Origin of the sequence: Frigoriflavimonas asaccharolytica, from assembly GCF_013294015.1 — a bacterium.
Lineage (GTDB): Bacteria > Bacteroidota > Bacteroidia > Flavobacteriales > Weeksellaceae > Frigoriflavimonas > Frigoriflavimonas asaccharolytica.
The window spans coordinates 115,344-173,014 of sequence record NZ_JABSNO010000005.1 but is presented as its reverse complement, the minus strand read 5'-3'; the positions used below and the strand labels follow the sequence as shown (position 1 = coordinate 173,014).

Sequence of the window (57,671 nt, the reverse complement as noted above, 5' to 3'; positions counted from 1 at the left end):
AACGAATGCTACAATAAAATAGCCGATGAAAAAGCCGATAACCAGCATGTAATATTCAAAACCGCCAAATGCATATGCACCTTCCGTTGTTTTGCCCACCGTTCCTGGTACAGAAATAAAGGTGACACCGGAAAGGGAAGTTCCTATCATCCCGAATGCAACAAGCCACCATTTACTTTTACGATTTCCTATGAAGAAAGATTGATTGTCTGCATTTCTACTGGTGAAATAGGAGATAACCAAAAGTCCCACGAAATAAACAAAAACGAAAAGTAGCAGTAATGTTGGTGTGCTCATATTTTGAAAATTTTATGAGCAAATATAGTTTTTTTTATCTTTTAATAGAATCTCCTATAACCATCTATTCAATGTATTTCTATAGATAAATTGACTATCACTTTGAAATATTGGTTTACTATTGGTTTTCAAAATTTCCTTAATCAAGGGTTTATTTTCTGCAAAAAGTCTGATCTACTGCAAAATAGCTAAGCAAGATATTCAATTTAAAGAAAATCTAATCCAAAGTTTTTTCTACTCTTCGGTCTGGTATTAGCCAAAGTAAAGCAACTATAAAGTACAAAAGCAAGGATACAAAAGGCGAAAAAAAGGATATAATGATACCGACTAAATAAGCTGCGGTAGAAAAATATTCTTTAGTCTTTTGCCGTAAAGCATTGGCTATTAATGAATCTGGACCTTCACTGTTGATGGCAACGTTTTGCAGGATATTAAAAGATACTGCACAGCCAAATAATACAAAACCATAAACAGCGACGGGATTTTTTTCGAAATGATTTTCACCCATCCAAGCGGAAGTAAATGGAATTAAGGACAAAAAGAATAGTAAAGTAAGGTTTGCCCAAAGAATTTTGCCATTCACTTTTTCTATAATTTGGAAGATGTGGTGATGATTGTTCCAATAAATTCCTACATAAATAAAACTAATAACGTAGGCAATTATTTTGGGAATCAAGGGTTTTAAAGCTTCAAACGTACCTTCTTCTGGTACTTTAAATTCTAAAACCATAATGGTGATGATGATTGCAAGAACTCCATCACTGAATGCTTCTAATCTATTGGTTTTCATCTTTTATCTCATTTAATTTTGCGAAATAAATAAAAAAAAATCAGATTGGGTAATACAATCTGATTTTTTTTTAAGCTAAAAATTACTATTTATTCTTTTTAGATTTTTCACTCTTACGAAGATCAACCCAAGCTGCACCTTCTTTTTTCACTTTCACCAATTCATAATCTTCAAAATTTTTGGTGCGGTACATAATATTATCGTTTCCTACTTGAAAAGGTGTGATGTAATAAAAATTTCTATCATCCTCATCCTTTCTATCTCCTGGCTCTACAGTAGGTACAAAATTTGGGAATTTATAATCGCCCATATTTAATTTTAAAGCTTCGTAGAACTTTTTGTTTTTCTCAGAAGGAATCAACTCAATCATCTCATAGTCGTTTTTTTTCTGATCTATATATAGATAATATGTTTTCTGCTTGTTTTCTTTCTTATTTCTAGAGGTAAAAGTGTAGAGTTTCTTTGGCAAAAGTTCTGCAACACGCTCTGGGTTTACTTCTGTGAAATATTTTCTACCACTAGGATCTACATAACTTTCTAGGTTATATATCATCACAGGATTTTCAAAATCTCTTTTAGAAAAATATTGATTTAGAGAATGCTCTGTATCTTCTCTTATTTTTTTATCTTCTTCAGATAATTCTTTTGTAGGAGCTTGAGGATTAATTTCTCGAATGAAATTATATAAAACTTGAGGCCTAATTCCTTCTATATGCGGATATTTTTTAAGTTCCTCAGATTTTATCAACCAGAAATATTGTTGATAGAAGTCTTCTTTATCCTTATCTTTTAAATCTTTGAAGGCATAAGCCAATTTTTTGGAATTCATTACATCTTCAAATTTGTTCTTCTGTGCAGAACCAAAACTGAAAATAAATGCAAAAGCAAAAAGTAGTATTTTATTCATCATAATTTTTTTAAATTCTAGGTTGTTCAAATATAATTATTTTAAAGATTAAATAATAATTTAATTAAAATTAATTCTAAAGTAATTTACACAAATAATGTTCCAAAGAAAATAAGGCAAATAATTAATTATTAATAACTATCGTCGTGCACGTTTTTCACAGCTCTTCCGCTTGGGTCGTTTGCGTTTTTGAAAGCTTCATCCCATTCCAAGGCAATTGGTGTAGAACAAGCTACAGATGGAACAGAAGGCACTGTTGCTGCAGCAGTTTCGCTAGGGAAATGCTCTTCAAATATGGTTCTGTATCTGTATTCTTCTTTGTTTTGTGGCGTATTTAAAGGAAAACGGAATTTTGCATTGGCAAACATTTCATCTGTAACTTCATTTTCGGCAACTTCTTTTAGAGAGTCTATCCAAGAATAGCCGACACCATCTGAAAATTGTTCTTTTTGTCGCCAAGCAATAGATTCTGGTAAAAGATCTTCAAAAGCTTTTCTCAAAATCCATTTTTCCATCCTACCTTCAGCTTTGTTGATCAGTTTATCTTTTGGATTTACATTCATGGCAACATCCATAAATTCTTTATCCAAAAATGGAACCCTGCCTTCAATTCCCCAAGACATCAAAGATTTATTGGCTCTTAAGCAATCATATAAATGTAATTTGCCCAATTTTCTTACGGTTTCTTCGTGAAAAGCTTGGGCATTTGGTGCTTTGTGAAAATATAAATAGCCGCCAAAAAGTTCGTCTGCACCTTCGCCAGAAAGCACCATTTTTATTCCCATAGATTTGATGACTCTTGCCAATAAGTACATCGGTGTAGATGCTCGGATTGTTGTAACATCATAAGTTTCTAGATAGTAAATTACATCTTTCACCGCATCCAAACCTTCTTGAACCGTGAAATGTACCTGATGATGCACAGAACCAATATGATCTGCCGCTTTTTGTGCTGCTACCAAATCTGGTGAACCTTCCAAACCTACTGCAAAACTGTGCAAACGTGGATACCAAGCTTCTTGTGTATCGCCACTTTCTATTCTATTTCTGGCATATTTTGCCGTAACTGCAGCTATTATGGAAGAATCTAAACCACCTGAAAGCAATACACCGTAAGGAACATCGCTCATCAATTGACGATGTACAGCATCTTCCAAAGATTTTCTAATTGCAGAAATATCTGTGACATTATCTTTTACGTTTGCGAATTCTTCCCAATCTTTTTTGTACCATTGTTGCAATTCAAAACCATCTTCGCTATAGAGAAAATGTCCGGGCAAAAATGTTTCAATTGTTTTGCAAATTCCTTCTAGAGCTTTTAATTCTGATGCTACAAAATAATTTCCATTCTTGTCCCAACCTTGATATAATGGGCAAATGCCCATATGATCTCTACCGATTAAAAATATATCTTTCTCTATATCATACAAAGAAAATGCAAAAATTCCGTTTAATTTATCAAGAAAATCTTTGCCATCTCTTTGGTACAATGCTAGAATGACTTCACAGTCAGATTCTGTCAAAAATTCGTAATCTGGAAACTCGCCTCGCAATTCTTTGTGGTTATAAATTTCTCCATTTACGGCTAAAACTATTTTGCCATCTTTTGTAAATAATGGTTGTTTGCCAGAAGTAGGATCTACAATTGCCAATCTTTCATGGGAAAAAATTACTTTTTCATTTTGAAAAATACCACTCCAATCTGGTCCGCGATGCCTTACTTTTTTAGACATTTCTAAAACTTGAGACCTTAGGTTTTCTGTATTTTGTTTAGCGTCTAAAAGACAAACGATTCCGCACATATATTTTTAAGATTGAGAAATAATTATTGATTTTATTTGAAAGTACAAAAATACTTGTTTAATTTATAATAGAAAATAGAATTTCAAGATAATTTCGTGGTTCAACTATAAGACTGGTTATCGTTATTATCTTATTCACTAAAAACAAAAAATACAAATGTGATCATTTGTATTTTTGTATTAATTATAGTAAGAATATTCTTCGATATAAAATTGCTTTAAAAGAAATAAATCTATGTTAATCTATTATTTGAACCATAATAGACTTGTAATCTTCATTTTTCATTGCATGTTTATTTGCACCAACGATATCAAAAATGATTACCGTATCTCCAGATTGTAGAGTACTGGCCAATTCTTTTGCAGTATCATTCAAAACATTTCCTGCAACTAAAATAGTTGGATGTCCTTTAAATTTAATTTTAAAATTTTCAATGATGAAAGTTTTATTTTCCATTAATTGAGGACACTTAAATTTTAATTCTTCGGATGTGAGTTGCTTAATCGTCATTTCTAATTTGCAAGAATTAGTATTTTCTTGCAAGGTTTTGGAATTGGTATTTTGAGCAAATGACAATGTGGAAAATACCAGTAAAAATAACAATGTTCTCATAAGATTTTGTGTTTATTAAACATAAAACGTTTTAGTCTATGCTTTTCGTATTATCATTTCTCAAAATTTTTCGCACATTGCTCCAAAAGCTTAGAAGAGATGCGGAAGAACGATCTGAAAACTCAGAAAGGAGCAACATATTGTTTACAAATTGCACCACGTTTGTTTCTGTGGGTATATAGTATGCCATATTCCATTCTGTGAAATATCTTTTATCTACAGGTGCTTCCCAAAGTAAAATTACATCTTCGTGACGAGGATCTGCTTCTATTTTCCTATACAAATCTTGCACAAGTTTTTTGTCGCCTTCTAAAATTTGCACAAAACTACCATCGTGATAGATAAGACATCCAGTGATGTTTTTTGCCGTATTTTTAGTTTTAGATAGAACGAGTATTTCATCCAGCTCATTCAATTCCAAATCTGGTCTGGATCTTGAGCGGTAATTTAATTGATAAATCATTTGTATAAATTTTAAATCGTAAATTCTTTTTTAGGGAAATTTACATTGTTGAAGCAGCAATTTAGCAAATTAAATATCATTTACATGATTTAGATAATGTTTTGCGCGATGAAGCTTTTAATATATTGCATTGCATTAAAAAATAAATTCACAAAATAAATATGAGGAAGTTTACTATTACATTAGGTAATTGCTTACTTATCCTATTTTTAATGATTGACTTTTTAATTTTTTGAAACCAGATAAAAAATTAAACTTCTAAATTGTAAAATCGAACGATGTAAATTATTTCATAAATAATAAAAGCTGATGCCATTGCATAATGAAAAATTTTATTTTTTATGAAAACAGCAACGACACAAAATACTATATGTGAAACGTTTCTGATGAGATATTCGTTCCCTAGTTGCGAAAAATATTTTTCTCCTTTTAGGTATGTGTCTACAATATCTGCTGCGAAACAAAGAGCCAAAATTGTAAAAAACCATTTTTTTCTTGAGAAAAAATAATCTTTATAACCGTCATAATCATTCAGATCATCTGGATAAAGGATTGCACAGAGCATATAAAATAAAATAATGTACAAAATAATAAAAAGGTAATCTACAAAAAACCATTCTGTAATTAATTTTAAATTAAACTCCCACCACCAGAAATGGATGATTAAAGTAAATACATAAACTACCCACATAAAATGCAGCAAGTATATTTTTTTTCTTCCAGGATGCTGTATGAAGTATACAGAACTTTTGATTAAGTGAGTTAAACTTAAGCCAAGTATAATCCCAATGATGGATTTGATGTGTAAAAATGCATCCATTTTGTAAGGTTATGTTAAAATTTTTAGAAAATTTAATTTCTTAATTTTTTGATAATTTGTAATTCTGATTTTGGTAAAAAGTATTTTATAAAATAGATTAAATTTTCAAATCAACATTTTTACAAGTAAGCAAAAATAGAAATAAATCTTTATTATTTCAAAATTCTAAAATCAAAGCAAATCTCTGCGTGAGGTAGTAGGTGGAACTCCTTTTTTGCAAAAAAAAGAGTGGGAACCGGATACCGACTATTCTTTTTTTTATGTGCAAAGAATTTTTAAAAAAAAAGAAAAGGCACGCCCAAATTATTATTTAGAGCATGCCTTCATTATTTTAAATTGTTGTAGAAATCCTACGCCTTTCTTTCTATCAAAGCCATATAAAATCCGTCATAACCTTGGCTCGGCATTATTTTTTCTTCTTTTAAAAGAGAATAATCTGGGTTGTTTTTTAAGAAAGTTTGCACTTGTTTTGTATTTTCGCTTGGCAAAATAGAGCATGTTGCATACAGCATTTTACCACCAATTTTGATGATCTTGCAATAATCAGTCAGTATTTGTTGCTGCTCAATTTTGATGCGGTCTATAAATGCCTGATCGATTTTCCATTTGGAATCTGGATTTCTTTTTAAAACTCCAAGACCAGAACAAGGCGCATCAATAAGCAATCTATCTGCGGTACCATGCAATCTTTTGATGGTTTTGTTGTCGTCTATCAATCTCGCTTCTATGTTGTGAGCACCAGCTCTTTTGGCACGGCGTTTCAATTCTGTAAGCTTCCAACCATAAATATCTAGTGCAATTATCTGCCCTTTATTCTGCATCAAAGCTGCCAAATGCAAAGTTTTTCCACCTGCACCTGCACACGCATCTACCACACGCATTCCTTCTTTCACATCCAACAATTTCCCGATCAATTGCGAACTCGCATCTTGAACTTCAAAAAGTCCATCTTTAAATGCCGAAGTGATGAATACATTTTTCTTTTCTTCCAATTCTACAGCATCTGGATAATCGGCAACCAAGAAACTTTCTACATTTTCTGCGCGCAATTCTTCTATCAATGCTTTTGGCGTCGTCTTTAAAGAATTGGCTCGCAAAACGGTAGGAGCTTGTTCGTTTAAAGCATACATTTCATCTTCCCAACTTTTGCCCAATTCTCGCTCCATAGTTTCTACCAACCAATCTGGGATAGAATGTTCAAAAGCTTTAGATGGTACAGTTCCTTTTTTTAATTTTGTAAGAATATCAGCGATTTTCACACCTTCCAATTCTTCCATTTTTTTGTAATGCGTTTTGCTCCAAAGGCAATATGCAACAATCATTCTGTAGATATTGCTCGGTTTTGCGCTTTCGCCGATGTAGTATTCCAAGCGTTTTTTCCAACGTACAATATCATAAAAAATACTGGCCACCACTTTTCTATCTTCGCTTCCCCATTTTTTGTGCGCTTTCAAAAGTCTTTCTATCACTTTGTCTGCGTATTTTCTGTCTTCAAAAAAGGTTTCTTGCAAAGCGTCGTGTATACCTATAAGTAAATTTCTGTGTATGAGTTCCATTGTAAATAATTTTGAATGATGAATTCGTAATTTTGAATTCAGTTTTTGCAAAAATACGAAATTTTATCGCCTTTTTGCAGAGAATTTTTTTGGCACCAATTTGACGTCGTCGAATGTGTATTTAATTTTTTTAATTAACTGGTAATATAAGTTTTATATTTTAAACTCTAAATGCACAATAGATTGCATAAAGTATATTTGTAGCAATACAAAAATAAGCATGTGTATAATTATAAACAATCATTCTTCATCTGAGGATACTTTTTGCAGATTATTTCGTAGATATGCTTACATTTAAAAAATAAATAATTAACAATGAGAAAATTACTACTACTTTTCATCTTTAGTTTTACCATGCTTATGCAAGCGCAAGAAACAAGCGACAGCGGAAACGGCAAAAATATTGTCAAAGTAAATGTTACGGGTTTTATATTTAAAAATTTTCAGGGAACGTATGAAAGAGTTTTAAGTAAAAGAATTTCTGTAAACGTTGGTTATGGAGTAGTACCAGAAGGAAATTTACCATACACATCGTTTTTGCCTGATGATACTGATCGTGATTTTAAAAATATTAGATTAAGTGGCAACAATTTTACGATAGAGCCAAGATTTTACCTTGGAAAAAAAGGTTTTGGAGAAGGGTTTTATGTCGCACCTTATTATAGATATTCATCTTATCAAATTTCAAATTACAGCAGATCTATAGATGTAAGTGTGAATGGAATAGTGTACGATACAGTAATTGTAGATTTCACCGGAGATACTTCTGCTCATAGTGGAGGAGTTTTGCTAGGAGCACAATGGTTTCTAGGTAAATCCGACAATTTCGTTTTAGATGCTTGGTTTTTAGGTGCTCATTTTGGAAAAGCGAAAGGAAATTTAGACGGAATTACCAATAGAAAATTGAATGCCTTGGAGCAGCAAGAAGTTCAAAAAGAACTAGACAACCAAGATATTCCCATCGTAGAATACAATGCTACGGTGAATGAAAACGGTGCCAACATAAAAGTAGACGGACCTTGGGCAGGTTTGAGAATTGGACTTTCTTTAGGATATCGTTTTTAAAATTTTATCTTTGCAAAAACTTATAAAATGCCAGACACAATACTTTGCCCAAAATGCCAATCTGAATTTACATACGAACAAGACGATAAAATGGTCTGCTCGCAATGTTTCCACGAATGGATACCTGGAGAAACTGCAGATGAAGATAAAGTTATTGATGCAAACGGAAACGAATTGCAAAACGGAGATACAGTAGTTGTAGTGAAAGATTTGCCCGTGAAAGGTTTCCCGAAATCTATAAAAGCCGGTACGAAAGTGAAAAATGTGAGATTAAGACCAGATTCTGATCATAATCTTGATTGTAAAGTAGATGGTTTTGGAGCAATGGCTTTAAAGTCTGAATTTGTGAAAAAGGCGTAAAAAAGATAATAGACGGATAGATGATAGACGAATAGATGTTAAATGAAATATAAATCGTTGAAAATCTAACACACCAAAATCTCACATCTATAAATCTCATATCTCTTTTAATTATTCAATTCCTGCGCTCTTTTTTCGGCGGCGAGAATTCCTTCTTTCAAAATTTCTTTAAGTCTATTATCGTCAAACGTCTTCAAAGCTGCTTCTGTAGTTCCACCTTTGGAGGCGACATCTTGAATTAATTCTTCCAGATTTTTGTCGGAATTATTGATGAGGTGATAGGCTCCAAGCATCGTTTGCGAAACAAACAATTTAGAAAGGTTTTCTTCAATTCCCATTTCTGTTCCGGCTTTTATCATGGCATCTACAATGTAATAAAAGTAGGCTGGTCCGCTTCCAGAAAGCGCAGTAACGCCATCTAAAAGATTTTCATCTTCCAAATAAACGGATCTTCCAGTGGAATTGAGCAGTCTTTCTATTTGAATTAATTGGGTGAAGGAAATCCCTGGCGCAGAAGTGTAGCCTGTAATTCCCATTCCCAAAAGTGAAGGAGAATTGGGCATTGCGCGCACAACGGCTTTATGATGTAATAAATTTTGAATTTTCTCTATGCTAATTCCCGCCATGATGGAAAGTAGCAATTGATTTTCTTTAAATTTAAAGGTCAAATTTTCTGCAACGAAGGCGAAATCTTGAGGTTTTACAGCAATGATTACCAAATCTGCATCTATAGTTGAAACTTCATCAAAAGCCAAAACTTGAACACGTGGAAATTCTTGAGAAATTGCAGAGATATTATTTTTATTTCTGGTGATGAGCTGGAGGTTTTCTTGTTTGATAAGGTCATATTTCAAAAAAGATTTTGAAAAAGAAATCCCCATTTTTCCTGCTCCTAAAACTGCTATTTTCATTTTTGTTTTTATTTAATGCAAAGTCACAAAGTTTTTTTGTGTGTTTGTATTTTAATTTTAAATAAACCAAGTTGTATAGTTTCAATATTAATTTATTGTCTTTTAATTGCGAAACCTTGTCAAGGTTTAAAACCTTGAAAAGGTTAGATTTTATCCAATTTTTTCGGCTTTAATTAAATAATATTAACCTCTCTTTCTAATTCTATCTTAAATTTCTCTCTCACAGATTCTATAATCATGGTAGAAAAATCAAAGATTTCTTTGCCAGTTGCAGTTCCTGTTTTATTGATGATCACCAATGCTTGATCTTCGTGAGAAGCCACATTTCCTATTTCCTTTCCTTTCCAGCCACAATTTTCTATCAACCAACCTGCAGGAACTTTTGTGCCTTCCTGGTTTGGATATCCTGGAATATTTGGAAATTTATCTTGTAAAGTAGAGTAGTGCTCAGTTAAAATAGTAGGATTTTTAAAAAAACTTCCCGCATTTCCTAATTTCCGCCAATCTGGTAATTTGCTTTGTCGAATATTGATAACTGCTTTAGAAACATCTTGAATAGTGGGGATTGAAATTCCTAAAGATTTCAATTCGGTTTGTATGGCGCCGTATTCCGTTTTTAAAATATGATGTTCTCTTGTTAACAAAAATGAAACGCTTAAAATAATGTATTTGCCTTTTTCTTCTACTTTAAAGATGGAAGTTCTATAACCGAATTTGCATTGCGCATTATCCAGCAACTCGATTTCCAAAGTTTCTAAATTGAGCACTTTACAACTCACGAATGTATCTTTTATTTCCGTTCCGTACGCTCCGATATTTTGCATCGGCGAAGTTCCTACATTCCCGGGAATTAAAGATAAATTTTCTAAACCTCCGTAATTTTTAGATAAACAGTATTGCACAAATTCATGCCAATTTTCGCCGGCATTTGCTGATAAAATTACCGTATTTTCGTCTATAATTTCTTCAGAAATTCCTTTTAAATTAAGTTGAATTACCAATCCTTCAAAATTTTTGGTAAACAAGATATTGCTTCCACCACCGAGGAAGAGAACGTTGAGGTTTTGAGTTTTTGAGTAATTGAGTGTTTCTAAAAGTTCTTCCACAGATTGCACTTCCGCAAAATAGGAAGCATAAATATTTACACCAAAAGTGTTGTGGTTTTTTAGGGAAAAGTTTTGTTGGATGGTCATTTAATGGTTTGCGGTTTTGTGATGGTGCGGATTAATATATAAATCTTTCTATAATAAACTGAATTCCGTAATATTTAAAGTAGTTAACGTAGCGGAAATTCCGCTCTATTGCGGAACCCTATAAGCAGAAATTTTTTTATTTAATTCTTTTTCCAAATTCTACAAATATATATATAAATAGTAGAAAGGGGGAAAATATAACAAGTAGAAAATAGCGCTCTATGTTACCTAGAAGTGTAAAATCATATTTATCATTTGTTTTTGAATTTATAAAATTACTAAATTTTGATTTTTTATTAATATAACCCAATCTATAATTCCAACCATTGTCAATTGGATAAGTTTTATTTGTGTAACATAAAACAATCGGATTTTTGACATCATCTTTTTCAAAATAATAATATTCTTCTTCTTCCTGTGAATAAGAAAAGCACCAAATTTTAAAATTAAAATTATTTACATCAGAATTCTCAATTTTGGTTTTTATTTTTATTTGTAGTTCAATTAATCCCTCAATATTATCAAAATAATGATCAAAAACATTTGATTTTTTTCCAGCAATTTTTAAGAAATTAAGATATAATTCAGGAAATTTTACGTTAGTTAGACCTACCAATTTTTGAACTTCCAATTCAGAAAAACCTAAATTAAGATTTTTTACATCTTTTTTAAATCTAATTTTATTGATCATGCTTTTTTAAATTTTCTGCTAACTTGAAAATATTTGCATTTTAAAAGCGCTGTTAGGGCTTAAAGCCCTGACAGCGCTGAACGCGTCTTTTTATTTATTGATAATTTTGTTCATTATTTTAAACCTATCATCATTTTTTCTTCAATTGTACAAAATAATTCGTAGTTAAAATTTTGATAGAATAAATATTGAAAATTAAAATTTATAAAAAAATTGAATATGGCGATAATCTGCGCCCCGACTTGAATGGAAATCCTTTTTTTTGCAAAAAAAAAGATTGATTCATAATTTTTGTTATTTTTAATTGAATCATCGAAACTCGTTCCTCGTTTTGAGAACGGAAGGCGGAAATGTGTGCCAACAAAAAGTTAAATACACATTGGACGGGGTCAAATTGGCGCCCAAAAAATATTATTTATTATATTCTTCCAACGCTATTTTCAATAACTCTGCACTTCTTCTTAAATCCGTCTCATTTAAAACATAAGCAATTCTTACTTGTTTTTTTCCTAATTCTGGATTGCTGTAAAATCCGCTCATTGGTGCAACCATCACGGTTTCATTATTATCTTGGAAATTTTCTAGCAACCATTGTGCAAAAACATCGGTATCTTTTACAGGCAATTCTGCAACGCAATAAAATGCACCTTTCGGTTTTGGGCAAATAACGCCCGGAATTTCGTTTAGTAAATCTACCAATAGATTTCTGCGTTTTGTATATTCCTCACGAACGCTCAAAATATATTTTGTATCATTTACATGTGCTGCAGTTGCGGCAATCTGGCCCAAAAGTACGGGACTTAATCTTGCTTGTGCAAACAAAATCATGGCGTCGTGTATTTTTTGAGAACGAGTGACTGCGCATCCAATTCTCGCTCCGCACATAGAATAACGCTTGGATTCTGAATCTATGATGATGCAATTTTCTTTTAATTCCGGAAATTCTAGCATAGAAACTGGCGTTTTTCCGTCGTATGCATATTCTCTGTAGACTTCATCGGATATGATAACAATGTCATGCTTTAGCGCAATCTCCGCGAGCTGTTGCAATTCTTCTCTTGTGTATAAATATCCGGTAGGATTTCCAGGATTACAAAGTACGATTGCTTTCGTTTTTGGAGTAATTTTTTTCTCAAACTCTGCCATTTCTGGCAATGCAAATCCTGTGTCTATACTAGAAGGTATTGCAACTACGTTTACATTGAAGGTTTGCGTGAAACCATTGTAGTTTGCATAATAAGGTTCTGGAATAATGACTTCATCTCCTTCGTCACATAAGGTTGAAATTGCGAAATTTAACGCTTCAGAACCTCCATTGGTAACGATGAAATTATCCGTCGTAAGGTCTGTGAAACCTAATGTATGATAATAGGTTTTTAGTGCAGTTCTGTATTCTATGTTTCCCTCAGAAAGTGCGTATTCAAATATTTTGAGATCAATATTTTTTATAGCATCAATCGCTGTTTGTGGCGTTTCTATATCTGGCTGACCGATGTTTAGATGATATACTTTGATTCCTTTTTCTTTAGCTTTTAAGGAAAAAGGTACTAATTTTCTTACAGGTGAAGCGGGCATTTTCTGCGCTCGTTTAGAAATTACTGGCATAACTTTTTTGATTTTTACAAATTTAATGTTTTATGTTTGAAATAATATAATATATAGGAATTTTTCAGGTGATTTAAATTAAAATCGCTTCCAGAAATCGAAATATGGCACATATATTTTTCAACTTTTAAATTTTTAAATAGTCTTTGTAAAATTCAGCCTTCGGATTTCACAGATCTGCACAGATTTTATAGCGCTTTAATAGCGCGTTCATCCGTGTAAATCCGTGAAATCCGTGGGTGAAAAATATTGCTTTTTAGCCTTATCAACCAAAACATTGTGGAAATTTTAAACTAAAAAAATAACCAAAAATTTTCTTTAAAAATAATTTTAAATTTGCCAAAAATATAATACGAATGACAATAGAAACACCACAAAATTACCTTGATAATGTAGATGAAGAAAGAAGCTTTGTTTTTAAGAAGTTGTATGATACAATTAATACAAATATCCCAGAAGGTTTTGAGGCACAAATATCTTACGGTATGATTGGTTGGGTAGTTCCATTTTCTATCTATCCAGATGGCTATCATTGTTCGCCAGAATTGCCATTGCCATTTTTGAGTATCGCTGCGCAGAAGAATTTTTTTGCAATATATCACATGGGAATTTATGCAGATCCAAGTTTGCTCAATTGGTTTGTAGAAGAATATCCGAAGCATTCCAAAAGGAAACTCGACATGGGAAAATCTTGCATTCGCTTCAAAAAAATAGAAGAAATTCCTTTTGAATTAATTGCAGAATTATGCCAGAAAATGACTGTAGAACACTGGATTTCGTTATACGATAAGAATTTTAAAAAATAATTTTAACTCTTGAAATGGTTAGGGAAACTAACCCGTATTTTGGAAATAAATCTAAGCTTCCATGTTATAAGAAATTTATATAATTATTTCCAAAAACCATAATTTTGAAAAATTTATTCCGCTTTTCTTACCTCAATTTTTACAGATTTACTCGTAGGTGTATTGCTTTCCCTTGCTACAGATTTTACAGGAACTAAAACATTCGTTTCTGGGAAATATGTTGCACAGCAAGTTTCTGGAATATCGTACGGAATTACTAAAAATCTATGAGCAACACGTTCTCTATCATCATCAAAATTGTGCAAATTCACCACGTCTAATTTATTTAGACCACGTTTTTCCATATCATTTTTATTCATGAAGATTACGCGTCTTTCGTTATGAACTCCACGATATCTATCGTTCAATCCATAAATTGTTGTGTTGTATTGATCATGACTTCTTATGGTCATCATCAATAATTCTTCTTCTTTTAATTGAATCATTTCTGCTTTAGAAACAGAAAAATTTGCTTTATTATTTTCTGTTGGGAAATCACCGATTCTAGAAGAATTTGGTAAATAGAAGCCACCCTCTTTTCGAACTCTCAAATTATATTTGTCAAAACCAGGTATTGTCCTTTCTATTTCATCTCTAATCAGGTCATAATCATGATGCAAACTCAACCAATCTATGGTAGATTTTTCGCCCAATACTTCTGTTGCCAAATGACAAATAATAGCCACTTCGCTCATTAATTGATTGCTCACTGGTTCCAACTTTCCTTCACTTTTTTGGATAACGCCCATGGAATTTTCGCAAGTCACAAATTGCGGAATTCCCTTTTGAATATCGGCATCACTTCTACCAAACGTTGGCAAAATGATGGCTTCTTTTCCAGTAATTAAATGTCCGCGATTCAATTTTGTAGAAATTTGAACGGTCAATTCACATTTTTGAAGCGCTTCCGCAGTGTATTTTGTATCTGGTGTTGCGCTCAAAAAATTGCCACCCAAACCGAAAAATATTTTTCCTTCGCCTTTTTGCATTGCTTCTATAGATTCTACCACATCAAAACCATGTGCTCTCGGGACCGTAAAATTGTAATTTTCTTCTACTTTATCCAAAAGCCATTTCCAAGGTTTTTCGTATACGCCCATCGTTCTATCTCCTTGCACATTGCTATGTCCACGAACTGGGCAAGTTCCTGCGCCAGGTTTTCCAATGCTGCCTTTCATCAACAAAATATTCACGACTTCTTTGATGGTATCTACAGAATTCTTGTGTTGGGTTAATCCCATTGCCCAACAAATGATGATCTTATTTTTGAATTTTAATTTGTCTGCAATGTCTTTTATTTGTTCTAAAGAAATGCCGCACATTTCGGAAAGTTCATTTAAATTTAGAGATAAAATGTGTTTTTTATAAGCTTCAAATCCTGCAGTTTCATTATTAATAAAATTCTGATCTAAAACTTTCCCCGGAAATTCTTCTTCAAATTTCAATAAATAATAGCCAATCGCTTGCATCAATGGTAAATCTCCATTTATTTTAATATGCAAATAGTCTGTAGAAATAGTAGGCTTGGTTCTCAATAATCCTCGAATCGTTTGCGGATCATTAAATGCGATCAAACCTGCTTCTTTCATAGGATTTACACCGATGATCATCGCACCGTTTTTTCTGGCTTTTCTTAATGCAGTAAGCATTCTTGGATGATTGGTGCCGGGATTTTGTCCCATGATAATAATGGCATCTGTCTCATAAAAATCTTCTAATTTCACAGAACCTTTTCCAATTCCCAAAGTATCTCCAAGTGCAACACCACTGCTTTCATGGCACATATTGCTACAATCTGGCATATTATTCGTTCCGTAGGCTTTTGTAAAAAGTTGGTGCAAAAAAGCGGCTTCGTTGCTTGTTCTTCCGCTAGTGTAGAAAATTGCTTCATTGGGAGAAGCAAGTCCATTTAGCTTTCCGGCAATTTTTTGAAATGCATCTTTCCAAGAAATTGCTTGGTAATGCGTTGCGCCTTGTGCTAAATACATGGGTTGCGCCAATCTGCCACTTTTTCCAATTTTAAAATCGTCCCATTCTGCCATTTCTTGCAGAGAATGTTTTGCGAAAAAATCTGCGTAAATTACTTTTGTAGTTGCTTCTTCGGCAACTGCTTTTGCGCCATTTTCACAATATTCTCCTAAAGGACTTCTTTCATCATCTGGATCTGGCCAAGCACAACCTGGACAATCAAAACCATCCATTTTGTTTAGAGAATTTAATGCGGACATACCACGTTTTACTCCCATCGCTCCAAAAACATGTTTTGCAGACTCAAATATTGCAGGATATCCTGCTGCATATTTTTTCGGTTCTTCTAAAGATATTTCTTCAAAAGTTGGTGGATTTTCTGGATTGGGTTGATTATGATTGTTCGACAAAATATTTTGATTTAAAATTGAAAGATAAAATTAGCGAATTTTTTGACCATTATGGTACGAGTAATGATAAATTTTTACATTAAAATCTTCTTAGACAAATTATATGTTGAAAGAAATTTAACCTAAATTTTTCACACGTTCTGCATTAGTATAAATATTAAAACTGCCATTTTTCAAAAATCCTATTAAGGTAATTCCGAAATTTTCTGCAGTCTCTATCGCTAGAGAACTTGGTGCGCCGATTGCACAAACCATTTGTATACCTGCCATTGCGGCTTTTTGCAAGAGTTCAAAACTGGCTCTTCCGCTTAATAATAAAATGTTTTCCTGAAGGAAAAACGCTTCTTTTGAGGATTTAAGAAATTCTGCACCAATCAATTTATCTAACGCATTGTGCCTGCCAACATCTTCTCGATAGGAAATTAATTTTCCATCAGTAGAAAAAAAAGCAGCAGCGTGAATTCCACCTGTGCTTTGAAAAGTTTTTTGAACTTTGTATAGTTCTTCTGGCAAACTGAAAAGAGTCTCCAAATTGACCTCAATATCTACAATTTCTGCGGGAATTCTGCGCGTTTGATGAATAGCTTCGATGCTTTCTTTGCCACAAACTCCGCAACTGCTGGAAGTGTAGAAATTTCTTTTCAATTTTTCAATATTTGGATCAAAATTTTCTGACAAGTTGATTGTGATCCAATTGAAGCCTAAATTTGACGGAATTTCTTGTTCAATATTTTTTCTGGAAAATAGAATTGCTTCCGTATGCAAAAATCCAACAGCCAGTTCTTCATCATTTCCTGGTGTTCGCATTGTTACGGAAACTGGGAAAATTTTGCCTCCGTTGGATTTTAAATTAATTTCTAAAGGTTCTTCAATTGCCACAACGTCTTGCTTCTGGGAAATTTCTTTTCCAGATTGTTGTACTTTTTTTACAAAAACTTTTTTAATCATTACAAATATCGTTGTTATTCATTTTTAAATTTTATGAAAAAAAATGCAGTATAAAAATACTGCATTTGTAATGTAATCTTCAATTTAAATTCTCTCTATATCTGCACCCAAGGCTCGTAATCTGCCATCAATGTTTTCATAACCACGATCTATTTGCTCTATGTTGTGGATTATAGATTTTCCTTCGGCAGAGAGAGCTGCGATCAAAAGTGCATTTCCTGCGCGAATATCTGGAGAAACCATGGTAGTTCCTCTCAAAGGGAATTCATGATTGAGGCCAACAACTGTTGCTCTGTGAGGATCGCACAGGATAATTTGTGCTCCCATATCGATCAATTTATCTACGAAAAATAGGCGAGATTCAAACATTTTTTGATGCACCAAAACAGTTCCTTTTGCTTGTGTGGCAACTACCAAAATAATTGAAAGCAAATCCGGCGTGAATCCTGGCCAAGGAGCATCTGAAACAGTGAGAATTGAGCCGTCTATAAATTTTGAAATTTTATAATTTTCTTGCGCAGGGATATAAATATCTTCGCCGCGTCTTTCTAATTGTATTCCTAATTTCTGAAAAGTTTGAGGAATGATCCCAAGCTGATTCCAATTGACGTTTTTGATGGTGATTTCTGATTTCGTCATGGCTGCAAGGCCAATCCACGAGCCTATTTCTACCATATCGGGAAGCATGGTATGTTCTGTACCACTCAATATTTCCACTCCTTCAATAGTCAACAGGTTGGAACCGATACCAGAGATGTTGGCGCCCATTCTGTTTAGCATCTTGCACAATTGTTGCAAATATGGTTCGCAAGCTGCGTTGTAAATTCTAGTTTTGCCTTTTGCCATTACTGCTGCCATCACGATATTGGCTGTACCAGTAACTGAAGCTTCTTCTAAATGGATGAATTTACCAACGAGTTCTTTGGCGGAAAGTGAATAGAAAAAATTCTCATCATCATAACTGAAGCTTGCTCCCAATTCTACAAGACCTTGAAAGTGAGTGTCTAAACGTCTTCTTCCAATCTTATCTCCACCTGGAGTTGGCATATATGCTTCGCCAAATCTAGCCAACATTGGGCCTAAAAGCATAATCGAACCACGCAATTTTGCGCCATCTTTTTTAAATTCTTTAGATTTTATATAATCGAAATTGATGTTATTTGCTTGAAAAGTGAAATCTCCATGGCTGTTTTTGGTAATTTTCACACCAAAGTCTCCCAAAATTTCTATCAATCTATTAACGTCGTGAATGTCCGGAATATTTTTTACGCGAACTGGTTCTTCCGTCAATAGTACTGCGCACAATATCTGTAAAGCTTCATTTTTTGCTCCTTGTGGAGTAATTTCTCCGCTTAGTCTTTTCCCTCCTCTTATTTGAAAACTGCCATTCATTATTTTCTCCTGTTTTTGTTTTGATAATTTCTAGGATTGTTATTATTGCTTTTTTGGTACCTATTTCTTTTGTTTGTGTTGGTAGAATTACTAGTACTGGAATAATAAATTTTACTTTTTTCCAAAGCTTCAATTGTTGTAAGATCCAATCTATTTTCAGAAAGCTCTTTCAAATGGCGAAATATTACATCATCTGTTACATGTTCTTTGTTGTAGATATTGTAGGATTTCTTCATATTATTTGCAATCACTTCTATCAAAGCTTCTTTTTCATCGCCTTCTTCAAGCTCAATTGCTTTCTCTATTAATTGCAAAATACTTTTACCATAAAATTTGAAATCTCCCTGCAATTGTGGATATTCCATTTGTTTCGGTTTGGATTTTAATTCATCTTCTGTAGGAAAAGGATACGGGGAATCCACATCCAAATCGTGATTAGCAAGAATGTATATATGGTCCCAAAGCTTATGTTTATAGTTGTCTTCGTCTCTTAATGATGGGTTTCTTTGTCCCATTAAATCCACAATTCCGTGGCTCATTTCTGTACGTTCTTCTTTAGTTTCTAGTGTTTTGCAACGTTCCACCAATTGCTGTATAATTCTACCATATTCTGGCATATGCAATTGTGTTCTGTCTGTATTATATTCCATGATACAAATATAGTATTTAGATTTTTTTAATTAAAGTATGTTGATAATTTAGCCCAAAAATTTTTTTCTTTCATTTGGAGTTGGCAAATAGCATTTTTGGCTAGATAAATTTTGCCTGTATTTTGAAACAAAATCGTAGAAAGGATTTCTTAATATTTTTGGTAAAACGGTAAGGTAAGAAAGTATTTTGTATTTTCCACCAATAATATCAGCGATTTTGAAAACTGCATCAGATTTTGTGAGGTAAAATGTTTCTGGCTTCCATAAATATAGGGTTGTAAAAATTTTAGGACATAAACCTCTTTTCGCAAGAAAGTTTTGTCCGAAATCTGATTGCAGAGAAGCAAATAAAAATTGATCCTTATTATCATTTTTTAAAATCCACTGAACCCAAAAGTTGCAAAATCCGCATTCACCATCATATAAAACATGGTATTTGGAAGTGTCTGTCATCTATATTCTATTTATAATTTAACGATCAATATTGTGAAACTTGATTTGATTCTAAAATTTCCATTCTTATTTTTTTAAAATATTCTACCAGCATTTTTCTATTTTCATCCGATAAATTTGTCTCTGTATGAACAATTGTATAAGAATCTAAAGGCATTTCTTTAGTTTCGATTTCATTTGCTGCTTCTTCTAATTTATGCGCTTGCTTTTTTGGCTCATAGGTTGCAAATTTAGAAAAATTTAGATGCTTTCTACCATCTTCAAAGTGGCTTTCTAAAAACCAACCTACAGGTTGCAAACTTGCGTACCAAGGATATTTTGTTTCATTTGAATGGCAATCATAGCACGAAGCGTTGATCAGTTTTGCTATTGGTTCTGGTGTTTTTTTTATGGTTAAAAAATCCACACCTTTATTTACAGGTTCATTCGTTTTATCAATTTGAAAAAATTGAATAAGTATAAAAGCTAACAAAAATACGTAGAATATTTTTTTCATTGGGGTAAATTTTAAAATTAAATTTAATTAAGTAAAGATACCTATTAAATCACAAATTATAAATCTTATATTTGCAAAAAAATTTTTGGGCTTCAAAAACTGAAGTAACCCATTAATAATATATTTATTAAACAAAATTTTATGAGCAATCTTGTAGCCATTGTTGGCAGACCAAATGTAGGAAAATCTACACTATTCAATAGACTTTTAGAACGCAGAGAAGCAATTGTAGATTCCGTTTCTGGAGTAACGAGAGATCGCCACTATGGAAAATCTGATTGGAATGGAGTAGAGTTCACCGTGATAGATACTGGTGGATATGAAATAAATACTGAAGACATTTTTCAAGGCGAAATTTCTAAACAAGTGCAATTGGCTATTGATGAGGCAACATCCGTCATCTTTATGCTTAATGTACAAGAAGGACTTACAGATACTGATTACGAAATTTTCGAGAAGTTGAGAAGAGCCAACAAAAAAGTATATGTTACCATCAATAAAGTAGATTCTTCTCGAGATGAACTTCCTGCAACGGAATTTTATCAATTAGGAATAGATAAATATTACACTTTATCTTCTGCAACAGGAAGTGGAACAGGTGAATTATTAGACGATTTGGTTAATGATTTTCCAACCAATGAATACAAAGATCCTTTCGAAGATTTACCAAAAATCACCATTGCAGGTAGACCGAATGTTGGGAAATCAACTTTGACAAATGCACTTTTGGATGCAGAAAGAAACATCGTTACAGATATTGCAGGTACTACGAGAGACAGTATAAAAACGTTGTACAATAAATTTGGACATGAATTTGTGCTTGTAGATACAGCAGGAATGCGAAGAAAAGCTAAAGTTTCTGAAGATTTAGAATTTTATTCTGTAATGAGAGCGGTTCGTTCTATAGAATATTCCGATGTTGTAATCATCATGATTGATGCTTCTCAAGGTTGGGAATCTCAAGATATGAATATCTTCGGTTTAGCACAAAAAAATAGAAAAGGTGTCGTTATTTTAGTAAATAAATGGGATTTGGTAGAAGACAAACAAACCAATACCATGAAAGATTATGAAGCTAAAATAAAAGATAAAATTGGTTATTTTACAGATATTCCAGTTCTTTTCATCTCAGCTTTAAACAAACAAAGAATTTTGAAAGCTGTAGAAGTTGCAATGGCAGTTTATGAAGTTAGAAAAAAGAAAATAAAAACTTCAAAATTAAACGAAATAATGCTTCCAATTTTTGAAAAAACTCCTCCACCAGCTTTAAAAGGAAAGTATGTAAAAATTAAATATTGCGTACAACTACCTACACCTTCGCCACAGTTTGTATTTTTCTGTAATCTTCCGCAATATGTGAAAGAAGCTTACAAAAGGTTTACAGAAAATCAATTGAGAAAGCAGTTCGGATTTACAGGTGTTCCTATCGAAATTTATTTCAGACAGAAGTAGTATTTTATATTTAAGTATAAACTTTTAACCACAGAAGAAACAAAAGAAAAAAGTTTGAATGTCACTCTTCTAAGACGAAAATACTTCCGTAGTATAATCTTAATGATGTAGCGACTTAATTTTTATTATATTTTGTTCCTTTTGTGGTTTTAAAATAAACATTTAATGATTACAGTTTTATCACATAATTTTTCCCTTGTCAATTCTTGGATCAACGATTTAAGAAATGTAGATATCCAAAATGATCGTCTTAAGTTTCGTAGAAATATGGAACGTATCGGCGAAATTGCTGCATTTGAAATTAGTAAAACATTGGAGCAGAAAACGGTAGAAATTACAACTCCTTTAGACAAAATATTATCTCAAGAAATTGCTGTACAGCCAGTAATTACTACAATATTAAGAGCTGGAGTTCCATTGTTTCAAGGTCTTTTAAATTATTTTGATAAAGCAGATTGTGGTTTTGTAGCAGCCTACAGAAAACACGATGCCAACGATTATTTCAGCATCAAACAAGATTATCTTACTTGTCCAGATTTGAATGGCAGACCTTTAATTGTTGCAGATCCAATGCTTGCAACGGGCGCAAGTTTGATAGAAGCCATCAAAGATTTGTTGAATCATGGAAAACCTACAGAATTGCATATAGTAGCCGCAATTGCGAGCAAAATTGGCGTAGATACTATCCAAAATGCATATCCAGAAGCGAAAATTTGGGTAGGAGTTATAGATGAAAAATTGACAGACAAAGGATATATTTCCCCAGGTTTAGGCGACGCAGGAGATTTATCTTACGGAGAAAAATTGCAAAGATAAAATCATCTAAACATCTACCGCCATCACCAAAACGCTCACTTTGTTAGTTGGTTCTTTCAAAATTTCCCAGGCAACTTGGCTCATCGTATTTCCGGTAGTATAAACATCATCAATAATTAAAACGTGTTTGCCGATTAGATTGGCATTCAATTCAAAATTATTTTCTATATCTCCGCGGCCTTTTTTGGTTTTAAAAGTTTGAGATTTTTTGTAAAATTTTCTGATGACGTCTTTACAATGATGCTCAATTTTTAAATGTTTAGCCAAGATATTTGCATACAAATGCAATTGATTGTAGCCTCGCTCTCGTTCTTTTTTAGAATGTAGTGGTACAGAAATTATCAAATCAAAATGATAGTCATTAAAATTGATGCGCTCAATAGTCCAATCTGCAAGGCTTTTGCCAACATTTTCCCTGCTGCTATATTTTAATTGATGAATTATTTTCCTGCTTAAACTTTTGTCTTGAAATTCCATTAAGGTAAAAGCATTTTCTAGAGGAAAAAGCAAATTGCAACGCTCTTTAAAACTGTTTTCCTTCACGAAATTAAAATGAAAAAACTGAATATCTTCAAAGCATATATTGCAAACCAAGGATTCACATGGTACAATTCTATTGCATTGCAAGCAACGATTTGGGAAAATTAAATCTAGAATCATATATAAAGATAAAAAATATTAACAGTATTTTTTCATTTTTTCAAAATATTTCAAACTCAAATTATATTACCTTTGCAAAATGATAAGAATTACTAAAATTTTCACATTTGAAACCGCGCATGTTCTATACAATTATGATGGAAAATGCAAAAATATGCACGGTCATTCCTACAAATTATTTGTCAGCATCAAAGGAAAACCTATTGATGATATAGACGACGTGAAAAATGGAATGGTGATAGATTTTGGCGACATAAAAAAAATTGTAAAAGATCAAGTAGTAGATCAGTGGGATCATGCGGTGATGGTCAACGGAAATTCCCCTCACAGAAGTTTGGGCGAAAATTTAGAAAAAGAAGGGCATAAAGTCATTTTTTGTAATTACCAACCAACCTGTGAAAATATGTTGTACGATATAGCAGAAAAAATTAAAATACATTTGCCAAAACAAGTAGTATTATCTTATTTAAAACTTCACGAAACCGAAAATTCTTATGGAGAATGGTTTGCTGAAGATCAAGTTTAATTTGAAAATATAACAATCTACCAATTTTTAAATATTAAAATCAAAATTAAACATCCTAAAACAATTTGAAACCAAATCAAACCATAATTAAACTTGACAAGAACAAAAAGATCTACTTCGCATCTGATCAGCATTTTGGTGCGCCATCTGTTGCTGAAAGTAAAGTGCGGGAAGAGAAATTTATCCGTTGGCTTTCTGAAATTAAAAATGATGCACAAGTTTTATTTTTGATGGGAGATTTGTTTGATTTTTGGCACGAATGGAATCACGTAATTCCAAAGGGATATGTGAGGGTTTTAGGAAAATTGGCAGAATTGAAAGATGCCGGAATTGATATTTATTTTTTCGTGGGAAATCATGATCTTTGGATGAAATCTTATCTGGAAGAAGAAATTGGCGCAAAAGTATTTTTTGAAAAGCAATATTTTGAGGTTAATGAAAAGCAATTCTTATTAGCACACGGAGATGGACTTGGTCCAGGAGACATTGGATATAAAAGAATGAAAAAACTCTTTACAAATCCAATTGCACAATGGTTTTTTAAATGGTTGCATCCAGATATTTCTATGAAAATGGCGCTCTACTTTTCACAGAAAAATAAAATGATTTCTGGAGAAGAAGACCAAGAATTTTTGGGAGAAGATAAAGAGTTTTTAATTATTTATTCTAAAGAAAAACTTAAAACTGAGAAAATTGATTTCTTTATTTATGGTCATCGCCATTTGCCTATGGTTTTAGATTTAGAAAATGGAAAAGCGAAATATATCAATTTGGGAGATTGGATTTCCTATTTTACTTATGGCGTTTTTGACGGTGAAAATTTTGACTTGAAAAGTTTTGAAAAATGATGCCAGAATTAAAGGATGTTTTCAACATAAAATCAGAAGGAATTTTCCAGGAAAAATGCTTGGAAGTTTTTCGCTACCAATATCAAAATGTTGAAGTTTATAAAAAGTTTGTAGATTTTTTAGGAAGAGATGTTTCCAAAATTCAAAAAATTGAAGAAATTCCTTTTTTGCCGATAGAAATTTTTAAAAATCATCAAGTTTTAGATAAAGATTTTCAAACAGAATTATTTTTCCAAAGTTCTGGCACCACACAAATCAACCGGTCTAAACATTGGATTGCAGATGAAGATTTGTATAAAAAAAGCATTGTAGAAAGTTTCAAAGAATTTATTGGCGAACCGAAAGATTATGTGATACTCGGTTTGCTACCTAATTATTCTGAAAATAAAAATTCTTCCTTAATATATATGGTAGATTTTTTGATGCAAGATTCTGGACAAAAAGAAAATGATTATTTTCTATATAATCATCAAGAACTTTTTCATTTGTTGAATAATTTAAACCATAAAAAAATACTTTTGTTCGGTGTGTCTTTTGCTCTTTTAGATTTCTTAGATTTTGTAAAAGAAGAAAATTTTGTGATAAAAAATGAACAATTAACCATCATAGAAACTGGTGGCATGAAAGGTAGAAAAGAAGAAATAACAAAAGATGAACTTCTAAAAATCTTTAGAAATGGTTTCAATACTAATCAAATTTTTTCAGAATATTCTATGACGGAGTTGCTATCTCAAGCCTATTCTTTGGGAAAAAATTTATACCAAACACCAAATTGGATGCGCATTTTGATAAGAAATACAGAAGATCCTTTTCAATATGTAGAAACAGGAAAAACTGGAGCTATCAATATTATTGATCTTGCAAATTTGCATTCTTGCAGTTTTCTTGCAACACAAGATTTGGGTAAAATTGAACGTACAAATGATAAAGAATTTTTTTCTGTGCTAGGAAGAATTGATTATTCGGATATACGAGGTTGTAGTCTTTTGGTATCTTAAAATTTATTAATGAAAATAAAAGTAGAAGAATTAACGCACGCTTTTTTGCAAAAATTCTGCGATTTTGAATGTAATATCGCCTTGATCAATCATTTTCATACAGATTGGGAAGCAGATATTTTGATGATTAATAATGATGGCTTTAGTCACGAAATTGAGATTAAATTATCGAAAGCAGATTTTAAAAATGATTTTAAAAAATCTTACACCAATCAGCAATCAGGAGAAAAATTCTTGAAACACGACAAGATTTCTTGTGGAGATTATGTTTGCAATCATTTTAGTTTTTTATTTCCAATGGGAATGGTAGAAGCGGAGACGATACCAAAACATTGCGGCATTATAGAATTTTATCACAATCCAGATTCTTGGGAAACTACATTTTATGAAATTAGAAAACCTGCGAAAATACATGAAGATTCTTACTGGAAATTGGTAGATAAAGGTGCCTTTACTAGAATTCTTGCTCGGAATTTGCTGTTTAAAAAATTTCAACTAAAAGGAAAATCAGAAGAATTGATCTTTAAGATGCAAGAATTTCAGAAGAAATAGCATTTTTTTTTCATATTTTAAATTATACTATCAGAAAAAATATATAGAAATTATCTGTATATTTGTAAATTATAATTTTAAATACATAAATGGATTCGGACAGTTTATTCAAACTACTTTTAGCATTGTTTTTAGTGCTTTTAAATGGCTTTTTCGTAGCCGCAGAATTTTCAATAGTTAAAGTAAGATATTCTCAAATTCAGATAAAAGCTGCAGAAGGCCACAAAATGGCAAAGCAAGCAGAGCATATTATCAAAAATTTAGATTCTTATCTATCTGCCACACAATTGGGTATTACGTTGGCTTCACTTGGTTTGGGTTTCGTGGGAGAAAGTGCTCTTCATCATATAATAGAAGGTATTTTTGTGCAATTTAATTTGGAAATTGCAGAAGCAACTATTACCACAGTTTCTTTGGTATTAAGCTTTCTTATTATTACGGTTATGCATATTGTTTTTGGAGAATTGGTGCCAAAATCTATCGCTATTAGAAAGGCAGAGCCAACTACAATGTTTATTGCAACGCCTTTAAGGTTATTTTTTAATATTTTTAAACCATTTATTTGGTCCATGAATGCAATTTCTAATGCATTTTTAAAATTAATAAAAATTCACCCTGTTTCTGATCATGAAATACACTCTACAGAAGAGTTGCAGCTTTTGGTAAAACAATCTGCGGATTCTGGTGAAATACAAGAGGAAAATTATGAAATCATTAAAAATGCTTTTGATTTTACAGATCATTCTGCAAAGCAAATAATGGTACCTCGTCAAAATATTTTATCTTTAGATCTCGATGATCCTATTGATGAATTGATAGAAACCATCATGGAAAGCGGCTATTCTAGAATTCCAGTTTATGAAAATTCTATAGACGATATTAAAGGTATTTTGTACACAAAAGAAATCATCCGAGAATTTGTAAAAAGAAAAGGGGCGCTTTCTCATGAAGATCTTAGAGAATTGATGCGAGAGCCATTTTTTGTAGTTGGAAGTAAAAAAATATCTGATCTTTTAAAAATGTTTCAGCAAAAAAAGCAGCATTTGGCAGTTGTAATTGATGAATTTGGTGGAACAGAAGGCATCATAACTTTGGAAGATATTTTGGAAGAATTGGTAGGGGAAATTCAGGATGAGGAAGATGATGAGGAAAATATTGTAGATCAAGTTGCAGAAAATATTTTTTGGGTACAGGCTACACAACCTTTGGAAGAAATAAATGAATTTTTGCCAGTGCCACTTTTAGAAGATGCAGAGTACAATACTTTAGCGGGTTTTATATTGAATCAGCTGGAAGATATTCCCGAAGAAAATCAAGAGTTTGAACATTCTAACTATCATTTCAAAATTTTGAGAATGAATAATAGAAGTGTGGAGTTGGTTGAGTTGGTATACAACAAACAACCAATTGATTTGGATGATGTTTCCGCAGAAAATGCTGATATTTAAATTAAAGTAATGAATTTTTTAAAAAATACGCTCAAAAATTACGAAAATCCTAGTAGAGAATATGAGGAAGATGTTCTCGTTTTAGAAGATACTGGATTAAATAAAAAATTAGTGGTTTATAATGACGATATTCATACCTTTGATTATGTGATAGATAGCTTGATAGAAGTGTGTAAACATACTTTGGAACAAGCAGAACAATGCACGATGCTCATTCATTACAAAGGAAAATGCACTGTGAAATCTGCAAGTATGGATGTACTTTTGCCAATGCATGAAAAATTATTGTCCAAAAGTTTGACGTCAGAAATTTTTTAAAATATATAAAATGCTTGTAATAGGAATAGCTGGAGGAACAGGATCTGGAAAAACTACCGTTGTAGAAAAAATAGTACAACAACTTGATTTGAAAGGTTTAAATATTATTTCTCAAGATAATTATTATCATGATAATTCCCAATTGACATTAATTGAAAGAGAAGCCTTAAACTACGACCATCCTAAATCTATAGATTTTGAATTATTGATAGAGCATGTGCGAGATTTAAAAGCTAAAAAAGCTGTAAGTCAACCTATTTATAGTTTTGTGACGCATTCTAGAACGGGAGATTACAACCATATAGAACCAAAAGATGTTTTGATTGTGGAAGGTATTTTGGTCTTGACGCACAAAGAATTGTTGAAAGAATTTAATCTAAAAGTATTCGTACACGCAGATTCTGACGAAAGATTGATCCGTAGAATTCGCCGAGATACGCAAGAAAGAGGTAGAGATTTGAATGAGGTTTTGCACAGATACCAAACCACGTTGAAGCCGATGCATCAAGAATTTATAGAACCTTCTAAGAATGAAGCAGATCTAATAGTTCCCAACATGAAACAAAATAATGTGGCTATAGATTTTCTCACAACGGTGATTAATAATTCTTTAAAGTCTCATTAATGAAAGAATTAATAAAGGATATAAAAAAAATAAACCCTGGTTGGAAATTTTTTAAAACCTATTTTTTAAATAAATATCTCATAGCAATCACCGCATTTCTAGTGTGGATGATATTTTTTGATAGTACCTCTTTTCTCGTTATCAATGAAATGAATAAAGAAATAAATAAGTACGAAAAACAACTCGATTTCTACAAAACAGAATACGAAAAAAACGATGCTTTCTACAAAAAATTGATGAATAACAAAGATGAGAAAGAAAAATTTGCCCGCGAAAATTATTTCATGAAAAAACCAAACGAAGAAATTTTTATCTTGGTGGTAGACAGTGCAAATATTAAGTAATTTATAAAGTCAGGAGTCAAAATTTTATTAAAAATATTTAAATTATGTTCCAGGAAAACACACTTTTAGATTGGGAAAATCTTGTAAAAAAACAATTGAAAACTGAAGATATTTACAGTGTTTTAAATGCTGAAAATTTGGAAGGTGTAGAAATTCACCCTTTTCAAGATCAAATTGAATATCCGATGCAAAATCTGCCGAAAGTAGCAGAAAGTACCTATTTGGTTTCAAAATATCATCAAAATTTAGAAGAAGATGTGCTGGCATTTTTATTAGAAGAAAATGTAGAATTTTTATCGGATAAAAGTATTTTTATTAATAATAAAGATCTTGCAGAGCACATCAAACTGGAAGATGATAACAAATATTATTCGTTAGTTGATGTTTTTGAAATCGAAAATGGAGTTTTGAACGTGCAATTAGCAAAAGAACTTCTTGCGAAAGATTTTAAGAGAAATATCTGTATTGATGTATCATTTACACAAAATTGTGGAGCATCAATCGTTCAACAATTGGCAATAGCTTTGTCTAAATGCAAAGAGTTAGTAGAGAATTTTGGTACAGGAATCTTCAATAAATTAATTTTTAAAATTGCTGTTGGTTCCAATTATTTATTTGAAATTGCGAAGATTAGAGCTTTGAAATTATTATTCAATCAGCTTTCTAAAGAATACAATTTAAATGAAATCCCTTTTATTTTTGCAGAAACATCTATCAGAAATAAAACTAAAAGTGATGCAGAAAACAATCTTATCCGTTCCACACTAGAAATTTCTTCTGCCATGATTGGTGGTGCAGATGCAGTTTTTTCCAACGATTTTCGCATAGAAAATAATACAGATCTATCTGAAGAAATTTCCTTCAAGCAGCAAATCGTTTTGGCCTATGAAAGCATCGTAAATGTATTTGATGATGCTGCAAATGGTAGTTACTTTATAGAAGACTGCACCCAACAATTTGCAGAGAAATCCTGGAAAAAATTTATACAAATAGAAAAAGAAGGAGGCTATTCTTGCTACTATCAGAATTTAAAAGTAGAAATTCTTGCGCACGCAAAATCCGAACATCTTTGGGTAGAAGAAGGCAAAATAAAATTAGTAGGTTTCAATATTTATCCAAAAAAAGAAACTATAAAATCTGTAGAAGATTTGTACCAAACCGAAAACTTGAAAGCTGTACGTTGGTCGGAAATTTATGAATAGTTTAATTTCAATTTGAACTTAAATTTTCCCTGCCGTAAAAAATTAATGTTTTTGATTATTTTAAATATTTTTAACCAATCAAAAAAGGCAAGTTTAAAAAGAAGGTAAATATTTTTGCGACTTGTATTTTTAAGCCCATATTTTTTGCAGTTCATGTTTAAAAATCTTTAGCAAGCGTTAATTATGAATTTTCAAAAATTTTTTACGCCAGAATTTTCAAAATTCATCAATGCCAATCTGAAAGTAGATTTGCATTCTTTTCTATTAAAAAAATCGCCTTTTTTAGATTTTTCCATTCAAGAATTGGCGCAGCAAATAAAAGGTAGAAACGTAGCCGAGAAAAAATTTCCATTTCTTCTAAAAGATGGAATTGTATTTCCACCAAATATTAATTTGGAGCAAACATCATCTATTTATACCGCAGAATATAAATCTAAATTATTAAAAGGAGACAAATTTTTAGATTTAACCTGTGGCTTTGGAATTGATGCCTATTTCTTATCAAAAAATTTTCAGCATGTAACTTTGGTAGAAAGGAATGAAGATTTATTAGAAATTGTAGCGCACAATTGGCACATTCTTGGAAGAAAAGCAAATTTTATTAATGAGGAATTAGAAAATTTTATCAATACGAACACAGAAAATTACGATGTTATTTATTTAGATCCAGCACGGCGAAGTTTGGAAAAGAAGAAAGTATTTCTACTTGAAGATTTGTCGCCCAATATCTTGGAAATTCAAGATTCTCTGCTAGAAAAGGGGAATTTGGTCATTACAAAATTATCACCAATGATAGATTTATCTTACTTGGTTTCAGTTTTGAAAAACATAAGTAGAATAGACATTATAGCGCTGAAAAATGAGGTGAAAGAAGTGCTTGTTCATCAATCTAAATTTCATGTTTGTAATGAAATAGAAGTTTTTTGTGTCAATTTAGAATCAGGCGAAAGTGATTTTCACTTTATATTTGGTGGTGAAAAAGCTGCAGATCCAGTTTTTTCTGATTTTCAAAAGTATCTTTATATACCAAATAATTCCATTTTAAAAAGTGGCGCATTTAATTTATTAACAGAAAAATTTGCGATTTCAAAATTACATCCGAACACACAATTATATACTTCAGAAAATTTAGTAGAAAATTTTCCCGGTAGAATTTTAGAAATGAAAATTATTTCTTCCAAAGAAATTAGAAAATCTGAACAATGGAATATTATTTCTAAAAATTATCCGCTATCTACAGCAGAAATCGAAAAAAAATATAAGATAAAACAAGGCGGAATTGGATATTTAATTTTTTCTCAATCTAATTCTGGAAAAATAATTTTGCAAAGCATTTAAAATTTTATAAAATATCTTGTAGCAAAGGGCAATATTTCTTATTTTTACAAAATTAAATTTTGAGAACGTATTCACGACAAACAAATATTCAATCAAACAGAGATTAAGATTTGGTGATAACGTTTAGATAAATAAAAAATTAAAAAATTACATATGAAAAAATACATCCTTCTTGGTGCAACAGTTCTATTTTTGGTATCCTGCAAAAAACCACCAGCTGGCGGAAATTTGGGTGTTTTACAGATGGAAGCAGCGCCAGATCATTGGACGAATATTCAGAGAGAAGGTGGTGCATCTCATTCAGAAGGAGCAGAAAATCATGCTGAAGGTGGAACTCACGCTGCAGAAATGGTAGATGTTGAAGTAAATGGTGCAAAATTAAAAGGAAACAAAGGAGGTCTAGAAGAATCTATGGCGATGTTCCTTTCTAAAGATGGCTACAAAAACGCTACAGATGATGCAGCTTTAAAAGAAACTTGGTATAGTTTTGATCAAGTAAATTTCAAAATGGGATCTTCTAATCAACTGCTTGAAGGTTCTGAAGGTCAATTGAAAAATCTTGCACAAATCTTGAAAGCTTATCCAGATGCAAAAATAAAAATTGGAGGTTATACAGATAAAACTGGTGACGAAGCTGTGAATACAAAAATTTCCCAACAAAGAGCAGATTTTGTAAAATCTGAATTATCGAAAATGGGAGTTGGCGCGCAAGTTTTAGGTGCAGAAGGTTACGGAAGCAAGTTCGCGAAAGTAGCAGCAACAGCTACAGATGCAGAAAGAGCTGTAGATAGAAAAATGGCTGTAAGATTTGCAAAATAAAATGCTACAATATAATATTTAAAAAAATGTCTTGCTTTTTGCGAGACATTTTTTTTGTCGATTTAATTTTGCTAAATTAGTGTCTGAATTTTATTACAAACAACTACTTCAACTTCAATTTTTTAATCCATTAATAATAAATCATTTAAAAAAAAATATATGCAAGAAACCTTACAATACATAGAACAAAATAAACAAAGATTTGTAGATGAGCTTTTTCAACTATTGAGAATACCTTCAATTTCGGCAGATTTGGCCTACAAAAAAGATTTGCTAGAATGTGCAGAACTTTGTGCAGAATTTCTAAAACAAGCGGATGTAGAAAATGTAGAAATTTGTGAAACACCGGGAAATCCCATCGTGTATGCAGACAAATTTATTTCGGCAGATTTACCTACAGTTTTGGTTTATGGTCATTATGATGTGCAACCACCAGATCCATTAGAACTTTGGACAAAACCACCTTTTGAACCTTATATAGAAAAGACAGAAAATCATCCAGACGGAGCCATCTTCGCAAGAGGAAGTGCAGATGATAAAGGACAGTTTTTCATGCATGTCAAAGCTTTAGAAGCGATGCTGAAAACGGGAAATCTACCTTGTAATGTGAAAATAATTTTGGAAGGTGAAGAAGAAGTAGGTTCCAAAAATCTAGGAGATTGGGTGAAGCAAAACACAGAGAAATTAAAATGCGATTGTATTCTTATTTCAGATACTCATATTTATTCCAATGAACAACCAACGGTAACTACAGGTTTACGCGGTTTAAGTTATGTAGAAGTAGAAGTAGAAGGTCCGAATAGAGATTTGCATTCTGGTCTATATGGAGGTGCTGTTCCTAATCCTATTCATGTATTAAGCAGAATGATTGCTGGTTTGATAGATGATCAAGGACATATAACCATAGATGGTTTTTATGATAATGTAGACACCATTTCTACAGAAGAACGTGCAGAAATGAATAAACTGAAAGATGATCCAGAGGTTTTCAAAAATTCTATTGGCTTAAATGGAGTAGAAGGAGAGCATGGCTATACCACTTTGGAGAGAACTTCCATTCGCCCAACATTAGATGTAAACGGAATTTGGGGAGGTTATACAGGAGAAGGAGCAAAGACGGTAATTCCATCCAAAGCTTTTGCAAAAATTTCTATGCGTTTGGTTCCGTATCAAACTCCCGAAGAAATCACAGAAAAATTTACAAAATATTTTGAAAAAATTGCACCAAGCAATGTGAAAATAAAGGTAACGCCACATCACGGTGGAATGCCATATGTTTTGCCGAGCGAAACCAATGAGTTTGTGGCAGCAAAACAAGCAATGGAAACTGCCTTTGGCAAAGAAGTTTTGCCTTATAGAAGTGGAGGAAGTATTCCAATCACCGCAATGTTTGAAGAGATTTTGGGAGCAAAATCTGTTTTAATGGGCTTCGGTTTGGATTCTGATGCCATTCATTCTCCAAATGAGCACTATGGTTTGTTTAATTTTTACAAAGGAATTGAAAGCATCCCCTTGTTTTTTGAAAACTATGCGAAGATGAAAAAATAAAAATAGAATCTTCTAAAAGTATATTTTTAAATAAGAAAAAAGAGCCTAAAATTTTAACATATTGGGCTCTTTTTTTTTGCTTGTACAATTCAAATTAATGTTTACATTTGTTTAACAAAAAAAAATGTTTAGTATGAAAAAAAATCTACTTCTTTTAGTTTTTGCGATTCTTTTTTCGGGTATTTTGCCTGCGCAAGTTTTGCAATATAATTTGGCATTGGATGCCAATGGTTCAACTTCTGGAAACTCTAGAGCGCCGCAAGGTACTATTAGATATTCTAGAACCGTCTATGTGATTACTGCTGCAGAAATGACATCTTCTGGTTTAGTGAGCGGAAATACCATCAATGGTATTGGTTTCAATTACAGTACTGCACAAAATCTTGCTACAACAGGAAATTTTAAAGTGTATTTGCAAAATACTACAGATGTTGCAAATAATAAAAGTACAGACTGGGCAACTTCACTTGCTGGGATGACGCAATCCAGCAATGGTTCCGTCACTATTCCTGCAACCACTGGACAAGTGAATCATGCATTTACTGGTGGAAGCACTTTTACATATACTGGTGGCGGATTGTATGTGGCTTTTGAGTATGAAAATGTATCTGGCACATTACCTACAGTGTCAAATGTCGCAGCATGTACTACCTCAATTACCAATGGGCTGAAAAGTGCGCAAAGTACTATTGCAATGCCTACAACTACAGCAGCTTCAAATTTTAGACCACAAACCTACTTAGCAACCTTGGTTTCATGCGCGTCTCCTACAAATATAGATGCATCTACTGTAACCAATACAACCGCAACTTTAACGTGGACTGCTGCTAATGGAAATCCACCAACTTATGATTTAGAATATGGACCTATAGGATTTACACAAGGATCAGGAACTACAGTTTCTGTTTCTGGTACTACTTATACTTTTCCTGCACAAGCTGTAGGTTCAAATTTGAGTTTTTATTTAAGATCTAATTGTGGAGCTTCTCAAAGTGCTTGGTTAGGTGCATATAACGTTTTTTTAATTAAAACTCCACCTTATGCTAATAACTTTGATACAGCTAATAATAGATCAGATGGTTTTGTAGGAACTACTGGATGGAGTATTGCTGTAGATAGTCCTGCTATTACCGTTTCTCAAACTCCAGATGGTTTTTTCTACTCTAATAATTCTACAACTGCCGCTACTAGCCAGCAGATGTATAGTAGACCTGTTAATTTATTCGCAAACAATTCTAATACAGCTACCTATTACACAAGAGCATACGCTTTTGATGTTTCTACTGGTGTTCCTGGGACAGTATCTCCAATGCTTTTGAAAGTCTATAGAAACACCACCAGAAGTTTAACTGGTGCTACTCAGATTGGAACTGCAATTACTGTAAATGGTGTAACTCATGTAATGCAAACATCTACGTTTACAGTACCTACAACGGGAACTTATTATTTAATTTTTAGCAATGAAACTCCTGTTGCAACTGGAGCTACAAATACAACTGCTTTGATATTTGATACTTTTGCAATTAATAGTACATTGTCTACCAATGAAGTAAGCGCAGAAGATTTATTTTCTATCTATCCTAATCCTACATCAGATGTTTTAAATATAAAAACAGATGGTAAAATAAAATCTGTAACAATATTTGATATGGCAGGTAGAAAAATGGATGTGAAAATACTTGATAGCAAGATAGATGTTAAAAATCTAGACGCTGGTGGTTACTTAATTTCTGTAGAAACTACAAAAGGAATTTCTACGGAAAAATTTATAAAAAAATAAATTTTATATTTTTAATGATTGATCGTCTTATTTAATTATGAGACGATTTTTTTTGTATATTTGTTTATAATTAATAATTTATAATATGAAAAAAGTTTTCTTTTCTTTAGCTATTATTTCATCAACAATAGCTTTTTCACAAATTCAAAATGTAATTTCTGAAAATTTCAATGGTTTGACAACTGGAAATCTTGGTACAGATGTTACGGGAGCAACTGCTGGTCAAAATGGATGGTATACTGGCAATGGAACTGTTGCAGATTATCAAATAACTACAGTTGATGCAGCGCATGGCAAATCTTTAAGAATGATTTCTGGCGCAGGAGCACCACCAGCAACTGGTAGCAATGCAAACAACCGTTTTGCTTGGAAAGATATTACCGCAACTCCAACTTTTACTAATAATGCAATAAAAGTGGAATTTGAATTTTATACTGGAGCTGCTGCTGGAGCTGGAAGATCTCAATCTGCTTTGTTTGATGCTACAAATGGTATTGTAGGTATTGCTTATGATTATGCTACTCAAACATTTAAAGGTTTGCTTAGACTTACACCTACTTCTGGTACTACTGCAGGAACCGCTGCATTTTATACGGCAAATTTGGGGACGCAGACTTTCGCACCTAATACGTGGGTAAAAGTATATTATTATTATAATGGTACAGATGGTTCATATGGTTTTGGTTATCCTGGTGGAGCATATAGTTTTGGTTTAACGCAAGTAGGAACTACATACACGCTTTCCCCAAGTTTAGTACCAACAGAGCATGATTTTTATAATGTAACTCTTGATACAAATACGGTTGCAAATTCAAATTCTTATGATAATTTACTTGTAACTTACAGTACTTTAGCTCAAGCATTATCAACGCAAGATGTAAAGGCAGCAACAATTGCTTTTAATGTGTATCCAAATCCAACATCCGATATTCTAAATATTGAAACATCTGATAAAATAAAAGCTATCTCTATTTTTGATATGGCTGGTAGAAAAATGGACGTTAGCGTTAAAGAGAATTCAGTAGATGTAAGAAATCTAGAAACTGGTTCTTACTTAATTAATATAGAAACTGCAAAAGGAACTTCTACAGAGAAATTCATTAAAAAATAAATTTTAGTTAATTTTATATTTAATTCGTCTCATATTATTATGAGACGAATTTTTTTGTATATTTACTAATAATCTAATAATCTAATAATCTAATAATATAAACGATGAAAAAAATTATACTTTTATGTACAGTTGTTTTTACAACTGCTGTTGCTACTGCGCAAGTTTCTTGGACCGAACAAAATTCTGCCTTTACTGTTCCTAGTACTGGTATTAATAACTTAAGTATTGTAGATGCAACAACTGCATGGGGAGTTGGTTATGATGGTTCTGCAACGCCAGCCAACTATCAAACATTTACAAAAACATCAAACTCTGGAACAAGTTGGACTTCAGGTGCAATTAATTTAGGTAATTCTGCATTATTAATTTCAGATATTTCTGCGGTTTCTGCAACTACAGCATGGACGATAGCTACACCTGAAACTGGTGGAGCTGGAGGTGGTGTTTGGAAAACTACTGATGGTGGAGCAAATTGGGCAAAACAAACTACTGCAACTTTTAATCTTTCTGCATCTTTCCCAAATGTTGTCCATTTTTTTGATGCCAATAATGGCTTCTGTCAAGGTGATCCTACTGGAACACTTTTTGAAATTTATACTACTTCTAATGGTGGAACAACTTGGACGAAATTAACTTCAGCTTCTGTACCAGCAGTTCAAAATGCTAATGAATACGGCTATGTACATAGTAAAGCTTATGCTGGTGATAATGCATGGTTTGGAACTTCCACAGGAAGACTTTACAAAACTGCAAATAAAGGTGCAACTTGGTCTGTGGTCTCAACTCCAATTTCAGATTTTGGAGGAACTGCATCAAGCGGTACATTTGCAATAAAAGATGCCAACAATGGTTGGATTTTAGCGAGTAGTGGTGTTGTTTATAAAACTATTGATGGTGGAACAACTTGGACTACCGGTAGTACACTTACTCAGACAAATGCAATAACTTATGTACCCGGAACTACTGGAACTTTAATTGCTGTAGGGAATGGAACTGGATCAAGCATTAGTTATAATGGAGGAACTACTTGGACTAGTATTGAAAATACAAACAGTTATGTAAGTGTTCGTGCATTAAATAGTGCAACAGTTTGGGCTGGAAGTTTTAATACAAGTGCATTTGCTGGAGGAGTTTATAAGCTTTCTGCTTTATTAGCTACAAAAGAAAATCAAATTTCTAATGGTATGTCTATTTTTCCAAATCCAACATCAGATATTTTGAATATTAAAACAGATGAGAAAATTAAATCTGTAGAAATATTTGATATGGTAGGTAGAAAAATAAATGCAGAATTGATAGACAATAAAATAAATGTAAAAGAATTAGAAGCTGGTTCTTACATATTATCTGTTGAAACTGCTAAAGGAAAATCTACAGAGAAATTTATTAAAAAGTAACATTAGTCAAAATAAAATTTCAACGCCTCTTTTTCAAGAGGCGTTGTTGCGTTTAATGAAACTTAATATTGATATTGTCAATCACTGAAAATGTTATCTTTCAATTTGAAATTTAGTAAGTTTTCCTTATCTTTCATTTATGAAAAAAACAATATACATCACCGGTGGTAGCAAAGGCATTGGCTACGGAATTGCAGAAGTTTTACTAAAAAATAATTTTGCAGTCGCAATAAGTGGGAGAGATCAAAGTGATATAGATATAGCTGTAGAGAATTTAAATAAAATATCTACAGATGTATTTGGAGTTACTTCAAACGTTAGAAATTTTGAAGATGAGAAAAATGCAGTTTCTAAAATTATAGATAAATTTGGCAAAATAGATGGCGTGATTGCTAATGCTGGTTTGGGATTTTTCAAACCGGTAGATCAAATGGAAATTGAAGAATGGAACGCGATGATTGAGACAAATCTAACGGGAGTTTTTCACTCTTTAAAAGCATCCGTAGAAGAATTGAAAAAATCCGAAGGTTATTTTATTTCTATATCGAGTTTAGCAGGCACCAATTTTTTCGAAAATGGCTCTGGCTACAATGCATCAAAATTTGGAGTTGTCGGTTTCACGCAAGCTGCAATGGTAGATTTAAGAAAATATGGCATTAAAATTTCCACAATTATGCCAGGTTCTGTTTCGTCGCACTTCAATGGACACACGCCAAACGAAGAAGACGCTTGGAAAATACAACCGGAAGATATTGGAAATTTAGTTTTGGATCTTTTAAAAATGAACCCACGAACATTGCCAAGTAAAATAGAAGTAAGACCAACGAGACCTGACTTAAAGTAAAAACCATAAAAAAAAAGGATTTTTGCCAAAGTCTAAAGACTACAAGTTAAATGCTATAAATAATAAACAAACAAAAATCAGTATGCATGCATAACGAAAATTTTGTAATTTAGCAACATAAAAAAAAATTCATGAAAATATTAGTTTGCATAAGTAGTGTGCCAGATACTACATCAAAAATAAATTTCACGGCAGATCATTCTGCATTTGATAAAACTGGAATTCAATGGGTTATCAATCCTTTAGATGAGTTTGCACTTTCTAGAGCGGTGCAATTGCAAGCATCTGCAGGAGCAATAGTTACTGTTATCAATGTTGGAGATGCAACCACAGAACCAGTGATTAGAAAATCTTTGGCAATTGGTGCAAATGATGCAATCCGCGTAAATTTAGAACCAAAAGACAGTTACCAAACAGCCAAAGAAATCGCAGCAGTTGCAAAAGATGGTGCTTACGATTTAATATTATGTGGTAAAGAATCTTTAGATTATAATGGAGGATCTGTACCAGGAATGTTGGCGCAATTGCTAGATCTTCCTTTCGTGAATGCTGCTGTAGGTTTAGAAATAAATAATGGAGAAGCAACAGCAATTCGAGAAATTGATGGAGGTAAAGAAACAATTTCTGTAAAACTACCTGCAGTTCTAGCCGGACAAAAAGGTTTGGTAGAAGAAAAAGATTTGATTATCCCAAACATGAGAGGCATCATGACGGCAAGATCAAAAGCGTTGAACGTTGTAGAAGCTTCCGCAGTTTCTCCAAAAGTAGATGCCGTAAGTTTTGAATCTGTACCTACAAGAGCAGCCGTGAAAATGGTAGCAGCAGACAATCTAGACGAATTGGTAAGAATGCTACACGAAGAAGCAAAAGTAATTTAAAAAAAATTCAGATGTTGGAATTTAAAAATTCGATATTTGAAATTAAATTTAATAATTTTTCTAATAATTAATAATTTATTGATTTCAGAATATAAATGTGCACTTCCAGCCTTGGATTTCTGATTTCAAACTAAAAATAAAAAAAAATGGCAGTATTTATTTACGCAGAAAATATAAACGGACACTACAAAAAAGCTGCTTTTGAAGCAGTTTCCTATGCAAAATCTATTGCAGACAAAAGTGGTGAAACCGTAACAGCAATCACCATCAATCCTACAGATTCTTCCGACGCTTTGTACAAATATGGCGCAACGAACGTAATAAATATCAAAGATGAAGGTCTCAAAAATTTTAGTGCAAAAGCATATGCAAATGCAGTGAATGAAGTTTTTGATGGCAAAATCATTGTATTTCCTCACACTACAGATGCTTCTTCGGTTGCACCAATGTTGGCAATACAAAAAGAATTTTCTTTGATCACCAATGTAGTAGAATCTCCAGAAAATATGTCGCCACTTACCGTAAAAAGAAATTCTTTTTCTGGAAAAGGTTTCATGCATGCAAAAGCAGAAGGCGACGGTGCAATCATCACGGTTTCCCAAAATTCCTTTGGTGCCAAAGAAAATGCAGTTTCTGGTACAGAAGAAATTAAAAATTTAACGATAGCAAACGAAGATACCAAAGTAATCTCTCATGAGCAAGCTTCCACAGCTTTAGATTTGAAAGAAGCGGAAATTGTAGTATCTGCAGGAAGAGGGATGAAAGGCCCAGAAAACTGGGGAATGATAGAAAACTTAGCAGGTGTTTTAGGAGCTGCAACAGCTTGTAGCAAGCCAGTTTCGGATATTGGTTGGAGACCTCACTCAGAACACGTAGGGCAAACAGGTAAAGCAATTTCACCAAATCTATATGTAGCAGTTGGTATATCTGGAGCGATACAACATTTGGCAGGAGTCAATTCTTCCAAAACAATTGTAGTTATCAATAGCGATCCAGAAGCGCCTTTCTTCAAATCTGCAGATTATGGAGTAGTAGGAGATGCTTTTCAAATAATCCCAGCTTTGACGGAAAAAATTAAAGCTATTCAGCAATAATATTTCAATCAAAATAATTAAAACGCATCAATTTGGTGCGTTTTTTTGGTTGTAAAAGTATCGGTTTATCAAATTTCATATCTTTTTTTTCGGAGCTTAATCCCGCTATCCACTATATCTTTTTTGCTATCGAAGATCATTGCGAGGTACGAAGCAATCTCCAAGCAAAAAAGGATGCCGTTTCTATCGGGGCTAGAAAATTCTAAATATTCCACTTATACAGATTTCAAAAGATATAAAAATTGAATAAACTCTACCGTAAGATTCCGCCTCAAGAAGTATTTCTAATGGTATGATAGTATTCTTACATCATCCCTGTTGAATAATTTCCAAATTTTAATCTTTAATTACTTTTATCCATCATCCATCATCCATCATCCATCATCCATCAACCATCAATCATCATCCATCAACCATCAACCATCATCCATCATCTATCAACCATCAATCATCATCCATCAACCATCATTCATCACTTTTAATCAACATCAAATCTTGTACATTCCACAAATTAATTTATATTTGTGATATGGATTATAAAAAATTAATTATCCGCGGTATTTCCTACAGCCAAACTCAATCTGGTGCCTATGCATTACTTTTGGAAAACGTAGAAAGCAATGTGAAAATACCCGTTGTAATCGGCAATTTTGAGGCGCAATCTATTTCTCTCGGTTTAGAAAAAGACATCCATCCACCAAGACCTCTTACACACGATTTGTTTACAAGTTTTGCAAAATCTACAAATTTTGAATTAGATTCTGTGATTATATATCAAATCATCGATGGAGTATTTTTTTCAAATATTAATTTCAAAAATATTCTTACGCAGGAAGAAGTGATTTTGGATGCAAGAACTTCGGATGCTGTCGCGATGGCAGTGCGTTTTGATGCTCCCATTTTCACCACAGATCAAGTGTTAAATGAAGCGGGCATTTTACTAGATTTGGAAGATGCTTCTAAGCCCAATACAGAATTTGAAGAAGAGCGAGAAGATGAGCAAACCATGATGATGCTATCTATGGAAGAATTGGAAACTTTGCTTGCAACTGCAGTAAAAGACGAAGATTTTGATACTGCACTTCAACTTCAAGACGAAATAAAAAAACGTAAAAAAAATATAGAATAATTTATTTATAATGAATATTAAATTAAAATTAACAGTCCTTAGTTTTCTTCAATTTTTTGTGTGGGGAGCTTGGTTGATAACTATTGGGGTTTACTGGTTTGGCACAAAACAATGGGGAGGCGAAGAATTTGGACGGGTATTTTCAACCTTAGGGATTGCTTCTATTGTAATGCCGGCACTAACAGGAATAATAGCAGATAGATGGATAAATGCAGAAAGACTTTATGGATTTTTGCACATATGCTATGGTATTGTTTTACTTTTTTTGCCAACGATTACAAATCCTGATGATTTCTTCTGGGTAATGCTAGTTGCGATGGCTTTCTATATGCCAACTATTTCTTTATCAAATTCTATAGCGTATTATATCCTGAAAAATAATAATTATGATGTAGTGAAAGTATTTCCACCAATTCGTGTTTGGGGAACTGTTGGTTTCATTGTAGCAATGTGGATCACCAATTTATCTGGAAATAAAGACACTGGAACTCAATTTTATATTGCTGCGGCAATTGCTTTTGTTCTGGGGATATTTTCTTTTACTTTACCAAAATGCCCACCACAAAATCAAATCCCGAAAGATGCTTCAATCTCAGAAAAATTGGGGTTAAATGCTTTTTCCCTATTTAAAGATTATAAAATGGCTTTGTTCTTTTTGTTTTCTATGTTTTTAGGAGCAGCACTACAATTGACGAACATGTATGGAGACACATTTCTTTCAGATTTTGGCAAAATTCCCGAATATGCAGAAAGTTTTGTAGTAAAAAGATCTACAATTATAATGTCTTTATCTCAAGTATCGGAAACCCTTTTCATTTTAGCAATTCCGTTTTTTTTGAAAAGGTATGGTATAAAGAAAGTTATGCTCATATCGATGATTGCTTGGGTTTTACGATTTGCTTTTTTCGCGTACGGAGATCCACAAGGATTTGGATTGGGATTAATTATATTATCATGTGTCGTGTACGGAATGGCATTTGATTTTTTCAATATATCTGGATCACTTTTCGTAGAAACTACAACAAACTATAAAATCAGATCTTCGGCTCAAGGCTTATTCATGATGATGACGAATGGTTTTGGGGCAATAATGGGAAGTTTAGTGAGTGGTTGGCTGATCCAACAATATTTCACACTAGAAAATGGAGACAAAATGTGGCAAGAAATCTGGCTTGTATTTGCAGCTTATGCCTTGGTAATTACAGTATTGTTCGGTTTTATGTTCAAACACAAACACGATCCTGAAGCAATAGCAGAGGTTTCTCATTAAAATCTATATTTTTTTAAATAAAATTAATTGCATCTTAATTAAAAGGTGCAATTTTTTTTTGAAATAAAAACTTAGTATTCCTGCTTTCATTAAATTTCACGTTCTTCGTGGACAAATCCTTAGATTTACGGACAAATAAAATAATTTTTTTTTAAGCATAACCCTTTGCGTTTTAGCATTCTAAAAATATTTACGTTCTTTGTTAAATACCTTACCATCTTTGCGAGAAAAATAAATTTAATTTTTTATTAGTTCAGGCAACCTTTTCAAAATATTTCCGTCTTGTATATAGAAAGCCGATGAAAACAGATTTAGAACATATCTTCAAACTTGCAAAATCTAGCGATAGAAGTGCGCAGAAAGCTTTGTACGAATTGTACTCTGGCAAAATGCTGTACATAGCAAATACCTACACAGGAAATTTGCACGATGCGGAAGATGTAGTTTCAGAGGCGTTTTTCAAAGCTTTTACAAAAATAGCAGATTGCCGAGAAGCGAAAAGTTTTCAATATTGGTTGCGGAAAATAGTGGTGAATGATGCCATTAACCTAATCCGGAAAAATAAGAATATTCTTTATACAGATTCAGAATTAATTCCAGATCTATCTGAGGAAAATTTTGAAGAAGAAGTACCCAATTTTAAAGTAGAAGATATTCTAAACGAAATGCCGATAGGATATAAATTAGTTTTTAATCTCTCCGTTTTTGAAGATAAAAAACACAGCGAGATTGCAGAAATATTGAACATCAGCGAAGGAACGAGTAAAAGCCAGCTCTCTAAAAGTAAAATTTGGCTAAAAAACTTTTTTAATAAAGAAGAAAATGGAAAATTCCTTAAAAAATAAAATAAAAAACGATTACGAAAATGGAGCTTTAAAACCATCTTCTAATCTTTGGGATCAGCTAGAAGCTAAACTTGACGCAAAAGAACAAAAGATTATTGATCCAGAAAAAACTTCTAATATCAATTACTGGAAATATGCAGCAGTTGTTCTATTAATGATTACCGTGGGATTTTTAGTAGAATATAGTTTTCTAGGTAATTCTACATCTAATGAAGTTCCAACATTAACAAAAATTGAAACACCGTTGCCTAGTAAGATTTTAGTTGTAGACACTTTAAATAATTACAAAAAAATACAATTAGAACCTATAATTGGTGAAGAGATTGTCCCAAATAAAGGTGTTGAAATAGTTTCTGAGAACGTTGAAAAATTCACAAAAAAGAAAGATGAAACTACTAAAATCACGAAGGAGGATTTTAATATCACAGAAAAAGCAATCGTACTAAATACTATTGATAAAAGTAAAAGTCAAAAAGAGGAGAAACTAGTTGCTGAAAATAATACTTTGATCGTGCCTAATAAAAGTAATCCTGTACAATACGTGAAAGCAGATGAATTGCTTTTTGGCAGAGAATTGCAAAAAGAAAAAAAGCAATTTGCAAATAGTAAAAATAAATTGGAAGAAATCACAAATTCTTTTGTCCAAAAAATAAAACCTTCTTCAGTTACAATATTTGGCGTGACTGTTTATACTGAAGACGAAGCGCCCAACTAAAATCATCTCAATTTTTCATCTATAAAAATCTGTTACAAATTAGCAGACCACTAAAAATATGTCCAAAAATTAACATTAAAATAAATATTATGAAAACTAAAATTGTACTCGCTGCCTTCGCACTTTCACTATCTATCGCCTCTTTTGCGCAAGAGAAAACGGATCTTGAAAAGAGAATTACCAACTATTCTATAAAAATAGACAGCATCGTTTCTTCTGAAAAGAAAAAAATGAATCTAGAATTAGACTATGTAGAAAGTGAATTTAAAGATGGAAAAATTTCTGAAACTACCTTGAAAGAAGAGAAAAATAGAATTTCTACCGCTTTTTCAGAGGTCATTAATAACAAAATTGATGCTGAAAAAGACGAATTAGATGCAATCACAAAAGCTTCTGCTATTAATACGGTGATGGGAAAAGAGGATGATCGTTTATTAAGTATAAGAACTAAAAGGAAAGAAAAAACACCGAAAGAAAAATTAAAATCTGGAGGTTTGGTGATTTCCACTGGAATTTTAAGTACAGAAAGTGATGGTGGTTCTTTCAATTTTTTTAATGGTTCACAAGATTTTAAAGGTTCGCTTTCTACGAGCATTACTTCCGTTAGAGAAAGGCAAATTGGAAAATATACAAGTCCATTATTTATAAATTACGGTTATGGTATTAGAGTAGATACCTATCAACTAAAAGGTAATCAGGTTTTAAGTCAAGCCAATGATCAATTAAATGTATCACCTTTTGCTAATGGAGATTTAAAATATTCAATTTTGAGAGAGAGTTATTTAGAAATACCTGTCAATTTAAGTTATGTTTTAAACCGAAAATACATTTATCAGGAAGGTGAAAAAGTTTTGGATGCAGATGCAAACCAATGGAGAGTTGGTGTTAGTTTGTATGGTGGCGTTAGAATTGGCAATAGAATTCGCTACAAATACAGCAATGCAGAAAGTGATAAAAATATCTTCATACAAAAAGTAGAAAATGGTGTGAATCCTTTCATTTTTGGAACCAAATTGAGCATCGGTTATGCAGGATTTAATTTATTTGTAAAAAAAGACTTCTCTCCCATTTTCAATAGCGATGCAAATATTGCTGAGAAACATGCACTCCAAATTGGTATAGAACTAGCAACATTTAATTTTTAACCTTACTTTTTTTTAAATAAGCAAAACACGTTTTTATAAAGCGTGTTTTTTTTGTATTTTAGCAAAACAGAATTTTTAATGAAAATAGCACAATTTATATCTTTGTTTCTTATTGTGGCAGGCACTTTTCTTCCACTTGTCCATATTCCGATTGTAGGCAATTGGAACTATTTTAAAATAGAACCAAACTTAGCATATATGGTTTGGGGATTTTCTGCTTTAGCATTCTTAGGTATTATTTTAGATAAAAGTAAACTTACTCGTATTTCTGCGATAGTTTTAATTTTACTATTTATTTTTACAATTGTTGCGGTAAAATTTAAATCTTTGGATTACTTCAGTTTTTTGCCATTTAAATCTTGGCAAGAATCTTTTGCAGGAATTGTAAAATTAAGTTACGGTTGGATTTTAGAATTTTCTGGAGCTATTTTATTATTATTCATCAAAAAAAATAAATCAATTAATCAATAATCATTTATCAATAATCAAATACTATTATGAAAGAAGTATATATTGTTTCTGCTGTCAGAACACCAATGGGAAGTTTTATGGGAAGTTTATCGAGCGTTCCCGCTACGAAATTAGGCGCAACTGCAGTGAAAGGAGCATTAGATAAAATAAACTTAGACCCAAATTTGGTTGAAGAAATCATCATGGGAAATGTATTACAAGCAGGAGAAGGTCAAGCTCCGGCTCGCCAAGTTGCTATGGAAGCTGGTCTTTCTCAATCTACACCTGCAACTACGGTGAATAAAGTTTGCGCATCTGGTATGAAAGCCGTAAGTATGGCTGCACAAGCAATAAAGGCGGGAGATCAAGACGTAATTGTAGCGGGTGGAATGGAAAATATGTCTTCCGTTCCGCATTATTTAGACGCAAGAAATGGAGTGAAATTGGGCGACATCAAATTGAAAGACGGAATGGTTTTAGACGGTTTGATGGATGTTTACAACAAAGTGCACATGGGAGTTTGCGCAGAAAAATGTGCTGCAGAATATGGCTTCACTCGTGAAGATCAAGATGCTTTTGCTGTAGAATCTTACAAAAGATCTGCAAAAGCTTGGGAAAGTGGAAATTTCACCGAAGAAGTTATACCTGTTTCAATTCCACAAAGAAAAGGAGATCCAATTTTATTTTCTGAAGATGAAGAATATAAAGCGGTAAATTTTGAAAAAATGGGGAAATTATCTACCGTTTTTCAAAAAGAAAATGGAACGGTAACTGCTGCAAATGCTTCAACATTAAATGATGGTGCTTCTGCATTAATACTAATGTCGAAAGAAAAAATGGAAGAATTAGGTTTAAAACCTTTGGCGAAAATAATTTCTTACGCAGATGCTGCACATGATCCATTATTCTTCACTACAGCACCTTCCAAAGCTTTACCAATCGCTTTGAAAAAAGCAAATTTAGAAATTTCTGATATAGATTTTTTCGAATTTAATGAAGCTTTCGCGGTTGTAGGTTTAGCGAATAATAAAATTTTAGGCTTAGATGCTGCAAAAGTAAATGTAAACGGTGGTGCAGTTTCTTTGGGACATCCGCTTGGAAGTTCAGGTTCTAGAATTTTAGTAACCTTGATCAATGTTTTAAAACAAAACAACGCAAAATACGGTGCTGCTGCAATTTGCAACGGTGGTGGTGGAGCAAGTGCCATGGTTTTAGAAAATATGATGTAAAACAGTAGTTGTTTTTTAAATTAATTTAGCCAATTTTCAATTTGAAGATTGGCTTTTTTTTATCTATTCAAAAATAATATCGTTTATTTGTATTAATATATTTAAAAAGCACAAAAAACCCATTTTAATTAATGAAAGCAATAAAAAATAATCCAAAAATCATGAAAGCTTGGGCTGTTTATGATTGGGCAAATTCCGTTTATTCTTTGGTGATTACTTCCACCATTTTCCCGATATATTATACCACATTAACGACAGCTTCTAAAAAAGAAATAGTAATAGAAGGTACAGGAATTGTGCGAGAAGAGGTGGTGCCACACATGATTAATATTTTAGGAACATCTTATGAACCTGCCGCATTATTTAGTTTTTCCCTCACATTATCTTTTTTAATAGTTGTAATTATTTCCCCAATTTTATCTTCTTTGGCAGATACTATTGGAAATAAGAAATCATTCTTACAATTTTTCTGTTATTTGGGAGCAACTTCCTGTATGGGTTTGGCCATGTTTACAGGAATGCAAAATGTATTTCTCGGTTTGCTTTTTAGCGTATCTGCAAGCGTAGGATTTTGGGGTAGTTTGGTTTTCTACAATTCCTTTTTACCAGATATTGCAACACCAGATAAGCAAGATGCATTATCTGCAAGAGGCTATGTATACGGTTATATTGGTTCTGTAGTATTATTAATTATCTGTCTATTATTAATACAAGTGGTTGCAAATACACCCGAAGAAATTAAAATGTATACCAGAATTACCTTTTTAATTACAGGTGCTTGGTGGTTTGGATTTTCTCAATATACTTTCAGACATTTGCCTAGATTTGGCTTGATAAAAGATAAATTGCCGAAGGATTTGGTATTATTAAATTATAAAAACATATTCCAAAAACACGAAGAACAAGGTGGTTTTTGGGAAGTTTTGAAAGACAATGTTTCTTTTTATAAAGATGTTGCCAAGCAAAGTTTTCGAGAATTATTTAAAGTTGGCAGAAATTTATTTGCAGATCGAAATTTGAAATTTTTTCTTTCGTCCTTCTTTTTTTATAGCATCGGTATGCAGACAATTTTCTTGATGGCAACTTTGTTTGGAACCTCAGAAATTTTCACAAAAGAGGAAGATCAATATAAACTAATCGTCACAATTCTAGTAATACAGATTGTTGCAATTTTTGGTGCTTTAGCTTTTTCAAAATTATCAAAATCTATTGGTAATAAAAATGTAATCAGTATTGCGGTTTTTATCTGGATTATATGTTGTCTTTCTGCGTTTTTATTAAATAAAGAAAATCCACATGTAGAAATGCAATTTTATGTTTTAGCTGCTATTATTGGTTTGGTAATGGGTGGTTTGCAAGCAATGTCTCGCTCTACATACTCGAAATTATTACCAGAAAATTCTATGGATAATACTACTTATTTCAGTTTTTACGATGTGCTAGAAAAGTTGGCTATCATCTTAGGAAGTGTAATATTTGGTTTAGTGATTCAATATTTTCACAATATGCGTTATGCTTTTGTAGCCATGTCTTTGTTTTTTGCAATAGGCTTAATTTTAATAAGATTTTTGAAGTTAGCACCTTACAATTCAGATAAAAATTAACAAAATATTTTGATATTGTTAAAAAGCGTATCTTTGCATAGAAAACACAATCGAAATTTATGAACAATCCTCTATTTTATGCCAAAATATTACTCTTCGGAGAATATGGAATTATAGAAGATTCTCAAGGTCTTACTTTGCCTTATAGTTTTTACAAAGGATCTCTTAAATTTTCTGATCTATCTACAGAATTCGAGAAAAAATCTAATGAATCTTTAAAGAAATATTCAGATTACCTACTCAATTTAGATGTTCCCAATGGTTTTGAAATAAACGTAGAAGATTTCCAAAAGGATATTGCAAAAGGGCTATTTTTTGAAAGTACCATTCCACAAGGTTATGGAGTAGGAAGTTCTGGAGCTCTGGTTGCTGCAATTTTTGAAAAATATTCGGTAGAAAAATTTCCTGCAGAGTTAATTTCTAAAGATCAGTTAAAATCTTTGAAGGTTGTTTTCGGTATTTTAGAAAGCTATTTTCATGGCAAAAGTTCTGGTATCGATCCACTTATTTGCTATATGAATTTACCTATTTTAATAGAGAATAAAGAAAGTGTAGACAAAGTTTCTATTCCAGCAGAGCACATTGGCAAAGGCGCTATATTTTTGATAGATTCTGGAAGCGTAGGAGAAACAGGACCAATGGTACAGATTTTCTTCGAAAAAATGAAGACAGAAGGTTTCCGTAAAACCATGAAAGAAGAATTTATTCGGTACAACAATGCTTGTATAGATGCGTTTTTGAAAAAAGAAATGACGCCTTTCTTCAAAAATTTAAAAAGTCTGTCTGTCTGGGCTTATGAACATTTCAAACCAATGATCCCAGAAAGTATTTATAAAATCTGGAAAAAAGGATTGGATACCAATGCATATTATCTAAAACTCTGCGGAAGTGGAGGTGGAGGTTATATTTTAGGATTCACAAAAGACTATGCAAAAGCAGAAAAAATGTTAAAAGGATTTGATAAAGAAGTTATTTATCGCTTCTAAAACCACCAAAATGGATTCTCAAAATTCGCCAAAAAATTCTAAATCATTTTCCTCAAAAATTTTTACATTCATTTATAAAATCGTCGGATTTTTGCTTGGTGCACGAATTTTCATGACGGTTTTGCTCACTTTTGCGCTCTATGTTTCCACGTTTTTCTTATTCAATCAGATGGAAAGTTTGCGCGCTTTCGTATTTGATTTTAAAGTTCACGGGATCATTTTTTGCACAATTCTCACTATTTCCGCTGGCGGAATTATCAATCAATTTTACGATCGCGAAAAAGATAAGCTTACAAAACCTTTTAGAAGTAGAATCCAAAGCTTTATTCGTCAGAAATATTATTTATATTCTTACATCGTTTTAAATTCAGTTTCACTTACGATAGCTTTTTTAATTTCACCGAGAGTTTTTGGTTTCTTTTTATTTTATCAATTCCTGATGTGGTTTTACAGCCATAAATTAGCTAAAATGCTGATTATTAATAATTTAACATTTGTAAGTTTGGCACTCTATCCATTCTTCGGAATGTTGGTTTATTATCAAACCTTCTCTGATAAAGTATTTTTGATGGCAGTTTTTCTTTTTTTAGTATTATTAATCATGGATATTTTGAAAGATCAACTCACAAAAAAGGCGGACTTACTTTTCAATTATCACACTTTGGCTACAGATATTTCTTCAAAAATAAATAAACAGATTTTAATTTTGCTGATGATTTTTAATAGTATAATTTCTTCATTAATAATTATTAGCATTGGTGCAAATTCTGTGATGAGTTACTATTTTATCGGGAGTTTGGTAATACATTTATTGATAATTTTTATTTTAATATTAAATAAAAAAAATAGTAATTTCATCAGTTTAAATCTCTTCAGAATTTGGATTTTTATAGGAATATTATCAATGTTGACTGATGGAATTATAACGAAATACTAGTGGAATTATAAGCTTTGTGAAAATTTTTTATATTTTTTGAATTAAACAAGTCAAGATTTCAGTTTTAAAATAAAGTGAGAAATAATATTTCATAATTGGTAATATTATTCAGCACCAAATTTTTATCATTAATTCAAAAAGTACCGCAAACAATTCTTAAATTTACCCACTTAATTTATTACAATTTATGTCGTCAATTTTTAATGATACCAAGATTGCTTTTGCAGATAAATCTACCGCACAACTAAAAAAAGCATATTGGCTTTTCAAATCTATGGAAATGCCGTCGCTCACTTCTGTAGGTATTTCAATGCTCAACTTTACGGTGAAGAATAAATTTCCATTCGTGAAAACAATTGTGAAAAATACGCTTTTTCAACAATTTGTTGGCGGAGAAACACGGGAAGAAAGTAGTGTTGTAGTGCAAACAATGTATTCTCGACACATCGGTAGCATATTCGATTATTCTGTAGAAGGTGCAGAAGCAGAAGGTTCTTTCGATTCTACTTGCGAAGAAATTCGACAAAATATACTATTTTCTGCAGATAATCCTGCGGTTCCTTTTGTGGTTTTTAAACCAACAGGTTTTGGTAGAATTGCGCTTTACACAAAAATAAGCGAAGGAGAATCTTTGACAGATGATGAAAAAGAAGAATGGAATAGAATTATCCACAGATATAAAGTTGTGTGCGAATTGGCAGAGACCAAAGACGTTTTACTTTTGGTAGACGCAGAAGAATCCTGGATTCAACCAGCGATTGATGGAATCTTGGAAAATTTGATGCCCATTTTTAGCAAAGAAAAAGCAAGAATTTGGAATACCATCCAAATGTATAAAACCAATCAATTGGAATATTTGGCGAAAAAAACGGCGCTTGCAAAAGAAAATAATTATTTTCTGGGCTACAAAATGGTTCGTGGTGCATACATGGAGAAGGAAAGAGCAAGAGCAAAAGAGAAAAATTATCCAAGTCCAATTCAACCAAATAAAGAAGCGTCTGATAAGAATTATAATGATGGAATTGAGTTTATTTTCAATAATTTAGATAGAGTTTCTGGTTATTTTGGTACACATAATGAAGATTCTACGGCTTTGGTTTTGCAAAAAATGAAAGAAAAAAATCTAAATAACGATTATCATCAAATTCATTTTGGGCAATTGTATGGAATGAGCGATAATATTACCTACAAATTGGGCAGCGAAAATTATAACGCTTCAAAATATTTGCCTTATGGTTCTATAGCAGACGTGGTTCCTTATTTAACGAGAAGAGCCAAAGAAAATACCTCTGTGAAAGGACAAACCGGAAGAGAATTGGCTTTGATTGGAGCTGAATTGGAGCGTAGAAAGTCTGTTCTGTAGGATTTTTTTGGGCAGCTTGAACTGCGTTCGTAAACTTCAATTAAAGCCTTCGCTTTAATATTGTTTATGCCTTCCGTTCCCGAAACGAAGAACGAGTTTCGATGATTCAATTAAAAATAATAAAAATTATGAATCAATCTTTTTATTGTTGGTTTCGGCTTCTCTCAACCACAAATAAAAAAGATTTCCACTCAAGTCGGGCTGTAAGTTTTAGATAATTTGTAAATTTAGATAAGATTAAAGTTTTTTCCAATACTTTTATATTGTATTTTGATATTTTACATTAAATTCATCTGCAAAATCAACTTTTCATTTTGCGGAAACACAATTAAATAATTTTTAAATAAAAAATAAATAATTCCAAATTTGACCTTCGCTGAAATCATTTTACCGCTGCATCTAAAAGGAACTTTTACCTACAAAATTCCCGAAGATTTGGTAGAAAAATCTGAAGCTGGAATGCGCGTTTTGGTTCCATTTCGCGGAAAAAAAATCTATACCGGAATTATTTTTAAAATTCATCAAGAAGAACCAACGGCTTTTATTGCCAAAGAAATCATCAGTTTATTAGATGAAGTGGCAATATTGCCGAAAGAACAGTTGCAATTTTGGGAATGGGTTTCAGATTATTATCTCTGTTTTTTAGGAGATATCTATCGTTATTCTTTTCCGTCGTCCTTAAAATTAGAAAGCGAAACGTACCTTAAATTAAAACCGCACGTTACCATAGATTTTCAAAATCTAGATAGCAACGAAATGTATTTAATTCAAGCTTTGGAAGTTCGGCAACTCATCAATTTAACCGATGTAGAAGCATTTATTCCAAAAAAGGAAATCGTAAAAACCATCCATGGACTTCTAGAATTGCAGTATATAGAAATTGATGAAAAAATTGCAGAGAAATATAAAATAAAAGAAGTTTCTTACGTGAAAATCAAACCAGATTTATTGAAAAATTTGGAACTTTCTAACATCATCAATGAATTGAAGAGAGCGAAGAAACAACAAGAATTATTTTTGTCAATTCTCGAACATCAAACAGATCATCCTGAAAAACCTTTGCGGAAATCCACCTTATTAAATGATGGATTGTTTGGAGTTTCGCAAGTGAAATCTTTGATAGATAAAGGTTTTGTGGAAGAATATTTTTTAGAAAAAGATAGATTGCAAAGCTATGAAGGCGAGATTGAAGAGATTGATAGCCTTTCAGACGCTCAAAATTTAATTAATGAAGAAATAGAGGAAGCCTTTTCAAAAAATGAAAATGTATTGCTTCACGGTGTTACATCTTCCGGGAAAACGCATCTTTATTTAGAACAAATAGAAACCACAATCAATCAAGGGAAAAATGTATTGTTCTTGTTGCCAGAAATTGCCATTACCAAACAAATAAGCCAACGTTTGGAAAAAAAATATGGTAAGAAATTGGGATTTTATCATCAGAAATTAACGGATTTTGAGCGGGTAGAAGTTTGGAGAAAAATTAAAAATAATGAAATTCAAATTTTAATAGGTACAAGGAATTCATTGTTTCTCCCTTTCAAAAATTTAGGTTTGATAGTTGTTGATGAAGAGCACGACACGCAATACCGAAAATTTGAAAATAATTTTTTCTATAACGGAAAAGACAGTGCATTGGTTTTGGCAAAATTCCATAATGCAAATGTAATTTTGGGTTCGGCAACACCTTCTGTAGAATCTTACCATCTTGCAACCTCTGGAAAATTAAAATATATTTACCTCTCTGAGAGATTTGGAAACGTAAAGCTTCCCACTTTTGAATTGATTAATTTTAAAGAAGAGCAAGATTTTAAAAAAGTAAAAGGTAATTTTTCTAATTTTTTAATTACGGAATTACAAAAAAATGCAGATTCTGGCAAACAAGCCATGATTTTGCATAATAGAAGAGGATTTTCAAACGTGTTGGAATGCGAAACTTGTGGCTACGTAAACTACTGTAGTAATTGTGATGTTGTAATGACGTATCACAAATCTGCGCACGAAATGAAATGCCATTATTGTGGACAAAAAGCTTCTAAACCTCAGTTTTGTCCAAAATGCCACGGCCAAAAATTAAATGAAAGAGGAGTTGGCGTAGAACAAATTCATGATGAATTAAAAGTTTTGCTGCCCAATTTGGAAATTGATAGAATGGATGTAGATTCTATGCGCAAAAAATTTGCTTACGAAAAATTGTATGAAAAGATAGAAGCTGAAGAAACCAATATAATTGTAGGAACACAAATGATTTCTAAAGGTTTAGATTTTGAAAATGTAGATATTGTAGCCATTCCAAAAGCAGATTCTTTGCTGCATATTCAAAATTTTCGGGCAGAAGAAAGAGCCTATCAATTGATATTACAAGTTGCAGGTAGAGCAGGTAGAGTATCTGGTAAAGGAAAAGTTTATATTCAAACCTACAATCCGCAACATCAAATTTTCCAAATGATCCAGGAAGAGAACCCGAAAATCATCTATGATTATCTTTTGGAAGAGCGCAAAAAATTCAAATATCCACCATTTGTAAAAACTATTTTTATAGAATTAAAACATAGAAAAGAAGATAAAGTTGAACGTTCGGCAAGATTTTTGGGCTCAGTTTTACGGAAGTATATTCCAGAAGTTTGTATTTTAGGTCCAGAAAAATCTCCAATCGCGAAAATTAATACTTTGTATCAATATCAAATTTTATTAAAACTGCCAAGAAGTAAAGATTATACGACGTACAAAAATTTTGTAAAGAAGAGTTTAGAAGAATTTGATGAAATTACTTCCTACAAAACTATCAAAAAAGAAATATATGTTGATTTTTAACAAAGTTTAACAAATATTTGGAGTAAATTAGCTTTCTATTCGCTATATTTCATTCAATAATCAATACTTTTGACAAGTCTTGATAACTATAACTAATAAAGACCAATGATTAAATTATTTTATCATTAATTTATTACTAATCAATTTTTATGAAAAAAACATTTACGTTCACTTTCTTTTTATCTATATTTTACTCCGTTTTTATATTTGCGCAAACCAACATTGGTGTAAAACAATATCCTCAATTACTAGAAAATCAAATTTCTACATCGAATGCAGTAGTAGTAGAAAAACTACTTACCCCAAAAGAATTAGTAGATATCAACATTAATGGAATGATGAGCGATCCTGTTTTGAGAAATGCAGATTGGGGTTTTGTGGTTTATGATCCAAAAACAAATAAAATTGTAAGTTCTTACAATGAAACAACGCCTTTAGTTCCTGCATCTACAACAAAACTTTTGACTACAGAAACAGCAATGAATCTTTTGGGAGAAAATTTCAGATGGATTACCCAATTAGAATATTCAGGAGAAATAGATGCTGATGGAGTTTTGAACGGGAATTTGTACATCGTAGGAAGTGGAGATCCAACTTTGGGTACTGGAAAAGCGGGTTCTTCTAGGTATGCTTCCATCGTTAGCGATTATATTTACGCGATCTCTCAAGAAAAAGGCATAAAAAAAATAAATGGAGATATTATCATTCAAAACGCTATTTTCAAAGAAAATAAAACTCCTTTCTTGCCAGAGAATATTGTTTGGATGGAGCAGAATAATTATTATTTACCAGTGGGAAGCACAAAAGATATTGAGCCGAGAAATGAAAAATTGTTGAGCGCATCTAAAAATCCGGTAGAAAAACAAAAGAAATTCTTCTACATTTCTCCTTATGTTGATAAAATGGTATTTGCAAACGAGTTTATCGGTAGCATTTATACTACCAAACTACCAGATGCACCATACTACTTAGCAAATTCATTAAGAAGTACGCTTACTAAATCCAAAATTCCAGTTTCTGGTAAAGTAATATCTAAATTAGCAGATTTAGATGCAGAACCAAGAAAAATTATCACGGCTTATAGATCTCCAACTTTGGGTGCGATTATTTATGATACAAATAAAAGAAGTGATAATGCCTCTGCGGAAGCTCTTTTGAGAATGGTAGGTTTTCAGAAAAAGGGAGACCAATCTTTAGAATCTGGAAGAGCGGTAGTTACAGAACATTTAGCAAAGTCAGGTTTTGATATGGAAGGTTTGAGCTATTATGATGGAAGTGGACTTTCAAGAAATAATAAGGTTTCCACAATTTCGCAGGTTAAATTTTTAACTTCATTGATGTCTTCTAAATATTACAAAAGCTTTTTTGCATCTTTGCCAATTGGTGGGGAAGATGGAACTTTGAAAAGAATGTTCAATGATAGTCCAGCTTCTGGCCAAGTATTTGCCAAAACGGGCACATTAAATAAGGTAAAAGCTTTAACAGGTTTTATAAAAACAGATTCTGGAAAAACTTTGGTTTTTTCTATTTTAGTCAATAATTATTCTGGTTCTGTGAGCCAAGTAAAAAGTAAAATGGAAGAATTACTAGAGCCAGTTCTTAAACTTTAAAAAATTAAATAAAATTTCTTGTAGAAAAACCTTTCAATCGTTTGAGAGGTTTTTTTCGTATATTTATACAATATATAAAAGTCTAATTTTGATCACAATCTTATGAAAAACAACTATATTTTTATTCTTTTTTTAATTATTTGTAATTCGTTTTCCGCTCAAGAAAATGCTATAGATAAAGAAGGTCTATTGAAAAGAGAAGCTGCTAATTACAACAAAATGACAACTTTCAATAATAATCCAAATACGACAAATTACGATTTGAAGTACCAAAGATTAGATTTGGATTTAGATCCTGCGCTCTATCAAATAAGCGGATCTGTAACTTCTCATTTTTTGCCCAATCAAAGTATGTCTAATATTTATTTTGATTTATCTACTGATATGGTTGTGTCACAAGTTAGTTTTCATGGTAATAATCTTACATTTCAACAATTGCCAACTAAGGAGTTGAAAATAAATTTTGCATCAGCACTTGCTGCCAATGTTTTAGATTCTCTAACCATCAATTATAGTGGAGCACCAAATCCATCTGCAGATGCTTTCAGAACTGGTAGTCAGAGTTCTGTTGCTGTGTCTTCTACGCTATCAGAACCATACGGAGCTCAAGAATGGTTTCCCACTAAGCAAAGTATGGATGATAAGATAGATAAGATGGATTTTAAGATCACAACTCCAAACATCTATAGTGTTGCTGCTAATGGTAAATTTATGAATGAAACCGCTGTAGTTGGAAAT

At 32.3% G+C, this 57,671-nt stretch carries 57 protein-coding genes and 1 pseudogene (2 of these 58 cut by a window edge); 38 read left to right on the top strand and 20 right to left on the bottom strand.

The annotated features are described in order from the left end of the window. From HNQ03_RS05075 to HNQ03_RS05040, 8 genes are all read right to left on the bottom strand, one after another. A protein-coding gene (locus tag HNQ03_RS05075) for a sodium:solute symporter (RefSeq protein WP_173778580.1) crosses the window boundary here: on the bottom strand, positions 1-297 show its 5' end (the start). It extends 1,281 nt beyond the left edge of the window; only the first 297 of its 1,578 coding nucleotides appear in the window; the start codon lies at positions 295-297; the stop codon falls past the left edge of the window. 217 nt (positions 298-514) lie between these two features. Continuing rightward, positions 515-1,087, bottom strand: a complete 573-nt coding sequence (locus tag HNQ03_RS05070; protein ID WP_173778579.1) for a TMEM175 family protein — start codon at positions 1,085-1,087, stop codon at positions 515-517. Between the two features lie 85 nt (positions 1,088-1,172). Further along, complete coding sequence (locus HNQ03_RS05065) at positions 1,173-1,997, bottom strand: hypothetical protein (RefSeq protein ID WP_173778578.1); 825 nt, start codon at positions 1,995-1,997, stop codon at positions 1,173-1,175. A 128-nt stretch (positions 1,998-2,125) separates the two neighbouring features. Beyond that, positions 2,126-3,796 carry an asparagine synthase B gene (asnB, locus tag HNQ03_RS05060; RefSeq protein ID WP_173778577.1) on the bottom strand — a complete coding sequence of 557 codons (1,671 nt, stop codon included), beginning with the start codon at positions 3,794-3,796 and terminating at the stop codon, positions 2,126-2,128. A gap of 238 nt (positions 3,797-4,034) precedes the next feature. Then, positions 4,035-4,409, bottom strand: a complete 375-nt coding sequence (locus tag HNQ03_RS05055; RefSeq protein ID WP_173778576.1) for a GldM family protein — start codon at positions 4,407-4,409, stop codon at positions 4,035-4,037. Positions 4,410-4,440: 31 nt separating this feature from the next. After that, positions 4,441-4,872: a BLUF domain-containing protein gene (locus HNQ03_RS05050; RefSeq protein ID WP_173778575.1), complete on the bottom strand. Its 432-nt coding sequence runs from the start codon at positions 4,870-4,872 to the stop codon at positions 4,441-4,443. 250 nt (positions 4,873-5,122) lie between these two features. Beyond that, complete coding sequence (locus tag HNQ03_RS05045) at positions 5,123-5,692, bottom strand: hypothetical protein (protein ID WP_194305156.1); 570 nt, start codon at positions 5,690-5,692, stop codon at positions 5,123-5,125. 350 nt (positions 5,693-6,042) lie between these two features. Continuing rightward, positions 6,043-7,248, bottom strand: coding sequence for an RsmB/NOP family class I SAM-dependent RNA methyltransferase (locus tag HNQ03_RS05040; RefSeq protein ID WP_173778574.1), 1,206 nt, complete (start codon positions 7,246-7,248; stop codon positions 6,043-6,045). Between the two features lie 315 nt (positions 7,249-7,563). Between HNQ03_RS05040 and HNQ03_RS05035 the strand changes: the two genes are divergently transcribed. Continuing rightward, positions 7,564-8,313 carry a DUF3575 domain-containing protein gene (locus HNQ03_RS05035; protein ID WP_173778573.1) on the top strand — a complete coding sequence of 250 codons (750 nt, stop codon included), beginning with the start codon at positions 7,564-7,566 and terminating at the stop codon, positions 8,311-8,313. Positions 8,314-8,340: 27 nt separating this feature from the next. Further along, a complete protein-coding gene (locus HNQ03_RS05030; RefSeq protein ID WP_173778572.1) occupies positions 8,341-8,673 on the top strand; it encodes a zinc ribbon domain-containing protein YjdM in 333 nt (110 codons plus the stop codon). A gap of 107 nt (positions 8,674-8,780) precedes the next feature. Here the strand turns inward: HNQ03_RS05030 and proC are convergent, their stop codons facing one another. The 4 genes from proC to HNQ03_RS05010 form a co-directional block, all read right to left on the bottom strand. After that, positions 8,781-9,584 carry a pyrroline-5-carboxylate reductase gene (gene proC, locus HNQ03_RS05025; RefSeq protein WP_173778571.1) on the bottom strand — a complete coding sequence of 268 codons (804 nt, stop codon included), beginning with the start codon at positions 9,582-9,584 and terminating at the stop codon, positions 8,781-8,783. 173 nt (positions 9,585-9,757) lie between these two features. Beyond that, positions 9,758-10,777, bottom strand: a complete 1,020-nt coding sequence (murB, locus tag HNQ03_RS05020; RefSeq protein ID WP_173778570.1) for a UDP-N-acetylmuramate dehydrogenase — start codon at positions 10,775-10,777, stop codon at positions 9,758-9,760. Between the two features lie 136 nt (positions 10,778-10,913). Further along, positions 10,914-11,468: a hypothetical protein gene (locus HNQ03_RS05015; protein WP_173778569.1), complete on the bottom strand. Its 555-nt coding sequence runs from the start codon at positions 11,466-11,468 to the stop codon at positions 10,914-10,916. Positions 11,469-11,879: 411 nt separating this feature from the next. Then, the gene (locus HNQ03_RS05010; protein WP_173778568.1) at positions 11,880-13,073 is read right to left on the bottom strand and encodes a pyridoxal phosphate-dependent aminotransferase; all 1,194 of its coding nucleotides are present in this window, start codon (positions 13,071-13,073) and stop codon (positions 11,880-11,882) included. 356 nt (positions 13,074-13,429) lie between these two features. Between HNQ03_RS05010 and HNQ03_RS05005 the strand changes: the two genes are divergently transcribed. Beyond that, positions 13,430-13,879: a DUF1801 domain-containing protein gene (locus HNQ03_RS05005; RefSeq protein WP_173778567.1), complete on the top strand. Its 450-nt coding sequence runs from the start codon at positions 13,430-13,432 to the stop codon at positions 13,877-13,879. Between the two features lie 113 nt (positions 13,880-13,992). On the opposite strand, the gene HNQ03_RS05000 is transcribed toward HNQ03_RS05005, so the two are convergent. The 6 genes from HNQ03_RS05000 to HNQ03_RS04975 form a co-directional block, all read right to left on the bottom strand. Continuing rightward, a complete protein-coding gene (locus tag HNQ03_RS05000; RefSeq protein WP_173778566.1) occupies positions 13,993-16,296 on the bottom strand; it encodes an FdhF/YdeP family oxidoreductase in 2,304 nt (767 codons plus the stop codon). A gap of 117 nt (positions 16,297-16,413) precedes the next feature. Further along, complete coding sequence (gene fdhD / locus HNQ03_RS04995) at positions 16,414-17,244, bottom strand: formate dehydrogenase accessory sulfurtransferase FdhD (protein WP_173778565.1); 831 nt, start codon at positions 17,242-17,244, stop codon at positions 16,414-16,416. Between the two features lie 84 nt (positions 17,245-17,328). Next, entirely contained in the window at positions 17,329-18,636 is a 1,308-nt protein-coding gene (gene murA, locus HNQ03_RS04990; RefSeq protein ID WP_173778564.1) for a UDP-N-acetylglucosamine 1-carboxyvinyltransferase, read from the bottom strand. Then, positions 18,636-19,286 carry a DUF4290 domain-containing protein gene (locus tag HNQ03_RS04985; RefSeq protein ID WP_173778563.1) on the bottom strand — a complete coding sequence of 217 codons (651 nt, stop codon included), beginning with the start codon at positions 19,284-19,286 and terminating at the stop codon, positions 18,636-18,638. The genes murA and HNQ03_RS04985 overlap by 1 nt, the downstream gene beginning before the upstream one ends. Before the next feature lie 48 nt (positions 19,287-19,334). After that, positions 19,335-19,739 (bottom strand): thiol-disulfide oxidoreductase DCC family protein, encoded by a 405-nt coding sequence (locus HNQ03_RS04980; RefSeq protein WP_173778562.1) that lies wholly within the window; start codon positions 19,737-19,739, stop codon positions 19,335-19,337. 25 nt (positions 19,740-19,764) lie between these two features. Beyond that, positions 19,765-20,235 (bottom strand): heme-binding domain-containing protein, encoded by a 471-nt coding sequence (locus HNQ03_RS04975; protein ID WP_173778561.1) that lies wholly within the window; start codon positions 20,233-20,235, stop codon positions 19,765-19,767. 141 nt (positions 20,236-20,376) lie between these two features. Between HNQ03_RS04975 and der the strand changes: the two genes are divergently transcribed. Together der and upp are read left to right on the top strand one after the other, a co-directional pair. Next, positions 20,377-21,687, top strand: coding sequence for a ribosome biogenesis GTPase Der (gene der, locus HNQ03_RS04970; protein WP_173778560.1), 1,311 nt, complete (start codon positions 20,377-20,379; stop codon positions 21,685-21,687). 165 nt (positions 21,688-21,852) lie between these two features. Then, positions 21,853-22,503: a uracil phosphoribosyltransferase gene (gene upp / locus HNQ03_RS04965; RefSeq protein WP_173778559.1), complete on the top strand. Its 651-nt coding sequence runs from the start codon at positions 21,853-21,855 to the stop codon at positions 22,501-22,503. A gap of 6 nt (positions 22,504-22,509) precedes the next feature. Here the strand turns inward: upp and HNQ03_RS04960 are convergent, their stop codons facing one another. Beyond that, positions 22,510-22,980: a ComF family protein gene (locus HNQ03_RS04960; protein WP_226927431.1), complete on the bottom strand. Its 471-nt coding sequence runs from the start codon at positions 22,978-22,980 to the stop codon at positions 22,510-22,512. A gap of 126 nt (positions 22,981-23,106) precedes the next feature. Beyond that, positions 23,107-23,163: pseudogene (locus tag HNQ03_RS16170) on the bottom strand (hypothetical protein); the annotation flags it as partial. Between the two features lie 79 nt (positions 23,164-23,242). Between HNQ03_RS16170 and HNQ03_RS04955 the strand changes: the two are divergent. From HNQ03_RS04955 to HNQ03_RS04795, 33 genes are all read left to right on the top strand, one after another. Further along, on the top strand, positions 23,243-23,689 hold the full coding sequence (locus HNQ03_RS04955) for a 6-pyruvoyl trahydropterin synthase family protein (protein WP_173778557.1): 447 nt from the start codon (positions 23,243-23,245) through the stop codon (positions 23,687-23,689). Between the two features lie 65 nt (positions 23,690-23,754). Continuing rightward, entirely contained in the window at positions 23,755-24,537 is a 783-nt protein-coding gene (locus tag HNQ03_RS04950; RefSeq protein WP_194305155.1) for a UDP-2,3-diacylglucosamine diphosphatase, read from the top strand. Beyond that, a complete protein-coding gene (locus tag HNQ03_RS04945) occupies positions 24,534-25,535 on the top strand; it encodes a LuxE/PaaK family acyltransferase (protein WP_226927427.1) in 1,002 nt (333 codons plus the stop codon). The genes HNQ03_RS04950 and HNQ03_RS04945 overlap by 4 nt, the downstream gene beginning before the upstream one ends. Before the next feature lie 9 nt (positions 25,536-25,544). Then, positions 25,545-26,087: a hypothetical protein gene (locus HNQ03_RS04940; RefSeq protein ID WP_173778556.1), complete on the top strand. Its 543-nt coding sequence runs from the start codon at positions 25,545-25,547 to the stop codon at positions 26,085-26,087. 89 nt (positions 26,088-26,176) lie between these two features. Continuing rightward, on the top strand, positions 26,177-27,535 hold the full coding sequence (locus tag HNQ03_RS04935) for a hemolysin family protein (protein ID WP_173778555.1): 1,359 nt from the start codon (positions 26,177-26,179) through the stop codon (positions 27,533-27,535). A gap of 9 nt (positions 27,536-27,544) precedes the next feature. After that, positions 27,545-27,853 (top strand): ATP-dependent Clp protease adaptor ClpS, encoded by a 309-nt coding sequence (locus HNQ03_RS04930; protein ID WP_173778554.1) that lies wholly within the window; start codon positions 27,545-27,547, stop codon positions 27,851-27,853. A 10-nt stretch (positions 27,854-27,863) separates the two neighbouring features. Next, a complete protein-coding gene (gene udk / locus HNQ03_RS04925; RefSeq protein WP_173778553.1) occupies positions 27,864-28,478 on the top strand; it encodes a uridine kinase in 615 nt (204 codons plus the stop codon). Beyond that, positions 28,478-28,822: an FtsB family cell division protein gene (locus tag HNQ03_RS04920; protein WP_173778552.1), complete on the top strand. Its 345-nt coding sequence runs from the start codon at positions 28,478-28,480 to the stop codon at positions 28,820-28,822. The genes udk and HNQ03_RS04920 overlap by 1 nt, the downstream gene beginning before the upstream one ends. 44 nt (positions 28,823-28,866) lie before the next feature. Further along, the gene (locus HNQ03_RS04915; protein WP_173778551.1) at positions 28,867-30,024 is read left to right on the top strand and encodes a methylmalonyl-CoA mutase family protein; all 1,158 of its coding nucleotides are present in this window, start codon (positions 28,867-28,869) and stop codon (positions 30,022-30,024) included. 183 nt (positions 30,025-30,207) lie between these two features. Beyond that, positions 30,208-31,362, top strand: a complete 1,155-nt coding sequence (locus tag HNQ03_RS04910) for an RsmD family RNA methyltransferase (protein ID WP_173778550.1) — start codon at positions 30,208-30,210, stop codon at positions 31,360-31,362. Positions 31,363-31,515: 153 nt separating this feature from the next. Then, on the top strand, positions 31,516-32,181 hold the full coding sequence (locus HNQ03_RS04905; protein WP_173778549.1) for an OmpA family protein: 666 nt from the start codon (positions 31,516-31,518) through the stop codon (positions 32,179-32,181). Between the two features lie 159 nt (positions 32,182-32,340). Next, positions 32,341-33,729 (top strand): dipeptidase, encoded by a 1,389-nt coding sequence (locus HNQ03_RS04900; protein WP_173778548.1) that lies wholly within the window; start codon positions 32,341-32,343, stop codon positions 33,727-33,729. Between the two features lie 133 nt (positions 33,730-33,862). Next, positions 33,863-35,509: a T9SS type A sorting domain-containing protein gene (locus HNQ03_RS04895; RefSeq protein WP_173778547.1), complete on the top strand. Its 1,647-nt coding sequence runs from the start codon at positions 33,863-33,865 to the stop codon at positions 35,507-35,509. Positions 35,510-35,594: 85 nt separating this feature from the next. After that, the gene (locus HNQ03_RS04890; RefSeq protein ID WP_173778546.1) at positions 35,595-36,620 is read left to right on the top strand and encodes a T9SS type A sorting domain-containing protein; all 1,026 of its coding nucleotides are present in this window, start codon (positions 35,595-35,597) and stop codon (positions 36,618-36,620) included. A 104-nt stretch (positions 36,621-36,724) separates the two neighbouring features. Next, positions 36,725-38,020 (top strand): T9SS type A sorting domain-containing protein, encoded by a 1,296-nt coding sequence (locus HNQ03_RS04885; protein ID WP_173778545.1) that lies wholly within the window; start codon positions 36,725-36,727, stop codon positions 38,018-38,020. Positions 38,021-38,159: 139 nt separating this feature from the next. Beyond that, positions 38,160-38,864 (top strand): SDR family oxidoreductase, encoded by a 705-nt coding sequence (locus tag HNQ03_RS04880; protein ID WP_173778544.1) that lies wholly within the window; start codon positions 38,160-38,162, stop codon positions 38,862-38,864. Positions 38,865-38,995: 131 nt separating this feature from the next. Further along, positions 38,996-39,742, top strand: coding sequence for an electron transfer flavoprotein subunit beta/FixA family protein (locus tag HNQ03_RS04875; RefSeq protein ID WP_173778543.1), 747 nt, complete (start codon positions 38,996-38,998; stop codon positions 39,740-39,742). 146 nt (positions 39,743-39,888) lie between these two features. Then, positions 39,889-40,836, top strand: coding sequence for an electron transfer flavoprotein subunit alpha/FixB family protein (locus tag HNQ03_RS04870; RefSeq protein WP_173778542.1), 948 nt, complete (start codon positions 39,889-39,891; stop codon positions 40,834-40,836). 318 nt (positions 40,837-41,154) lie between these two features. After that, on the top strand, positions 41,155-41,364 hold the full coding sequence (locus HNQ03_RS04865; RefSeq protein ID WP_173778541.1) for a hypothetical protein: 210 nt from the start codon (positions 41,155-41,157) through the stop codon (positions 41,362-41,364). A 1-nt stretch (position 41,365) separates the two neighbouring features. Continuing rightward, positions 41,366-41,965, top strand: coding sequence for a bifunctional nuclease family protein (locus HNQ03_RS04860; RefSeq protein ID WP_173778540.1), 600 nt, complete (start codon positions 41,366-41,368; stop codon positions 41,963-41,965). Positions 41,966-41,975: 10 nt separating this feature from the next. After that, positions 41,976-43,235: a nucleoside permease gene (locus HNQ03_RS04855; RefSeq protein WP_173778539.1), complete on the top strand. Its 1,260-nt coding sequence runs from the start codon at positions 41,976-41,978 to the stop codon at positions 43,233-43,235. Positions 43,236-43,534: 299 nt separating this feature from the next. Further along, a complete protein-coding gene (locus HNQ03_RS04850) occupies positions 43,535-44,080 on the top strand; it encodes an RNA polymerase sigma factor (RefSeq protein WP_173778538.1) in 546 nt (181 codons plus the stop codon). Then, on the top strand, positions 44,058-44,795 hold the full coding sequence (locus HNQ03_RS04845; RefSeq protein ID WP_173778537.1) for a hypothetical protein: 738 nt from the start codon (positions 44,058-44,060) through the stop codon (positions 44,793-44,795). Before HNQ03_RS04850 ends, HNQ03_RS04845 begins: the two co-directional genes overlap by 23 nt. 89 nt (positions 44,796-44,884) lie before the next feature. Beyond that, on the top strand, positions 44,885-45,940 hold the full coding sequence (locus HNQ03_RS04840) for a hypothetical protein (protein WP_173778536.1): 1,056 nt from the start codon (positions 44,885-44,887) through the stop codon (positions 45,938-45,940). A gap of 78 nt (positions 45,941-46,018) precedes the next feature. Further along, complete coding sequence (locus HNQ03_RS04835; RefSeq protein WP_173778535.1) at positions 46,019-46,411, top strand: hypothetical protein; 393 nt, start codon at positions 46,019-46,021, stop codon at positions 46,409-46,411. Positions 46,412-46,437: 26 nt separating this feature from the next. Beyond that, positions 46,438-47,619, top strand: a complete 1,182-nt coding sequence (locus HNQ03_RS04830; RefSeq protein ID WP_173778534.1) for an acetyl-CoA C-acyltransferase — start codon at positions 46,438-46,440, stop codon at positions 47,617-47,619. A gap of 131 nt (positions 47,620-47,750) precedes the next feature. Then, the gene (locus tag HNQ03_RS04825) at positions 47,751-49,223 is read left to right on the top strand and encodes an MFS transporter (protein ID WP_173778533.1); all 1,473 of its coding nucleotides are present in this window, start codon (positions 47,751-47,753) and stop codon (positions 49,221-49,223) included. Between the two features lie 59 nt (positions 49,224-49,282). Then, positions 49,283-50,209 carry a mevalonate kinase family protein gene (locus HNQ03_RS04820; protein WP_173778532.1) on the top strand — a complete coding sequence of 309 codons (927 nt, stop codon included), beginning with the start codon at positions 49,283-49,285 and terminating at the stop codon, positions 50,207-50,209. Between the two features lie 10 nt (positions 50,210-50,219). Next, on the top strand, positions 50,220-51,146 hold the full coding sequence (locus tag HNQ03_RS04815) for a UbiA family prenyltransferase (RefSeq protein WP_173778531.1): 927 nt from the start codon (positions 50,220-50,222) through the stop codon (positions 51,144-51,146). Between the two features lie 187 nt (positions 51,147-51,333). Continuing rightward, positions 51,334-52,509, top strand: a complete 1,176-nt coding sequence (locus HNQ03_RS04810) for a proline dehydrogenase family protein (protein ID WP_173778530.1) — start codon at positions 51,334-51,336, stop codon at positions 52,507-52,509. 366 nt (positions 52,510-52,875) lie between these two features. Then, positions 52,876-55,323, top strand: coding sequence for a replication restart helicase PriA (gene priA, locus HNQ03_RS04805; RefSeq protein ID WP_173778529.1), 2,448 nt, complete (start codon positions 52,876-52,878; stop codon positions 55,321-55,323). Positions 55,324-55,472: 149 nt separating this feature from the next. Beyond that, a complete protein-coding gene (gene dacB / locus HNQ03_RS04800) occupies positions 55,473-56,933 on the top strand; it encodes a D-alanyl-D-alanine carboxypeptidase/D-alanyl-D-alanine endopeptidase (protein ID WP_173778528.1) in 1,461 nt (486 codons plus the stop codon). 102 nt (positions 56,934-57,035) lie between these two features. Next, positions 57,036-57,671: the start of a M1 family aminopeptidase gene (locus tag HNQ03_RS04795; protein ID WP_173778527.1), read on the top strand. Its footprint extends 1,302 nt past the window's final position; 636 of the gene's 1,938 nt are visible here — the first part of the coding sequence; it begins with the start codon at positions 57,036-57,038; its stop codon lies off the right edge, out of view.

Bases quoted from the DNA above. Each gene is read 5' to 3' on its own strand.
- HNQ03_RS04890 (WP_173778546.1), top strand. From the start codon at position 35,595: ATGAAAAAAGTTTTCTTTTCTTTAGCTATTATTTCATCAACAATAGCT.
- HNQ03_RS05065 (WP_173778578.1), bottom strand. From the start codon at position 1,997: ATGATGAATAAAATACTACTTTTTGCTTTTGCATTTATTTTCAGTTTT.
- HNQ03_RS04840 (WP_173778536.1), top strand. From the start codon at position 44,885: ATGAAAACTAAAATTGTACTCGCTGCCTTCGCACTTTCACTATCTATC.
- der (WP_173778560.1), top strand. From the start codon at position 20,377: ATGAGCAATCTTGTAGCCATTGTTGGCAGACCAAATGTAGGAAAATCT.
- HNQ03_RS04830 (WP_173778534.1), top strand. From the start codon at position 46,438: ATGAAAGAAGTATATATTGTTTCTGCTGTCAGAACACCAATGGGAAGT.
- murA (WP_173778564.1), bottom strand. From the start codon at position 18,636: ATGAATGGCAGTTTTCAAATAAGAGGAGGGAAAAGACTAAGCGGAGAA.
- dacB (WP_173778528.1), top strand. From the start codon at position 55,473: ATGAAAAAAACATTTACGTTCACTTTCTTTTTATCTATATTTTACTCC.
- HNQ03_RS04980 (WP_173778562.1), bottom strand. From the start codon at position 19,739: ATGACAGACACTTCCAAATACCATGTTTTATATGATGGTGAATGCGGA.
- HNQ03_RS05015 (WP_173778569.1), bottom strand. From the start codon at position 11,468: ATGATCAATAAAATTAGATTTAAAAAAGATGTAAAAAATCTTAATTTA.
- HNQ03_RS04880 (WP_173778544.1), top strand. From the start codon at position 38,160: ATGAAAAAAACAATATACATCACCGGTGGTAGCAAAGGCATTGGCTAC.
- HNQ03_RS04910 (WP_173778550.1), top strand. From the start codon at position 30,208: ATGAATTTTCAAAAATTTTTTACGCCAGAATTTTCAAAATTCATCAAT.
- udk (WP_173778553.1), top strand. From the start codon at position 27,864: ATGCTTGTAATAGGAATAGCTGGAGGAACAGGATCTGGAAAAACTACC.
- HNQ03_RS04860 (WP_173778540.1), top strand. From the start codon at position 41,366: ATGGATTATAAAAAATTAATTATCCGCGGTATTTCCTACAGCCAAACT.
- HNQ03_RS04915 (WP_173778551.1), top strand. From the start codon at position 28,867: ATGTTCCAGGAAAACACACTTTTAGATTGGGAAAATCTTGTAAAAAAA.
- HNQ03_RS04885 (WP_173778545.1), top strand. From the start codon at position 36,725: ATGAAAAAAATTATACTTTTATGTACAGTTGTTTTTACAACTGCTGTT.
- HNQ03_RS04935 (WP_173778555.1), top strand. From the start codon at position 26,177: ATGGATTCGGACAGTTTATTCAAACTACTTTTAGCATTGTTTTTAGTG.
- HNQ03_RS05045 (WP_194305156.1), bottom strand. From the start codon at position 5,692: ATGGATGCATTTTTACACATCAAATCCATCATTGGGATTATACTTGGC.
- HNQ03_RS04870 (WP_173778542.1), top strand. From the start codon at position 39,889: ATGGCAGTATTTATTTACGCAGAAAATATAAACGGACACTACAAAAAA.
- HNQ03_RS04835 (WP_173778535.1), top strand. From the start codon at position 46,019: ATGAAAATAGCACAATTTATATCTTTGTTTCTTATTGTGGCAGGCACT.
- HNQ03_RS05050 (WP_173778575.1), bottom strand. From the start codon at position 4,872: ATGATTTATCAATTAAATTACCGCTCAAGATCCAGACCAGATTTGGAA.
- HNQ03_RS04945 (WP_226927427.1), top strand. From the start codon at position 24,534: ATGATGCCAGAATTAAAGGATGTTTTCAACATAAAATCAGAAGGAATT.
- HNQ03_RS04845 (WP_173778537.1), top strand. From the start codon at position 44,058: ATGGAAAATTCCTTAAAAAATAAAATAAAAAACGATTACGAAAATGGA.
- HNQ03_RS04875 (WP_173778543.1), top strand. From the start codon at position 38,996: ATGAAAATATTAGTTTGCATAAGTAGTGTGCCAGATACTACATCAAAA.
- HNQ03_RS05040 (WP_173778574.1), bottom strand. From the start codon at position 7,248: ATGGAACTCATACACAGAAATTTACTTATAGGTATACACGACGCTTTG.
- HNQ03_RS04810 (WP_173778530.1), top strand. From the start codon at position 51,334: ATGTCGTCAATTTTTAATGATACCAAGATTGCTTTTGCAGATAAATCT.
- HNQ03_RS05035 (WP_173778573.1), top strand. From the start codon at position 7,564: ATGAGAAAATTACTACTACTTTTCATCTTTAGTTTTACCATGCTTATG.
- HNQ03_RS04905 (WP_173778549.1), top strand. From the start codon at position 31,516: ATGAAAAAATACATCCTTCTTGGTGCAACAGTTCTATTTTTGGTATCC.
- proC (WP_173778571.1), bottom strand. From the start codon at position 9,584: ATGAAAATAGCAGTTTTAGGAGCAGGAAAAATGGGGATTTCTTTTTCA.
- HNQ03_RS05030 (WP_173778572.1), top strand. From the start codon at position 8,341: ATGCCAGACACAATACTTTGCCCAAAATGCCAATCTGAATTTACATAC.
- HNQ03_RS04895 (WP_173778547.1), top strand. From the start codon at position 33,863: ATGAAAAAAAATCTACTTCTTTTAGTTTTTGCGATTCTTTTTTCGGGT.
- HNQ03_RS04900 (WP_173778548.1), top strand. From the start codon at position 32,341: ATGCAAGAAACCTTACAATACATAGAACAAAATAAACAAAGATTTGTA.
- murB (WP_173778570.1), bottom strand. From the start codon at position 10,777: ATGACCATCCAACAAAACTTTTCCCTAAAAAACCACAACACTTTTGGT.
- HNQ03_RS05070 (WP_173778579.1), bottom strand. From the start codon at position 1,087: ATGAAAACCAATAGATTAGAAGCATTCAGTGATGGAGTTCTTGCAATC.
- HNQ03_RS04960 (WP_226927431.1), bottom strand. From the start codon at position 22,980: ATGGAATTTCAAGACAAAAGTTTAAGCAGGAAAATAATTCATCAATTA.
- asnB (WP_173778577.1), bottom strand. From the start codon at position 3,796: ATGTGCGGAATCGTTTGTCTTTTAGACGCTAAACAAAATACAGAAAAC.
- HNQ03_RS04985 (WP_173778563.1), bottom strand. From the start codon at position 19,286: ATGGAATATAATACAGACAGAACACAATTGCATATGCCAGAATATGGT.
- HNQ03_RS04820 (WP_173778532.1), top strand. From the start codon at position 49,283: ATGAACAATCCTCTATTTTATGCCAAAATATTACTCTTCGGAGAATAT.
- HNQ03_RS04815 (WP_173778531.1), top strand. From the start codon at position 50,220: ATGGATTCTCAAAATTCGCCAAAAAATTCTAAATCATTTTCCTCAAAA.
- HNQ03_RS04825 (WP_173778533.1), top strand. From the start codon at position 47,751: ATGAAAGCAATAAAAAATAATCCAAAAATCATGAAAGCTTGGGCTGTT.
- HNQ03_RS04920 (WP_173778552.1), top strand. From the start codon at position 28,478: ATGAAAGAATTAATAAAGGATATAAAAAAAATAAACCCTGGTTGGAAA.
- HNQ03_RS04955 (WP_173778557.1), top strand. From the start codon at position 23,243: ATGATAAGAATTACTAAAATTTTCACATTTGAAACCGCGCATGTTCTA.
- HNQ03_RS04855 (WP_173778539.1), top strand. From the start codon at position 41,976: ATGAATATTAAATTAAAATTAACAGTCCTTAGTTTTCTTCAATTTTTT.
- HNQ03_RS04850 (WP_173778538.1), top strand. From the start codon at position 43,535: ATGAAAACAGATTTAGAACATATCTTCAAACTTGCAAAATCTAGCGAT.
- HNQ03_RS04930 (WP_173778554.1), top strand. From the start codon at position 27,545: ATGAATTTTTTAAAAAATACGCTCAAAAATTACGAAAATCCTAGTAGA.
- HNQ03_RS04940 (WP_173778556.1), top strand. From the start codon at position 25,545: ATGAAAATAAAAGTAGAAGAATTAACGCACGCTTTTTTGCAAAAATTC.
- fdhD (WP_173778565.1), bottom strand. From the start codon at position 17,244: ATGATTAAAAAAGTTTTTGTAAAAAAAGTACAACAATCTGGAAAAGAA.
- HNQ03_RS05055 (WP_173778576.1), bottom strand. From the start codon at position 4,409: ATGAGAACATTGTTATTTTTACTGGTATTTTCCACATTGTCATTTGCT.
- HNQ03_RS04975 (WP_173778561.1), bottom strand. From the start codon at position 20,235: ATGAAAAAAATATTCTACGTATTTTTGTTAGCTTTTATACTTATTCAA.
- upp (WP_173778559.1), top strand. From the start codon at position 21,853: ATGATTACAGTTTTATCACATAATTTTTCCCTTGTCAATTCTTGGATC.
- HNQ03_RS05005 (WP_173778567.1), top strand. From the start codon at position 13,430: ATGACAATAGAAACACCACAAAATTACCTTGATAATGTAGATGAAGAA.
- HNQ03_RS05010 (WP_173778568.1), bottom strand. From the start codon at position 13,073: ATGCCAGTAATTTCTAAACGAGCGCAGAAAATGCCCGCTTCACCTGTA.